Source organism: Leptospiraceae bacterium, from assembly GCA_015075105.1.
Lineage (GTDB): Bacteria > Spirochaetota > Leptospiria > Leptospirales > Leptospiraceae > JABWCC01.
Window position 1 is genome coordinate 335,344 of sequence record JABTUZ010000002.1, and the last position, 57,671, is coordinate 393,014.

Below are 57,671 nucleotides of genomic sequence, written 5' to 3' on the forward strand. Positions count from 1 at the left end.
TTTCTTTATAAAGATTGTCAACTATCGCCTTGTGTACATCTAATCCCACAAAGTCTATTGTTGCAAGTGGTCCCATAGCTCGGCCTGTGTATCCCCCCATGATTTCATCCATGAGAGCAATCCCACCCTTGTCAGCGTATTTCTCTGCAAACTGTGCAATCTCATTCATCAATTGAAAACCGATTCTATTTCCAGCAAACGCCGGAGTGTCGTTGGTATAAACAACTGCCCTTCTTAGTTTTGAATCAAGATAGGCTCCAAGTTCTTTTGTGATTTTAGGGTCTGATCCTTTATGACTCACAAGCTCACATAAAATCATCTTGTACGGAGGATTAAAAAAATGAGTTCCAAAATAGTGCTTTTGTCCGTCTTCGTCAAAAGCCTTTGCAAGCCTTGCAATAGAAAGCCCTGACGAAACAGTGGATACGATAGTTCCGGGTTTACGAGCTTTTGAAATTCTTGCGTTCATTGGCTCTTTTACTTCATAGCTTTCTGCTACAAGCTCAAAAACCCAATCCGACTCAGAAACACATCTTTCTAAATCGTTATCATAAGTTCCTGCAATTAAACGTGGTTTTATAGTGTCTGTTTTTACGGACTTTATAGCTTTATCAATTCCTTCCTGAGCTTTGTCAAGCGAGCGTGCAAGCATATAGACTTTTGCTTCTCCGAAAGCTGCAATCACACCTGCACTTCCGGATCCCATTGAGCCGTTGGCTCCTACAATTGTAACAGTTTTAATTTCTCTCATAGATATTTTCCAAATTTATATGGTTTTAGTCATTGATATTATTACTAAGTACCCCGAAAAGATTTTTTTTGTAAGAAATCCATGAAAAGATTTAGAAATTGTAAAAATTTTTATATTTTCCCCTATTCCAATCCGATTCATACAAGGCTCCCAACAAAAATCTTATTATTTTATCTACAATTCATAAAAATGATTTTTCAAATTAGGTAGATTTATCCTTATAGTATTAAATTTTTTTTAAGAGGTCTCGAATAAGAAAACACTTTATTTTAATTTTTAGTTTTCTTTTGTTTCATTTTTTATGGCAATCAATCTAAAACAGTATAATGAGAATATTTAATCCCGTATTGAAAAAAGTTTTTTTAAAAGGAATAGTGTTTTGTATTTTTACTTATTCTGTAGTTTCAGCTTATAAGTTAAAATGGATTTCGGATGACGCATTTATATCTTTACGCTATGCTAAAAATTTTGTAAATGGGTTTGGTCTGGTATTCAACCAATCAGAAAAAATAGAAGGATACACAAATTTTCTTTGGACAATTCTTTTAACGATACCACACTACTTCCAATTGGATCCGGTTTTATTCTCTGAAATTCTAGGAATTATTTTTTATGCGAGTACTTTACTTGTTTTATTTTTTTTCTCAAGAAAAATTCAAACAAATAGTATTTTTATTCCAATTGCTTTTCTTGGTTTTTCCTTTCACAGGCATTCTCAAATTTTTGCTACAAGCGGACTCGAAACTTCCCTATTCACTTTTTTAATAGTTTTCAGTTTTTCGATTCTGATTTTTTCAAAAAATATTTCTTCTTTAGTGGTAGGTTTTTTTCTTTTGGCTTTAGCTGTACTTACTCGAATGGATGGGATGATTTTTTATATTTCAGGAGTTTTTGCTATTTTTGTTAAAAGTATTTCAAACGCCAAAAACTCTAAAAATCCAATTTTCCAAATCGTTAAAATTTTTCTAATTACCCAAATTCCTTTTCTTTTCCTAGTTATTCCGTATTGGACTATAAAAACTATATACTACGATTCTTTTTTTCCAAATACCTACTATGCAAAATCAGCTAACTTGTCATATTTTTCACAAGGGTTCAAGTATTTTTTTCTATACTTTAATTCTTATTACGTTTTTTATTTACTTCCCATATTTTTTATTTTTATAATTATTAAAAATAGAAACTTCAACCTTTGGTTTCAAAATTTTAAACTTAACAATTTACAAAACCAAAATAGTTTTACTTACCTTTTATTATTTCCAGCAATACTCGGCTATATTTTCTATGTATTAAAAATTGGTGGAGATTTTATGTTTTCCAGATTTTTTATTCCTATCACCCCACTTTTCTATATTTTATTGGAAATTTCTATTCTAAATATTTTTCATAATTCAAGAAAATGGATTTTCTTATCTACGATTTTTATTACAGTGCTTACCCTACTTCGTTTTAATCCCTACAAAGGAAAACCTATTCCAATCATTGAAGGAATTTCTGATGAAAGCGAAATTTACAAAAGAAAGTCGGTTGAAGAATTAACCGTAAAATTAAAAAGCTGGAGAGAGGTTTTTATAAAAAATCAAATCCGTATTGCATTTGGGGGATCTCAAGCAATTTTCGCTTATTATACGGATTCTCCTTTTGCTATAGAAGTCGAAACAGGTTTGACTGACTCATATATCGCTCGTTTGCCTTTAAACAAAAGAGGCAGGATTGGACACGAAAAAAATTCTCCACTGAATTATTTACTCGAAAGAAAAATCCATTTCCACCTGAATCCACCTGAGGATCCGAAATACAACCAATTTCGTATTGTTCAAATCAAAGGATTTCCCGGATTCTGGAAAATATTAAATGAAGATGAGTACGTTATGCGAAACCTATCAACAATGGAAGATTTTTTAATCAAATGAAAAAAGTTTTTCCAAAGAAAAATATTGTAATTAGAAATATTTTATCTAATCTAAAAGGAGAAGGAGTTTTAGAAGATACTCCGTACTCTTTTCCCTATACTAATATTGGAGATGAGGTGATATTTGAAGAAAGAGGTAGAGGAAAAAGAAAGCATTTTGTAGTTAGTGCAATTATCCGAAAAAAGGAAATCCAACCTAAATGTTCACACTTTACTCATTGTGGAGGCTGCGCCGGTCAGCACTTTTCCTACGAAGAGCAATTTGAGTTAAAAACGAATTTCTATAAGGAAAAAATTTTTAATGAATTTTCTATTACTCCGATTTTGATTTCTGCAAATAAAGAATACAATTATAGAAACAGAATGGACTTTGCTGTATTCCCGGGTAAAATTGTGGGTCTTCATCAAGCGGGAAATTTCAGGAAAATTATAGATATTGAACACTGCCACCTTCAAAATGACTTTGCAAATAATGAGCTAACAAAGTTCAAAAATACGTTACACAACTTTCCTGAAATAATCTACAATCGAAAAACAGAAGAAGGATTTCTAAAATATATAACTTTTAGGAGGGGTGTATTTTCTAGCGATAATATCGCCATTCTAACTTTTGTAAAAGGCTTTGAAAACACGAATGAATTTACAAAATTGAAAAGCGCAATTTTACAAAGTTTAGAATCTAAAAATATCGTATTTTGTTTTAATAGAAAAAAAGCAGAAGTTTCTGCGAGTGGGGAATTTATCGCAATTCGAGGTAATCATTTTTACGAAGAAATTCTATTTGAAAAAGTTTTTAAAATCCCGTTTGACTCGTTTTTTCAGCCTAATCCAAAAGGTTTTTTACCCATTTTACAATTTATAAAAGACAAAATCAAATCGGAAAAAAAAATATTGGTGGATCTTTTTTGTGGAAGCGGCTTTTTCTCCAGAATATTCGGAGAGAATTTTTTACAAATCTACGGTTTCGATTTTACAGAAAGCTCTATTCAGGAAGGTGCCAAAATTTTAAAAGAAGAATTTCCCGAAAAGCACATTCAATTAAAATGCACAAATTTATTTAGCGTACAAATAGATTTTTTTGAGAGGATGCAAATTCCAGATAAGAGTCTACTTATATTAGATCCTCCTAGGAATGGAGCCGGAAAAAATCTTTCTACAATTATTAGAGACTCAAATTTTGAAGAAATCTTTTATATTTCTTGTAACCCTAAAACTCAATTAGAAGACCTAAAAATAATTACGGAGAGTTTTCAATTAAAAGAATTTATTTTAACCGACCCGTACCCACAAACTCCACACATTGAGTCTATAGCGTACTTGCAGAAAAAAATATGAAGCTATATAGTTTTTCCTTTGCCTCCTGACACATAAACTCATTTTTCTAATACATTCTTACTGCTCTGCACAAAGTATCGAATATGTATTATTACAATTCAAATTAGAAGTATTTGCAGAGGTTGACGACACAGAAGCTAAATCTCCACGATTGCCAAAAGGACCTATCGTACCATCACTCCATCCGTTGCATTCAGATGTCCCAGCTGTACTATACCCAAATTGAGGTGCAGTATTTTCTAACCCTGACCAATACAACCCAGAAATTCCGAGTGATGCAGACAAACTAAAATTAAACACCCTATCAATTGTAGTCGTTCCGATAACTACAGAATCGCTTGCGCGTTTATAAGTTGTATTTGCATACAATACCCAATTTTGAGAATTGTCTATACCATCTGAGCATTGTGCTGGTGCAGATGTGCATCCCCATCTTTGAGATCCATTCACAGAACCAAGGAGTGCTTTATACGTTGATTTGATGTCCGGCCTATTTGCATGAGAATTACAAATCGAATCGGCTCCTGTAATTCCGCCTAATCCACCTGTATAAGTAGGCGTAGTTAAATAAATAAATTTAAATGGGCGACAAAATAAAGTAACGTTTATATCTGAAGTCAAAACCTGACCTGAAGCGTTTGTAAAACTGCAAGTGTGGCTATCGGGCTTTGTAGTAATTGCGACGGAATAGGGTGTTCCTGAAGCTAAACTTGTACTAAACGAATATGAACCCGAACTTGTAATAGTCAACTGTTCAGAAGCATTCAAATTCACTACAATATTTCCAGTCATACCTGAGGCAGTAAGATTCACTTTGTATATAGCATTAGAAATACTTTCATGCGTAATGCAATTATAATTCCTGTTCGTTGCACAACTTATTTCAGCCAATACCTCGGCAGAATTCTTTTGATGCGGAAGCTCTGCTCCACAATTCCACAACACTCCTGTTAAAAGGCTAAAAAGAATAAATTTAGAATTATTTCGTGACATAAATTTTTATGACTCTAATGTAAAAATCCTAAAGCGGGTTTGATTAAATCAAATACTTGCAAAAAATCAATCCTAATTAACTAAATAAATAATTGCCCTGAAAATGTTACAATGAAAAAATTTATTTCTCATTTTTTTTTTATAAATTTGCCTTTTATCAGTTGAGTCAAATAGAGAGGATGAATTTCATTTATTCAAGTTAATCCACTTTTTTCCTATTGAGGGATTTAGCCAATGCTCCGATTTTATAAATAGCGGGTAAACTATATGAAGACACTACAGAAAATTTTTACTATTATTTTTGTTTTAGGAATAACCAATTGCTCTACTTTAATTATAAAAACATGGGAGCCCCCTTTTAAAAGCAGGTCAGTGGATAAAATCCGAGTCTCTCTCGGAAAAACAAACTCGGATATATTCATTAAAACAGACGGTATGATCAAAGTATTTGATATAAACGATCTTCTAATTAAAAAAAGTATTGACTCTATTACAATCGACCCCTCCAATCTCAAAGCAAAAATTCGACTTAGCTTTGAAAAATCTCAGTTCAACTATAAAGGTGTGAACTATAGAGGAATTATAGAAATTCATCCTGATATAGAAGGAGTAGTTGTAGTCAACATACTTCGATTAGAGGATTATTTACTTGCAGTCGTTCCTTCAGAAATGCCTGCAAACTGGCCCGAAGAAGCATTGAAAGCTCAAGCTATATGCGCCAGAACTTACGCTGTAAACGAAATTTTGAAAACTGGAAATAAACGAGTTTACGATGTGGACGCTACAACAAATTCACAGGTTTATGGTGGAATAGATAAAGAAAACCCTAAGACAGATAAGGCAGTCAGAGACACAAAAGGAATTCTTGCAGTGTATGAAGGAAACCCTATTCAGTCTTTTTTTCACAGCAATAGTGGTGGAGTCACAGAGATGCCCGAAAATGTTTGGGGACAAAAGGTTGATTATCTTACAAGTGTAGAATCCAAATATTGCAAAGAAGCCAAAAATTATTCATGGAAAGAAATTGTGTCGAACTCAACAATGAATCAAAAACTTGCTAACCTGGGAGTGGGAGATATTAAAGATATTCAAGTACTCGGCAGAACTTCTTCCGGGCGTGTGGACATGTTGGAAGTCAGCGGCAAAGACAGGTCTGTAAAAGTAAAAGGAACTGATTTCAGAAAACTACTCGGTGCGAATTTTTTAAAATCACTTCGATTTGGAATTAAAAAAGACTTAGAAGGATTTTTTATTAAAGGAGTTGGATTCGGACACGGTGTGGGACTTAGCCAATGGGGAAGTTATGGAATGGCAAAAGATGATTATTCTTATTCAGAAATTCTTCACTACTATTACAAAGGAATCGACCTTGCAAGAGTGATTGAAAAATAGGCAATAAAGATTTACTATAAACAAAAACTTATTTAGAAGTTTTTATTCGAGTGCTATAAAATTCCAAGTATTACAGATTTATATACTTCTCCCATAATCTCATACCCTATCGGCTCCGGATGGATATTGTCGTTAATAGGATACAATCTAAATTGACTTTTATTTTTTTCAAATTCTGCTTCAATATCAGCGATGAAATATTTCCCTTTTAAAGTTCGAATATACGTATTATTTTGTTTAATTCTTTCTTGTAGAATAGGATTATCAGTCAAAGGAATTGCAGTTAAAATTATTTTTGCAGTAGTTCTTTTTTCAACTTCAATCAGAAGGTGGTTTAGGTGAGAGATAAATTCTGTGTTTGTAGAATTGACCGCATCATTTGTACCAAGCTCAACGATTAAAATATCCGGGTTTGGATCCATTACCCTACTAATATCATTAATCCATTCAACTTGAGTTCTACCAGATACAGAAAAATCTTTCACTGAATAACCTGAGCCTAATTTCATTGAAAGAGAAAATCCACCCGATCTTTGAGAAAGTGAATCTCCTGCAATGTTTACTTTACGGACTCCAAGTTTTACTAAAGACAAGGCTGTAGCCGAAAAATTATCATCTTTTGATTTATAGCATGAAAAAAATAAAAATAATGCAAAAAATAAAAAAAATGTATTTTTAGCATGCAAAATTAATCTGAATTTCATTGTCTATTTTCTGATATAGAGAAATGTTTCCAATTTTAGTTCTTTTTCATTTCCAGTATCTACTTGAATTACTTTTCTTTCAAAATGGTTGGGATTTTCGCTTAAATATTTTTTAATATTTGGATTAATTAAGTCTTCATTATAAAACAAAAATGCCTCCTGTTTCTTTATAGTGTCTAAATAATACTCTGGTGGCAAAGACAATTCTCCCGGAATAAACTCAAGATAAGTTTTTTCGGGAAATTTTTTCTTTAAATAAAAATACGGATCAGGGATAGACTGAATATAAATTTTGTTTTTATTGATTATTTCATTTTCAATCAATGAATAAAATTCATTCGTCTTCTTTGGTGTGTCTATGATTATAAAATTTTGGATAACTACCCAAACTAAAATAAAAATATTTAACCCTATAGATAAAAATACTATACCTTTCGGAATTATTTCCTTTTTACCAAAAAATAAACCGGTTAGTATTGCAACAGGAGGTATAATATACACTACATACCAAGATTCAGAGGATATATATAAAAACAGTAAAATGGAAAGTAACCAAAATACTGCAAATTGAAATAGACCGTTATTTTCTGATTTTAAATTTTTCCGATATAGGAACAACCCCAGCCCTAAAACAAAAAATAAAAACAATCGCACGAAAGGAAATCTAAAAGACGATACAATGATTTTTATTTTTGTTATTTGTGAAAAGGTTGAAAATAATTCAGATTTTCTTGAAAACTGCGCCCCAAATTGTAAAAGAAATAAATCGTAGTATGGAATTATATAACTTGCCCAAACAAGTAACGGTAAAAGAAAACCAACCAAAAGAAAAATTAAACTTTTTAATTGAAAAAAGTTTTTCTCATACAAAAAATATAAAGATACAACTCCATAAACTGCACCAAAAGGATGAGACAAGAAGGAAAAAGAAAAAAATACACCGGCAAGAATCATTCCTAAAAATGATTTTTCTGAAATATATTTTCCCAGAATATTCAATCCACCTAAAGCAAAAAATAAACACAATGATTCCATTCGCGAAGAATGAGTAGTTTTAATAAAAAGAAAATCTGTAAGAACAAGAACAAATATTAAGATTCTTTTTTTTTGTGAAATCTTCCACTGACCAAGAAATGTGTATAACAAAAAGGCAGACCCAAGAGCTGCTAAAGAACTTGCCATTCTTGCAATAAATATATCCGGAGAAAAAAAATGAAATACGCCAGAAAGATACAACATGTAAACCGGAGGCATCCAAAGCGTAACCTTCTCCATCCCCGGAATAAGACCACGTAGCACTTCTGTCTTTAGTATTCCTGTTAAATAAAATTCATGAGCAGGACTAAAAAACAATACCTCATCAGGCCATATAGAAGGTACAGTTACACCAAATAAATAGTTGAGTAATAAAAAACCTACAGATAATATAAATAAGAATAGAATGGCTATTTTGAGAGTGAAGCAACAGCTTCACCCTCAGTTTCGTAAACATCGAATAGGTCTAAAAGTTCCACCACATCAAATACCTTTTTTACCGGAGGTGTTATCGCACAAAGTTTCAGCTTACGCTTTTGCTTCTCTAATTCACGAACCATCCCTACAAAAATTCTGATCCCGGAAGATGAGATATAAGAAATTGACTCTAAATTGATAACGATGTCCCCCTCTCCAGACTGAACATCATTCGCCATTTGTGATTCGACTTCATCGGCTTGGGTTATATCCAACCTGCCGTTCAAACGAACCAGAGTGTGCTTTCCGATTTTTTTGGTTTTAATCTCCAATTAAATCTCCCATTTCATTTAAAAAGATATTTTCTATGGTAAAATTTTCAGTTTTTCTGTCAAGATATTTAAGCAGCATTCTCTAGTATCTTATCAATCGGAAAATCTACTTGCAAATAAAATTTTCGATTACTTCCAATTAACTTTTTAGTCGTCCTCAAATGAGAATGTCCCAATAATTGTGTTATACTTTTTTCTTCCCACCCACATTGCAATAAATGAATAGCTGTAGTTCTTCTAATTTTAGAAACACTCACCTCCATCCCTGTAAAATGGTACAATTTCTCAAATATTTTTTGAACTGTGCGAAGATGAATTTTTCCCTCCTTAGATCTACCTTTAAATAAAAGATCGTCCGGTGATTTGTGATTGGATTCTCTTTTCAATTCATTATACAAACACTTAGGAAGCGGTAAAGTTCTATGTCGCATTTTTTTGCTTGAATTGATTTTGATTATGTTATTCTCAAAATCAATATCTCTAACACGAATATTTACCAACTCACTCAACGTTAATCCATAAGCGAATAGAAGTTTTAACCAAATTCTATGCAAATAGTTATCTTTAACAACAGAGAAGATTCTAGTGATGTCACAAGGGGTGTAGAATTTTGTCTCTATTGATTTCTCTCTATTTTCCAATTTTGAAATTCTCTTTTCCATTTTTTTCTCCATTAACAACGCATATTTTTCTTCATTCTCTCCATAAGGTTGTTTTTTATGAATCAAATGACCTAACTGATTTTACTTTTTTTTAAAGTATGGATTTTAAATTGCAAGTAAAAGATAAGCAAAAATTAAATTTTTAAAAAAATTTTTCAATAATTTACATATAATATCATTTTATCGAATTTTTATGAAATGAATTTCGTATAACACCTCTCCCTAATGCTACATAGTTAGCCAAATTTTTTATTTTATTAAAAAAATTTTCTAATTTAATCATACGTTATGTCACTTGCTAAAGAATAAAAAGTTCTTCATTAAAGAAGAAAAATAGAAATCAGAAAACAAAATGCAAACGAAATCGAGTTTACTTATTTCAGAAAAATATATGGATGAGTTTAGTAAAGAAGAAAGATTGCTTCAATAGAAGATTGCCCGCATGAGTTGTTAGAGAGAGAATAAAGTTTTATTCATGGGGGCTTTCAAAAAAAATGAAACACTCGAAAATAAAGTATATATCGGAAGAAGAAAATTTGCAGAAGAAAAATTTTATTCCGGACAACGAGGATTGGATAGACTATACAAATATTCCCCATTATTCGGCAATAAAACTCACCGATTATGTCGTCTTAACTATGCCTTTTTTGACATTCACCGGCGGCATACATTTCTCTAAAAATTTTTTTAGGGCAAATCTTGCAACTTGCGATTTATCAGCTTGATACAATTTTAGATAACTTTCAAACTGTTCATTTAATTCGTTATCTACTTTAAAATAAATTGATTTTTCTTTCGTAATCGCCATTCCGAAACCTTCTTTTGGGAGATTTCGGGGGCTTCTCATGTCAACCGCAGGAATTGAAGTTGTCCGATTCATACCCACATTATGACCATGCATTTTTTTTGTTAAGCGAAAAAATGTAAAAAGTTGCACTTTTTTTATAGGCTTAAAAAAAAATTTCAGTGGAATGGGTGTTTAGTGGGTTAGCCTTCCAATATTCTAAAATCATCAGTTAAACGAAAAACTGAATCCGAATGATCAAAAAGGAAAGTGTCCAATCTACCTTCTCCTGTAACTGTAATTTTCTTTCTTTGTGAAGGTTTCAATCTTTGAATTTCAGGAACATAATCTATGGGAATAAGAATTTGCCTCCTATCCGACAACACAAATAAAATATGTGTTTTGCTGAAAGAAATCTTCTGTATTTCAAATCTTTCTGATTTTAATGGACTTAACTTTTTCATTATTCAATTTCCTTTCTATCATCTCTAAAAAAACTTTTTTATATTTTGAAATTACTTTCAAACATAAATTCATATCTCTTTCGGAAAGTTTGCCGAACATTTCAATTTTTGTTTCCGGCTCAAGCCATACCTTTGCAGATTGCTTGTAATCGTGAGCAATAGAAATATGAACATGCTTTGGTTCAACCCTATCCCCTGAAAAAAATAAAATTTAAAGTTTTTGTATTCTGCAAGCTTACCCATTTTTCATACCCATATTATCGACCTTTATTTTTTTTTGTCAAGGGTTTTTAAATGGTCTCTAAATCTATCTAAAATCAGAAAGCAACCTTCCCTAATATTTCTGTCTTTTGTATTGATTGCAACAAAAGCCAAATTTCCAATAGATGTTGTATTGAAATTTCCAAAATTGAAATCAAATGAAGTAATTTCGGAAAGGGTAATTTTTTCTACCTTTGACTGACATACCCTGTCTGCAAATTTCGCCATAAATACAAGCGGGTAGTCAATTATTACCAGAAAAAGTGATTCCAGATATTCTATTGAATAATTCAACCCTAAAGCAGATTCTACTAGTGAAGCTTCTTTTTTCATACTCGTTTTCTCAATTCTTTTTCAAGTGATTAATTTCACAATTTTTCAATAAAGACTATAATCCATGAGCTATATCGTTTTCTGGGAATTACACCTTTAGTGCAGATTTTACACTTTTCGTGCTAAAATGTGGGATCTCCAATTCGGAGGACAAATAGACTGAGGTCTGAGGACGGAAATAGTGGAGGTAGAATCTTTGCATATAGGTTTATCTTTTAGGTTGAGGTTTTGAGCTTTAGTAGAGTTTTTGAAATTTCTCATTTAGTGCAGATTTTATACTTTTCGTGCACAAATGTGGGATCTCCACTCTTTTCAGTAAAGTGCATGTTTTATACCAATTGTTCACCTTTCATGCAAAAATGTGGGAACTCCACTTTTTTGGGGGATTAAAAAAAGATTTCGCATTTAGTGTAATTTTAAGACTTTTTCTGTAAAAGCTAAAAAAATTTTTCTAAAATTGCAAAAATTTCATTCCTACCGCAATATTTTTTCCCTTATATCAGAAAGCAGAAAATTTTACTTTAAGGAGAAATTTATGAACCCACAAAAATTTACAGAAACACAATCGAGCTTGCTTGTTCCAGCAAAATATATGGACGAGTTCAATAGAAGAACAACGGGTTTTTCGAGACGAAAATATTTGCAAGCACTGTTGAATAGATACAGAAATGTGATTCTTGGGTGAACTTTCGAGAAGATTGATAGGGTGAAAAAGGCTTATCAAGAAGTCGGATAGAATTTGCAAAAGAAGAATTTTAAGCCGAATATCGATGGTTGTATAGACTAAACACCCATTTCGTGATCTTCCTCTGGAAAACAGGACACAGCTTTGCGACGAAATTTTCGTACATTAGCGAAGGCTTTTGATACCCGATCGCAGAATGTTTCCTACACCTATTGTAATATCTTTCCAAATAGTCAAACAATTTAATTTTCGCATCCTCAAAACTTGAACACCCTTCTTTCGGCACTGCCTCTAACTTCAAAGTATAGAAAAATGATTCCATAACAGAATTGTCCCAGCAGTTTCCTTTTCGACTCATACTTTGAATAAAATTGTAATCGGCAAGTAACTTCCGAAATTCATTACAAGCGTATTAGGCTCCACGATCAGAATGAAATAATACGTTAGTCGGTCTTCCTCTTTTTGACATCACTTTCTCAAATGTTGAAATTAGAAATTTTGCATGATTCGTGCGATTCTCTTCTCTTCTATCTGAAAAAGATTCTCACCCATAAAAATTAATTGACTCCGTATCATTTCAAAAACTGGAATCCTTTGGGGATTTTCAGAGTTATTCATGGGTCATCAATCTGGAGCAGGTCAAAGATTATAACAACAACGGAAAGGAGGCAGGAGCGTAAGCCTCTATTTTTTTTGAATCTGTATTTTTTTTTGTAAGTCATTTGGGTCAAAGGATACAATCCATTTCCATTTTCCAAAACCACCATGCTCGTTTACTGCCCGACACCACTCGTCTAAAAAGTTCCGTTTAGTTTTGTTCTGTTCGTTGTCCTGTCCCTTTGTTTCAATGATTAAATACGCTCCATTTGTCAGTTTGCAAATGAAATCAGGAAAAAAGCGTCTTACGACTCCTTGATAATTGTAGTAAACCACAAAATTCAAATGGTCGTTTTTAACAAACGATTCTACGACTTTTGATTCATTGATTGTTTTGGCTTCCAGACATTCCCATTTGCTGTCAACTACCACAAAATTGATATGTGATTTACCAAACGCTTCATTGGGTTTGCTTGTCCACCAGGTTCTGATGTCAGTTGTGGAACGGATTGGATTTTCTTTATCGAATACTGGTGTTAATGCCTCTGTGTTAACGACTCGTATTTCATTCCAAATATGTTGAACAACTTTATTCATGTTCAGCATTATCAAAATTCGTTTCCTTGATTCGTCCTCATTGAATAGAGGGTTTTTGATAACGATTTTATTGGAGTAGATAAACTTCTCAATAATGCTAATGAGTTGAATCAAGAATGTTTCTTTGCTTCCTTTCCAGTCAGGTTTTTTCTCTGAATTGTAAATAGTGGATGCAATTCTGAAAATGATGGTTTGCAGTCTGAATATCTCAGCTATCTCTTTTAAGTCAATTTCCGAAAGTGCCGCAGGGTTTGGTTTTCCTGCAATAATCGCAGCCAATTCCGCTTCTGTTATTGAATCATAAGGATCAAGTTCCAATGACTTGACCTTTTCTAAATCCAAAATTAATTGCGGTTTATAGACGTGGTCAATTCGCACCACATTCGGAAAGCTGATTTCATGTTCTGCTTTTTCCTTAACGGGTTTTATTTCAGTTTTTGGTTTTGGCGGTGGCGGTACTACGCCTGTTTCGCCCCCTTCGTGTGGCAAGAACGTGAATGGAACACCGAAAATGTTTACATATTCAGGTTCAAATAAACCATCTTCGCCTACATCATAGGAAGTTCTCCGCAAACCTCTACCTACAACCTGCTCACACAACAACTGGCTGCTGAATGCCCGTAAACCCATAATATGCGTTACGGTTTTTGCATCCCAACCTTCGCTGAGCATTCCAACAGAAATTACATTTTGAATTTGTTCACCGGGCTCTCCAATTTTTCCAACTGCGTAAACCGTTCTTCTTAATAATTCTGCTTGCTGTTTTTTAGTGAGCTTCTTTTCATTTGGAGCATCTTCGGAATCGTCTTCGGGTTCTTCTGCCTCTGATGTTAAGTCTGTCAAAACATCAACTTCATCGGTTTCGGCTTCTGCTTTTTGAAGAATGCTGCTGTCAATCTGTAAAGTCTTCTCAGGATTACACAAATCACCTAAACCTGCAACGGAAAGATTGAAAGCATCTTTGTCAAAAGAGTATTTTATTCTTCCTGATGTGAAAGTGGTGTTGGCAACAGTAATCATCACAGGCGGAATTTTATATCCTGCTTTTTCCCAATCGTCTTTGGTAGCTTGCCAGTCTTTGCCTAATAGCAAATAAGCATTTCTGAGAAGGTCGGGGAGTGGTGTTAATTCATCCACTTTTTGGTTGATGTCGTCTTTCACCGTTTCATCCATGTAGATATGATACAAACGTGAACGTAAATCCTTGTCCACATTTCCATCATCACGAACAACAACTCTTGGTGTTTTTACCAAACCCGCTTCAATGGCATCATTCAAACCAAAGTCTGAAACTATCCACGGAAACAAGGCTTCTTCACTTGCTTTTTTTCCGCTTGGGGCAAAAGGAGTAGCCGACAAATCGAAACAACGTAAAATACCTCTTGCTCTGTGAATCCGGTCAAGTCCGCCAACCCAAACGGTGCTTTCTTCTATATCTTCTTTCTTAACGCCTTTGATTTTGCTCTCGGCTGGAATACGCCATGCGTGGTGTGCTTCATCATTTATTACAATGATGTTTGAAGCGGTTACCATGTCGCCCAATACTTCTTTTACATAGGCTTCATCACTCTTGGCTCCACGTTTATCAACCGATTTTTTCTTGGCAATCTTTTCTTCTGTTTGCCATGCCAAACCATGCCAGTTGATGATTTTAATTTTCCCTTGTCGCAAAGAGTCCATTAGACCCGAAGGCACAATATTGAACTCCTCGTAATAGTTTTCAGGGTCGGTTGGATTCAAAACTGAAAGACGATTGCGAACTGTTAATCCCGGTGCAACGATTAAAACATTTTTTGAAAATCGAGTGTCTTTTCCATTCGCTACTTTGTTCAAAACATTCCACGCAATGAGCTGACTCATCACAATGGTTTTACCTGAACCTGTTGCCATTTTGTTGCACCAACGACTGAACTCACCGCCATCACTCGGAATATCAATTCCTGTTTTGTCTGCTTCCGGTGCTTCGGTCAGCCAAATCAGGGTTTCAATGGCTTCCAATTGGCAAAAGAAAAACCTGCGGTCTTTCCGTTCTTCGGGGTCTTGCCAATGTTGCAAAAGTCGTTTGGTAATGCCTGTAACTCCGGGATAACCATCTTCACGCCACTTTTTAATTCTTGGGCGAATGGTGTTTACCAAATCAATTTCAATGAAGGTGCCGGGATCATCAAACGATTTTGAACTTTCGGAAGCAACCACATATCCTGCCGGTCGCCTTCCCCTTTGAAGTTTAAATTCTCTTGTGTCACGAATGTATTCCCAAAACTGTTGGGGCTCTTCGTAAGGAGAATTGATAATAAGTTTGTCAATTTTTTTCATCAGTATCTAAACACGATTTATTTGATTTCGGGATGGACAGGATTATTGGAAGGTGTTACTAATTTCTTATTAAAAACTCTTTTGAATTCAAGGGATAATCCTCCAAAGTTGATAAGCAATCCATCTGGCATATTGTATGCTTCAAGATAATTTATTGCCTGCGCTTTATGAACTCCTTCTAATTTTTCAATTGCTTTTAATTCAACCATAACGCATTCTTCCACAAAGAAATCAACACGTCTTGTTCCGATATTCTGTTCACGATAATAAATAGGCATCTCTTTTTCTCTTTCAAAAGACAAACTTTGGTATGACATTTCAATTGCCAGCGCTCTTTGATAAATTACTTCCTGAAAACCGTTTCCGAGGGTATTATGCACTTGCATCGCACACCCAATAATTTTTCCTGTTATGTCATTTATGTTTTTTCCCATCCTGTTAATCATTTAATCTTTTTAATCGTGTTCTGACGAATGAGCGATTTCATTTGAGTGATGGCAATGCCGTTCAGTTGCTGCAATCTTTCGCTTTGCTTCAAGCCCTGATGTATTAAAACTGCATTGATGCTTTCCATGTTTGACAGAACAACCAATTGTTCAATCGTGGCTGCATCACGAATATTTCCTTCCGCTTTCGGATTTGTTTCTCTCCATTGTTTTGCTGTCATGCCAAACAAAGCCATGTTCAGCATATCCGCTTCATCTGCATATACAAAATTTATTTTTTCCTTTGATAATGTTTTTGGAATCAAATGTTCTTTGATGGCATCGGTGTGAATGTGGTAATTCACTTTTGCCAAAGTGCGTTGAAGATTCCATTCTAATTTCAGCCGGTCATTCTCATCTGATTTCAGTCGTTGAAATTCTTTGATGATATAAAGTTTGAATTCGATAGAAATCCAGGTTGCAAATTCAAAGGCAATATCTTTATGAGCAAAGGTGCCACCATATCTCCCTGCCTTTGATATTATTCCAATGGCATTTGTTCTCTCTATCCATTGTTTGGGATTTAAGGTGAAGCTGTTTAATCCGGCTTGCTTTCTAAACACATCGAATTCGATGTGTTTAAAATCAGGATTGTATAATTGCTCCCAAAAACCCAACAATTCAATTGTGTTTCTGTTTCTAATCCAGTTTTGAATAATGGTTTCCGTCCTTTCTAAATCCTTATATCGGGCAATGTCGGTAAGTGAAATATAGTCAGATTGCTCATTTTGAAAAATGGCAATCACCGTTCCTTTTACGTTTATGATTTTACTTTTTGCCATGGTTCATTATTTTCTTAACGCATCGAATTCGTCACTTCTAATTACCCCGAATTCGGTGTAATTAGAATTTTCTACGCGGTCGAATTCGACTCCTTTAAATATGGCGAATCTGCCACAGTTAAACCCATCGAATTCGATGGGTTTAGAATTTTTGCTTTCCTCCATCACCATCACAAACGGATAATTTTTAATGACTCAATTCCTCTTGCGTCAATAATTTTAACTGCCACATTTTTTCCTGCTTTAAATGGAAGCGAAATCGTTCCGCCAAAGGCTTCAATTTTTTCTTCATCAATTTCTGCTTTCAGGTTTTTAGCTAAAGTTGCCCATCCTTCTTTGGCTCCTGCCATTGGGAAAAATACTTGTGATGGGAACAAACTTCTTCCGTCATAATCATGGTCAAGCATCCACATAGCAATGTCGCCTTTGCCACCACTGTCAACCGTTCCTGTTTTTGGGTTGTAATAATCAAAACCGTTTACTTCAACGGTGTATTTGCCTTTATCATCTCCCGATTTTACTTCTGTTATTTGCACATCAGGCTGACCAATCAACCAAAAACTTTCGTTGCTGCTGCGTTTCTTTTTCAAATCATCTGTCAGCAAGTCCGCATTCATTTGGGCTTCTAAAAGCGTAATGCCCGGCCAGTTGGTTTCTTCAATGTCTTTTCTTGCTTCTGAATCGAAATGGAAAGCACAGAACAGAATAATTTCAGGTTTTGGTTTTAGTGTTCTTGCTTCTTCCAAAGCCAGTTCTACCATTCGTTGTTCCAATGGTGCATGTTCAGGGCCAAAACAAACCACAACCCGTTTTGGATTGTCCTCCCCTTCGGCTGCACTCAGGGCGGGTTTCGTTTCTGCTTCTGCCTGTAAAAATCGTGTTCCGCTTAATGGTTCCACTCTTGTAAATTCAATCAGTTTGCCGCCTTTGGCCCTAACGCCTGCACGGAGCAATTCATTTCTCCATTCATCTTGCCGCAAGGTTTCGCCACTTCTTGAAATGGAATTGTCGGCTTCCATTGGCATATCGGTGTCTGAGATTGTCGAAGACACTTCATCAAACGATTTGGCAACAGGGGCAGGAACGGCTTCAACGGTAAATGGACCTGTTACTCTGGTTCGCTTGTTGTCAATGAAAGGTTGGTCGTAAAGCGTTTCGGTAGGTGCCGGTTCATTGTTAGCTATGCTTTTTAAAGTAATATGCGGAACCGTTTTGTATTTAAAACCACTGCCTACGCCTTCATGGGGATAGGCCAACTGGAAATAATCAAAATTGGCGGTCATCAGTCTTTGTTTTGCCAAAGTGATAGCTACTCTGGATGTATCACAGGTTATCCATCGCCTTCCATTTTCTTCTGCAACCTTTGCTGTGGTTCCACTTCCGCATGTTATATCAAGAACTAAATCACCTGGGTCAGTTGACATAAGCATACATCTTTCAATGACTTTTGCATTCGTTTGAACAACATAAATTTTTCCCATTCCACTTCCTGTTGCCGTGTCTTGCCAGAAGTTTGAAATTGGATTTACAGGGAAGTCGTCTGCATATCTTATATATGAAAGAGTTGTTCCTGTTTTAGCAATTCTGTCAGCCTTGATTAAGTTTTCTATTCCTTTGTGATTTGTTGCCCAACTTCTCCCTGCTGTAGGATTAAATTTCTCTCCTTCAAATTCTATTGGGAAAATACAACTCTCTGTCCTACCAGACGAAAGTAAAATCTGGTAACGAAAAACTCTAGCACCCTTTGGTAGAAGTGAATGATTTGATTTTTCATCATCGTTTAATTTCCTTTTCTCTCCTTTTATTTCAACATTTGAATAAGCAGCATCATTTTCTATCTCTTTGTCAGAATAAACTTGATGATACTTGAGTGTATCTTTTTTCTTTGCATACCATAAATCATAATCTGAAACTGCTGGTAATCCAGACGCGCCAAGCCCTGCTGTTTTTTTAAATGTGATGAAGGAAACAAAATTCTCACTACCAAACACCTCATCCAATATTTCCCTAACATGATGCACATTCTCATCACTTATCTGCACAAACACACTACCGCTTTCATGTAAAAGTTCTCTTGCCACTAAAAGCCGGTCGCGCAGATAAGTCAGGTAAGAATGAATGCCTAATTCCCAAGTATCTCGAAATGCCTTAACCATTTCAGGCTCTGCCGTTAAGTCCTCATCTTTCCCATCTTTAACATCACGTTTGTTCACAAAGGGCTGAAAGTTGCTTCCATATTTAATTCCATAAGGCGGGTCAAAATATACCATCTGCACTTTGCCGCCCATGCCTTCTTTTTCTAAAAGGCTGTTCATCACCAGCAGGCTGTCGCCTGCAATCAGCCGGTTGCTCCAGTTTTCTTTGTGCTTGTAAAACTCAATGGCTTCACGCAATGGTTTCTTTTCGGTTTCAAACAAACTCAATTGCGTTGGTGCTTCTTCTTCCTTTTTTACGGTTTCGATAATGCGTCTTGGGTCAATGCGTTCATGCACATGCAAGCTCACGGTTGGTACATCAAAATTAGTGTGTTTGGCTTTGCCAGCCCATTGCAGTTGCGGGTCAAGGTGTGGGTCGTATTGGTAGGTTTTCTTCTTAAAGCCGCTCCCGATACTTTCGGGATCGGTGTGTGCATCTACCAGTCCAACAGGCGGGTTGTTTACCCGTTGCTTGTCTTTATGTTCGTATTGCTCAATGGGTTTTTGAGCAGTAGTTTTATTTATCTTTTTTGCCATGTGTATTAAATCAATTTCAATTTGTAAAGGTCGGTCGTAAAGTTATTTTTTAAAACTGATATAATCAAAAGTTACAATTTCCTTTACTTTTCCGGATAAACGAATCAAGCCAAAGGTATTCTTTCTGTTATTTGCAAAAAAGTCACCAATTTTTACGTAAATAGGTTAATTGACGGTTACAAATAGAGCCTCGTTTTAAGAAAATTTTTCTTTAATTTTGCACACTGTGTGCAAAATTTAAGAAAATGGGACGTTAGACGGTATAGGTATAAGGGGGATTACAGGTTTAGTACTGATTTTGTTGTTTTCGTGTGAAAATGTGGGAACTCCAATTCGGAGGACTGAAGACTGGAATCGTGGAGGTAGAATCTTTGCAAATAGGTTTATCTTGTAGGATGAGGTTTTGAGCGTTAGTAGAGTTTTTGAAATTTCGCTTTTAGTGCAGATTTTGCACCTTTCGTGTGAAAATGTGGGAACTCCAATTCGGAGGACTGATGACCGAGGTCTGAGGTCGGAAATAGTGGAGGTAGAATCTTTTGTAAATAGGTGTATCTTTTAGGATGAGGTTTTGAGCGTTAGTAGAGTTTTTGAAATTTCGCGTTTAGTGCAGATTTTGCACCTTTCGTGTGAAAATGTGGGAACTCCAATTCGGAGGTCTGATGACCGAGGTCTGAGGTCGGAAATAGTGGAGGTAGAATCTTTTGTAAATAGGTTTATCTTTTAGGATGAGGTTTTAGTCAACCGTAACGCCTTTCATTAATAATTTTTTCCAATTCTTTCTTGTCTTTTACTGGAACAAGCTCGCCGGACTTTATAGCCTTATCTTTGATCTTTTTCATTTTATCCCACAAACCAGTTTTTTTGGCTGTGATCGTTTTCTTTGTTTTCGTTCTCATGCCTATATTATCGCCCTCTTTTCCGGTTTGTCAAGTGAGTTTCTTTTTACTCTTCTTAAAATCTCTTTTTATTGCTCTGGTAAGTGCAGGCATTTATTTGCTTAATAGCTCAACTAATATTTTTTCATGGTCGAAAAATCCCAAAATTTCTTTTTTCATTATTCCAACTCCTTTAGCGCCTTTTCTATTTCTTGATACTCTAAAGTGTTTTTGATTTTTGGACTTACTCCAAAAGTCCCTATCATGGAATCGAAAATTTTTTTCAAATCCTTTTAAACTATTATCACGTGCGTTAGTTCCTGAGCTTGAGTCATGTTTTCCCTCTTTTTGGTTTGTACTTTCATGCGTTAGGCGTTATCAACTACGGTCAAATCTTCCATTCCCATTTCAGGGATATATTCCTTTTTAAATCCTTGATAGGAAACAAACAAACTTATTAAAATTTTCAGATAGAATCAAAGGTGAAAATCTGCACAAAATTTTATAGCTCTCTCTATGCGGATTCTTTCCAGTTAAAAACCCTATCTTTGAATCGCTTAAAAATTGACTTCTTTTTACGAGTTCCATGATTATAGATAAACTTTTCTACTATAGGAAATACATCTTCAGAAGCTTTCTCTCCCATCACAAGACAAGCGTGTCCATAATCACCTGTGTAACCATTTGCTTTTGAGATGACGAGAAACTCCTTGATTTTAGAAGAGCAATTCTCATACACAAATTTTAATGATTCAGGGGTAGCAAGTCCGTCATTTTTTCCTGCTATAAAAAGTACAGGGACACTAATTTCTTTTTGAAGCTCCATATAATCGAATCTGGAGTCCATAGAAGTCATTTTTTTTTGTTCTATCCAGTGCATAAATTGATCGGTTAGACCTGCCGAAATATTTTCGACTGCGTTTTTCATAATTTTTTTAATCGTAGCCTTCCCGGTAACTTCGGGATTGTAAAGAACTTCATCAATTGGAGTATAAATTTCTCCTGCCATTGGAGTTATAATAGCTGCACCAAATTTTAAATCCAACATTTTTCTGGCGTTTGGAAACCTAGAGAGTAAACTAATCAGAGTATGACCAAGATGGTTCAAAGTCCCCGGCCCACCCAAACTTACAAAGGAAGCTATACTTTCTTTTTCTTCTTTTGAAGAAACCCCCATGTACGCATACATTATAATTGCCCCCATAGAATGACCCACCCAGTTTACTTTTGGTGAATGTGATAGGGATTTTACTTTTTCGATAATGGCAGGTACATCGTATTTTACAATATCATCAAAGCTAAAATCTTCATATCTTGAAGGGGACTCATGGTAGGAACGACCACAACCTCTCAGTGAAACAGAATATACATCGTATCCTTGCAATTTCAAGTAGTATGGCAATGAATGGTGTTTGTCTAAGTCAACTACAAACTTATTTGTAGCTATACCATGCACAACAATTACTGGAGCGTGGTCTTCCTTGGGGTGAACAGCTTTATGGTAATGGAGTGCAATATTCCAACCATCATTCGTTCTTGCATAAAAAACTCGATCTGCAATATCGTGGATTCCGTAAATTTTAACAAATAAGTCTAAAAAAAAAGGGTGGAACAGGGTAACTATAACTAATATAATGCTTAATAGTAGAGCAAAAACACTGGAAGTAAGTGCTGCTAAAATTATAATTATTACAGTTGTAAAAATATAAAATGGATTTCTTCTCTTTTTAAATATTGCCAGCACGAATATACAAAAGTATATGTACAAAACTATTGTCAAGTAAGGAAAAATTCAATTGAGTCTGAAATTAGAATACCAATATTATAAATCTCCCTACGGGTGGTACTCCCTTGTTTATCCAGAATTCTGGGAAACAGAAGTTATTGAAGGAATTCCTGCTTTTTTTGATCCGGAAGGGACTGGTGCTTTGCTTGTTTCTGCTTTTCAGAATTTAGAAGGAGAGTATCATCTTCAGACAGAGCTGGCTCGATTTTTATCACAACACAATGTTGAGTATGAGGAAGATAGTATCGCTAAATTTACAAACAACGAAGGGTGCAACATTCTTGCATGTGAATTTATTTCAGACAATAGATTTTGGATGGTTTATATGCTCTCTAAAAAAGATAAATTGATTGTGTGTTCTTATAACAGCGATGAATCTCCTGACAATGAGTTGAGTACTATACTCACTACAATTATCAGTTCCATTAAGGTGATTGAGCATGAATAAAGCTAAATTTTTTATTATTTTCACTATTCTTGTATTTTACCAATGTATTCCAAATTTAAAAGGAAAACCGACCTCCCACAAACCTGAGTTTACCGGAATGTATATCTTCAGTGACAACTCACAAGAAAAAGAAGATATTCTAAAACTCAAAATCCTTGTGATTTTTGAAAACTCAAAAAATGAATTGGAGTATTACTTCAAAAATTTCACAAGATTATCCTTTCATATTAGTGACAATCGTGAAGAAATAATTACAAGACGAGGCTTTGTGATTACAAGTGGACATGAATTATTGTTCAGAGAAAATAACATGGAAGAAGAGCAAAAATTATACTATGGACCAAAGCAAAGCGATCCAAGAAATTGGACTGCTTTGAATATGGGACCAAGAGCAAGAGTTCGATTTATAGACAAAGAGCCTCCCTCCGGATACGATAGACTCGCCGAAATATCTTCAGATTATAAAGAAATTCTTATTAAGAATGAAAAGTATCAAAAAATCGGAAATCCTTTTATTGGAACAATTCAACTAACGCACGGAAAAAATAGATTAAAACTACAAAATGATATTTCAGGAACGATTTACTATACTAGTAAGCCAACCGGTGAGATTGCAGCAATAGTGTCTAATCCGAATAGTTTAGAAATTGGAATGAAGGTAGAAATTGCAACATCTCAAGGAAAAGTAATTGCAACTATAGAGCAAAAAAGTGAAGAAATGATTTTCTTAAAACCAGAAAAATCAGTCCCTATTCAAAAGTTTGATTCAGTATCTCCTGTAGGAGTTGTAGATTTAAAAACTAACTTAAAGAAAAACGTAGATCCTGAAGAATTAATTCGCAGACTGAAATCAAATAAAAATTTATCTCGCGAAGAATTAATTCGTGAGCTTGAAAAATTAAAAAAATAAGTTGGAACATTTTGTTTTTAGATTTTTTTTATTCGCTTAGATCAAGGAAAATCCCTGTAACAACAGGTGAGCTATTAGACTTGCTTCATGTTATTTCTAAAATTACAAAAGACAATCAAACAGTGAATGTAAATAGTTTTTACTATATTGCTCGCAATTGCTTAATTAAAAATACAAAGCACTTCGACGATTACGATATAGTATTTTCACAAATTTTATTTCCTGAACTTTCACAAGACATTCAATTTAAAGAAAAGTTAGAAAAATGGTTAAAAGAGGCTATCGAAAATAATTTAAGTGATGAGAGAAAAAAGAATGCTTTAAAAATTTTACCGGATGATTTAATCTCTGAATTAGAAAAGAGATTAAAAGAGCAAAAGGAAAGGCACGATGGTGGAAATCATTGGATTGGAACAGGAGGGACTTCCCCTTTTGGTCATGGGGGTTTCAATGATAGTGGCATTCGTATTGGAGGTGAATCAAAAAATAGAAGCGCAATATCTGTAGCTGGCGAAAGAAGATATAGAGATTACAGAACTGATGAAACTCTCGGTGTAAGACAAATCAAATCAGCACTAAAAAAACTTCGTGCACTAAAAAGAGAGGGAAAGCCCAAACTTTCCATTGACCACACAATTCGAAAAACCTGTGACAATGCAGGTGATATAGAAGCAGTACTAAGAAAATCTAGAAAGAACAATATGAAGCTACTTTTACTTATGGATGTAGGCGGCAGTATGTCGCCTTACGCTGCAAGAGTAAATAAAATATTTAGTGCAGCCCACCAGATGAATCATTTCAAAGAATTTCACTATTACTATTTTCACAATATAATTTACGACTATGTTTATAAAGATGCAACAATGAGAAACAGGGTTTCAGCAGACTCTTTGCTAAAAAAGTTTCGTTCCAACACAAGAGTTATTTTTGTAGGTGATGCGTATATGGCTCCTTATGAATTGTTTCACAAGTCTCAATATTTTCAAGACTATTTTGAATTTGGAAAGAAAGGAAACCAAAAAACGAATATGTCCGGCTTGGAGAGATTGATTCAACTGAAAAAATATTTTGAGAAAAGTATTTGGTTAAACCCTGAAAATACAAACTATTGGAATGCTCCCACGGTGAGCGCAATTCATAATGAAGTTCCGATGTTTTTCTTGAGTTTAGACGGAATCGAAAAAGGAATTAAAAAATTACTCTAAATCAGCCACTGATTTGCTTATATTCTTCTTCGCTAATAATCTGAAAATACGATGTCAACCCAGCTACTTTAAAAACTTTTTCAATAGGCGTTTTCATATTAGCAATTTTAAAATCCCCATTTAAAGTCTGAACAAAATTCAATTCCTTAATCAACATTCCAATCCCGGAAGAATCAATATAAGTCATTTTCTCAATGTTTATAATCACTCTATTGTTCTCAGAATTTATATTCTTTTCAATAAACGATTTAAAATCAGTTGAAGTATAAATATCGAGACTTCCGCTCAGGTCAATAATTGAAACATTTCCGGCTTTTCTTAATTTAATATCCATAGTTTACAATTCAAGATTTAACTGCTTCTCCAAACAAATTGGTATATAGATTAGGAGATTTATTAAAACCTGAATTTGCAAGCACTAAAATTTATGAAATATAAAAAATAGAAAGGAAAGCTAATTTAGGGGTTTTAGCAAAGTGTATTTCTTATAAATACAAATTACCACTTTTCTAACAAAATTTTGCTATTTTGAATAGCTGTAGAGTAGCCTTTTTTAATATTTTCAATCCCTAAATTCATGCTATTCGGACCAACCGGCAAGGCGTTAGTTGTCAAGCGAATCAATTTAGTGTTTGTCTTTTCCGCTAGAATTTCTTTTAATTCCTTGGTTTCTTTTTCTATAATAGAAATTCCGGCACCAAGGGCATTTTTTAATTTTCCGGTTTTTCCTTTGCTATTTGTATTAATTTCGTGAATAAAAATTCGATCAATTTTCTTATCCAAAATAAGCTCCCGAATAGGTTCGTGGTCGCTCACCCCACCGTCTAAAAAATCCTCTCCTTCCATATTTTGTATTTCAAAAAGTAGAGGAAATGCAACTGAGCACATCACAGTTTCTAAAATATCTCCTTTTGTCCTTAACTCCCTTGTCCCTTTTGAAATATTAGATACAGCAATCCCCAAAGGAATGGAGAGATTTTCGATCCTCTTCCTTTTAAAATACGGATACAGCAGATTTCGAACTTTTTTACCGCTCAAAATTCCAGAATAGTTTTTAAGCCCCTGCCGAATCGGTTTTATGAATTGGGAAAAAGGATTACCTTCCCAAAAATCATTTTTTTGAATTTTTAGCATAACTTGAATAATTTCATTTGAAGGAATTTCAGCCGCATACAGAGCAGCTACCAAAGCACCGGCAGAGCACCCGGTAATTGCATCCGGTTTAAATTTTAATTCTTCCAGACCGGCGATAAATCCGGTATGGGCATAGAATCCGAAAAATGCTGAATTTAAGCAGAGCGCCTTTTTCTTTTTAAAAAATTTTAAAATCAAGAATGCAAAAATTCTTCCTTTGAAGTAAGTTTAGGCAGTAATATCCAGAATACTCCCTCTGAGGCTAATATTCCCTTTTAGGAAATCTCTAAAATTATCCGGCTTTCCGAGAGCCATTTCTTTCATTTCGTTAAATTTTTCTTTAGAAAAAAATTGTTCCGGATCGGATTTTACTTTTTCAATTTTCGAGATCGGACGTTGTGGATATATTGGCTGAATATAAGTGACTGGCTCTTGGTTTGAGGAAATTTTTTGTACGCCTTCACCGAAGTTCATAATTATATTATCGGTTAATTTTTAGGGAAGATGAGCGAATTAGAAAAAAAACAAACTATTGAATATCAGGATTTATACGATTTATTTTTTAAAACTTCTGATAAATTGCCTTCTAAATTTCTATATGTCTCAGAAGATTCTTTTGAATTTGACCTTTTAGTGGATTATTATAAATCCATAATGAAAAAACAAGGTGCAGCTTTTGAAGTTGTAGTCTATGTTTCAGAAACCGGAGACCTTGAAAAATTTATTTCTGAATTGTTTAGCATGAATATGTTTTCGCAAAATAGGTTATGTGTTATAAAATCAGGAAGCGATTTTTTAAAACCCTTGCTGTCTTCAAATAAAGAAAAATACTACGAAGAGTTAAAAGCCGGTTTGTCAAAAATCACTGATGAAACTATTTTACTTGTTCACTACGACTCCAAAGAAATTCCTTTGAAGTTGAAAAAACTTTTTTCTGATGGCGCAGGTTATATCAAGAGTAGAAATTATTTTCCAAATGAAGCAAGAAATTCTTTGGAAAGAATTCTGAAACACGAAAAAATTTCCATGGATATAGATGCAATAGATGAATTTATTTATAAGACTCCACCTTCTTTCGGAACTTATCTTCGCAGCATAAAAAAACTAAAGTCATACTTTGGAAAAAAACATTTTTCATTATTAGAAGTAAAAGAATTATTATCTGCAACTACAGATTACAATCCGGATCAATTAGTAGAGTTTTTATTTTCCAATAGTAGATTTGAATTTTTTAAAGAATTTTCAAAAATTCGACCGGACTCTACAGATACAGATAAATTGTATCTGAGACTACTAAACCGATTGCTGGAGAAAAATAATGAAATCAGAAAGGCAAAAATCTTGTTAAAAAAATTTCGTAGTAAAGACGATGAAAACGAATTCTATAAATTGATGGGAATGGAGTCTTATTCTCCTGCCAGAAAAAAATTCGTTCGATCCAAACTCATCCGAGAAACTGAAATTTTTAGCGATAAAGCAATTTCCTATTTATACGAATCCTTAATAGAAATGAACTTTCAATTTAAAGCAAGTTCAATTAAAGATAAGCAAAATTTTTATTTCATCCAGAAGATGGAAAAATTATTTTTAATATTGTCTGCAAATAATTAATTTTTTAGGAGTGTTACAAATGGACGACAATCGTTTATTCAAGAGATTTAAAAAGAATAATTTAATAAAATTGTGTGTATCCGATAAAGAATTTTTTGGGAATCTGGAAGATATTAGCATGATGGGGTGCTCTATAAAAACTGAAAATAAATTACAAATCGGAGAAGATATTGTTTTAGAATCTTATTTTTTTTCTGAAAAACTACCTTGTGAGGTTTTGAGATTGAATCAAGATGGAGAAGAAAATAAGTACGGTCTTAGATTTAATAATCTTTCAGAAAATATTGTAAAAGAAATTTATGATCTTATAACTGTAAATGAAAATAGTTAGACCATGTTACTTGATAAACAAGGATTAGAAAATTTACTTATTCAAAAGTTTGGAGATTCAACTCACCCTATTCGATTCTTTCAAGCACCTGCAAGAATCAACATCATTGGTGAGCATGTAGATTATCTTGGAGGTTTGGTTTTACCTGCAGCTATTAGTTTTTTTACGAATGTAGCAATACGAAAAAGAGACGATTCATTTATAAATTTATATTCAGTTCAATTTTCTGAAACAGTAAACATAAACTCATTGGAAACTAATAAATTTTTTCCTTGGGTAAATTATATCATAGGCGTGGTCATAGAAATTAAAAAACTTGCTAATCAAGAAATAGGCTTTGAGCTAATCATTGACGGAAATATTCCACAAGGTGCAGGTCTATCTTCTTCGGCATCACTTGAAGTAGCAGTCGGGAGATCTATTTCTGAAATTTTTCATCTCAATTTATCAAAAGAAGACATTGCAGTTATTGGTCAAAAAGCAGAAAATAATTTTGTAGGCATGAAATGCGGTATAATGGATCAATTTATTATTTCGGTAGGAAAAAAAAATAACTGCATACTTTTAAATACAATCACGCTCGAATTTACCTATCACAACTTTTATTTGCAAGGATACGAATGGACTCTTATCCACTCCGGTGTAAAACATTCTCTCAAAGACAGCGAATACAATACAAGACGAAAAGAATGTGAATCTGCATTGAACAAAATTCAAAAAAAATTTCCCCAGATGCAAAATTTATACAATTCAGACATTTTTACGGAGTACGATAATCTTGGCTTAACAAAGGAAGAGCTAAATAGAGTGCGTCATGTTTTGGGCGAAAAAAAAAGAACTAAAGAAATATTAAAGCATTTTAAAGAAAAAAATCCTGAACTCGTAGGGCAAGTTTTGTATGAAACTCACAAATCTCTTTCAGAATTGTTTGAAGTTTCCTGCATAGAAACAAACCACATTGTTGCTTTCTTAAAAAACTCAAAGATAACCGGAGCAAGGATGATAGGAGGAGGTTTCGGCGGGTGCATTCTTGTTCTTTGCAAATTGGGAGAACTTGAGAAAATCCGAAATAGTCTAATTTCTGATTATCAAAATACTTTTGGTATAGAATTGCACTTTCTGAATTTTGAAATTTGTGACGGCGTAAAAGAATTTTAGAGGAGAAATTCTTGGAATCCTACAAAGAATTTATACAAACTCTATCTAATTGCAAAATTTGTCCTAAGATGATTGGCCCTCCAATTATAGGCTCAGTTCAAAATACCAAAATTATCAGCATTGGACAAGCACCCGGAATCCACGAAAAACGTTTTATGAAACCATTCTCTTATACCGCAGGAAAAACTTTGTTTCGATGGCTGCAAAGTATAGGTATTGAAGAAGAAGATTTCAGGAATAAAGTAAATATGTCTGCCATGTGTAGATGTTTTCCCGGAAAAGAAAAAAATGGGGACAGAAAACCGTCTCGTATCGAAATTCAAAACTGCTCACAATATTTAGAATTTGAATTCAAACACCACAAGCCTGAATTAGTTATTCCTATCGGAAAATTAGCAATAGATTTAACAATGGAAAAAAATTTAAACTATAAATTAAAAAATGTTGTAGGGAAAAAATTTGAAAGAACAATATTTGGAATTTCCTCCGATTGGATTCCACTTCCTCACCCATCCGGTTTAAATGTTTGGAATCACACTAAAGAAGGAAAAGAATTAATAGAGAAAGCCTTAGACTTAATCAAAAATCATAAAAGTATTCAAGAGATATTTTTTCCCAAGCACGTTGAATGAAATTTTCACATATCTATATTGAAACTAAAGCAATTGATTATCCGATTGCAAAATCTATACTAGAAAAAATAAAAGAAACTCCTCTCATTCAAATTAAAAACTACAAAGATGTATTCAATCGCTCAAAGCAAGATTTTACATTACAAAAAAAATTCCCAAAGCTAATCCTTGCAAAAAAGGAGAGCCAATTTCTTTATGAAGGCTCCAAACTCACCCCTGATTTTGGAAACAAAAATTTTTTCTACAATTCTTTAGTGTTTAACTGCATCTATAATTGTGACTATTGCTATTTACAAGGGATGTATCCTTCTGCCTATATAGTTATTTTTGTAAATATTGAAGATTTTTTTTCTTCTATCGAAGATAAACTAAACAGCTCAAGTATCTATTTGAGTGCATCTTATGACACCGATCTTCTTGCATTTGAAAAAATTTATCCTTTTGTATCGCAATGGATTGAGTTTGCCCGAAAAACTTCCGGTCTTCTTGTCGAAATTAGAACAAAAAGTTCCAATTTCAAAGAAATTCAAAATATTTCACCTACAGAAAATATTATTTTAGCATGGACACTTTCACCAAAATCCATTATTCAATCTTATGAAAACAAAACTCCAACCTTAAATCAAAGATTAAATAGTGCGTTAGCCGCAATCAATGCCGGGTGGAAGGTTCGGCTCTGTTTTGATCCGGTTCTTATAATTCCTAACTATGAGTTCATCTATAAAGAATTTTTTAAGCAAGTTTTTTCGGTCATTCCTGAAAATAAAATTTTAGATATTTCCACAGGTGTATTTAGAATTAATTCTGACTACCACAAAAAAATTCAAAAGTTTCGTATGGACTCTGATATTTTATTTTATAATTTTGAAGAATTTGAAGGAATCATTTCTTATCCTGAAAAAACAATCTCGAATACAAAAGATTTTCTATACCAAGAGTTAAAAAAGTACTCGGATAAAAAAATAGATTTCACTAATCCTTTTTAGTTTTCTTGGAATAAAATTTAATGTCTTTATGAACTGTTATGAATTCTAAAATTTGGTTTTTGATTTTTGCTAAATCTTCTTACTTCAAAATGTAGATGATTTCCTGTAGCTCTTCCGGTATTTCCCACTTCGCCTATCTTATCCCCCCTCTTAACTTTCTGCCCCTTCTTAACAAAAAATTTACTCAAATGACCATATCTCGTTTCAAAACCTAAAGCGTGTTTTATGATCACTAAATTTCCATAACCGTTTTGTTTATTGGAAATTATAATTTCACCATCGGCAGACGCATACACGTCGGTTCCTTTTTCTGCTGCTATATCAATTCCACCATGAAAGGTTTTTTTATTTGTAAACGGATCTTTTCTAAAACCATAAGGAGAAGACTGCACTCCATCATCCAATGGCTTCATAAAAGCCAATCCATAAAAAAATGACTTTTCTGTTTTTTCTAAACCACGCCCGGGAATAAACCATTCATTCCTATCTTTATCAAAAATTAAAATATTTTTGGGAATTGAATATTTTTCTGATAAGGTTTTCCTACTTTTTAAGGATTCATCTAAACCGGATCTATCGTAAACCCCTCGCATATTCGGAATCAGAAGAGTCATGCCTGTATATAAATCTTTTGGATTAGAAAGTGAATTTACCGAGGAAAGAGTATCCAAATCCATTCCTGTTCGCGCCATGATAATGAAAAAATTGTCTTTATGTTCAACCTTATATTTATAAAATTTTAGTTCTGTTAAATTAGAATCACTCGGGCTAGATTTTGAGGCTTTCAAATTATAGCGAACATCTTCTCTCAACTTTTGCAATAGTTTATTAGAATATTCTAAATTCCCCAATGGAATAACTGAAAAAGAATACAACGCAGAAAAATGTATTAGAATAAGAAATAGAATTTTCACTATTCTTTCTATCGGATTAATCGAAAAAAACAATGACTTAAAAATGCAACTTACAAAACTTGTAATCGGAAATCCAATGGAAGAAACTACAAAACCACCGACTTCATTAATCGTTAAAATTGCATTAACACATTTGACTTTAATATTTTTCTGCCAGATTCTATTGTTTTTACTATTGAGATTGAGTATTTTAACCATTACACTCCAAACAAGACTTCCTGATAATATTCTCGAAATGGATAAATCGGAAAGAGAAACATCTCAAAAGGAAATTGTAGAAAAATTTCAAAAAGAAGCTGAAAAGAATCCCGAAAAAATTTCTTCCGAATATTTTGAACTTGCGTTAGGCGAAAAGCCCGGCTTACTATTTTGGAATAGTCTTCTTTGGGCAATTTCTTTCCTACCAATTACTTACTATATTTTAAAAAAAACCGGAGCAAAATTAAATCTACTTTCTGACGATCTTAACTTTGGTTCTATCAGTACCGGAGTTATGGCAGGGTTTTCTGTATTTTTCTTAGTCAGTTCTATTTCTCTTATACTCCTAATTATTGGATACAAACCCAAAGGAAATTTTTTTCAGACTGCATTATTTAAAAATCTTAAAGATAACACCTATCTGCTTGCATGGTCAATTTATAGCATAGGTATCATTACCGGAATAATCGAAGAATGGTTTTTTAGAGGATTTTTGCTTACTCACTTTATTGGTATTTCTGCAACAAGAATCGGTCTAGCAATTACTTCAGCCATTTTTGGAGCTGTGCATTATTCTCCTGAAGCGTCACCCGTCATTCCAATCATATTAAGTTTTGTAGGATTTTGCTTTGGATATTTTTATATCAGAACCAGAAATATTTGGGTTTCAATTTCTGCACATGCAACATATAATTCACTCGGACTGCTATTGGCATTTTTTCTTGGAGAAAAAGTGGTATGAAAAAGAAAATTTTAATTCTTGTTTCGCTATTTATTTTTTCAATACAAAATCTTTTCTCTGCTGAAATTATAGAAACTACTTCAACTGTAGAAGATATGAATATTCAAATACTAAAAATCTTGAGTCGAGTTACCGAAGACAAATTTCACTCACCTGATAAAACCGGAGGATTTATACACCGGTACACAGACAATTTTTTTTCTCCATTCAACTTTAATATCTATATAGGTAAAATTAATAAAAATTCTCTTGATGCAATTATTCGTATCGAATCGCCCAGAAAAGGAGAAGCAAAAGTTCTCAGAAGAATCATTGAATCTGAAATACTAAAAAACCCAGATAGATCTGGTAAAGGAGTCACGACAAAAAGTCATATTCTGTCCCAACTTTTTAACGTCGTAACACCAGCCGCAAGTGTGTACTACAACTCCAGAAATTCTCCCTTTTATTACGACAACGATGCCTCTAAAAAAATCCTACTCTATGTTCTTGCCGACATCTTGCTCGTCGGTGGCGCTTATTATTATGCAGATAAAACAAATACGAAAAAAAAGACACTAGACGATCTATTTCTGAAAAAAGGGCCCTCTTACGGATTTTTTGAAATGAAAAACAGTGGAATTATTATGGCTGCTTTAGCTTCGACCAGAATTATTAGAATGTTTGGTGCTGCAAGTGAAACTGCTGCACAAAATAGGATGGCTGAACTATCTTATACATTTAAATTCTAAATAAGAAATCTTTACATTTTCTGACTATTGTATAAATTCTACTTGGAAATAGAAAATGAAACCTTGTATTGCATATATTACAACTAAGAATAAGCAAGAAGCAAAAAAACTCGGTAAATTACTTGTAGAAAAAAATATCGTGGCTTGTATCAATATTTTTAATAATATAAATTCTATATATTCATGGGAAGGAAAAATAATGGATGAGAAGGAAACTGTAATCATCGCAAAAACTCGTGAATCCAATACAGAAAAATTAGTGCGATTTGTAAAAGAAAATCATTCATACACCTGCCCCTGTGTTATCATAGTTCCTATTGTAAATGGAAATCCAGAATATTTAGACTGGATTATACAAGAGACTCATCTACACTAATATGAAAATAGCTCTATTTGGTGATATTCACGGATTTTGGAATAACTTCGATGTAAAATCAATTAATGAGTCAGATTATGATCTTGTATTATTTACCGGTGACTTGAAAGGATTTTTACCTCGCGATGAAAAAAGAGTTTCAAAAAATATTTCACAAATAAAGAAAAAATCCTTCATCGTCCCTGGAAATTGGGATAGTTCAAACCTTTTACAACTCATTGGTGAGATTCGACAAAATCAATATCTCATTCGAGTAGGCTCTTTTGGACAAAATAAAAGATTTAAACAATGGGAAAAGACGTTAGGCGAAATCCAAGTGGCAGGCTACTCATCTCATTCTATTGGAGAACCTCAAGACTCACTCTGCCTAATTGCCGGAAGACCATTTTCAATGGGGGGAAATCTTAGCTTTAGCAGATTTCTAAAAGAAAATTACAACGTATCCAATATGTCTGACTCAGAAAATAAATTAAAACAAATTATCGATACTATAAAAGAAGATAAAATAATTTTTCTATCCCATAATGGGGCATCCGGATTAGGAGTAAAACAATCGGATATTTATGGTTGTGATTTTAAAAAAGAAGGAGGAGATTGGGGGGATGTAGATTTGCACAATGCCATAAAATACGCAACCTCAAAAAATAAAAAAGTTTTAGGGGTCTTTTCAGGTCACATGCATCACAAAATTTCCAAAACAGATAACAGAATATGGAGTCTAAAAAAAGACAATATTTTATACATAAATGCAGCAAAAGTTCCAAGAATTTTTAAAAATAATAAAGAATTCTTTCACCACCATGTAAAAATTATAATAGAAGGTAACGAAATCCAAGCAGAAGAAATCCTATGGAAAAGAGACTAAACTCAACCTACCCTTTTTTGTTTCCAATCATAAAATTCGTTCTTGATATTTTAACGAAATATAGATAATTTGAATTCAAATCAATGAGTGAGCAATTTTTTGTCAGATAAAACATTTATTCAAATAGAGAACAATATTGCTCTACTATATCTAAACTCTCCTGAAAATCGGAACGCAATATCCAGATCCCTTTTGAATTCTTTCGACTTATCCCTAGATAATATAACTTCAAATAAAAATATTCGAGTTTTAATAATTACAAGCTCAAACGATAAAGCATTTTGTGCAGGTGCTGATTTAAAAGAAAGAGCACTAATGACAGAGAATGATATAATTCAATTTCTAGATAATATGAAAAAATTATTTCTAAAGTTAGAAAATTTTCCAATCCCTACAATTGCTGCCATCAACGGAGATGCTTATGGTGGTGGATTGGAAATGGCTCTTTCTTGTGATATTCGCATAATTTCTGAACACGCAAAAATTGGATTAACCGAAACTAAACTTGGAATTATTCCCGGAGCCGGAGGAACTCAAAGACTCACAAGGATCATCGGCGAATCTAAAACCAAAGAATTAATATTTACAGCTAGAAGAATAAATTCTATTGATGCCGAAAAATTTGGAATAGTCAATTACGCTTATTCAAAAGATTCTATGTTAGAGAAAAGTATTTTATTAGCAAAAGAGATTTCTACCTCTGCACCTATTGCAGTTAGTCTTGCAAAACTTGCTATCACAGAGGGCATCGGAAATACTATCGTTGAGGCACTTGATATTGAACGAAAATATTATTTGAAGACTTTAGATACAAAAGATAGAAAAGAAGCTTTAGTAGCATTTAAGGAAAAGAGAGAGCCTATTTTTAAAGGTGAATGATATGATACTGACAGGGAATGAAATTCAAAAACGATCAGGAACAGATATAATTATTGAGCCTTGGGATAATTCACTTATAAACCCAAACTCATACAACTTGAGACTGCATAATGAAATGCTGGTTTACAACCATTTTCCTTTAGATATGAAAAAGCCAAATTTGGCTGATCGAATTATTATCCCGGAAACTGGATTTATATTGGAACCGGGGAAACTTTACCTCGGAAGGACTTTGGAATATACTGAAACCCATAATCTAGTCCCAATGCTCGAAGGACGTTCATCTATCGGAAGATTGGGGATGTTCGTTCACATTACTGCTGGTTTTGGAGATGTTGGATTTAAAGGATATTGGACTCTTGAAATTTCAGTGATCCATCCACTCATCGTATATCCTAACGTCCAGATCTGTCAAATTTTTTACCATACAATTGAAGGCGAAATTGTAGAATATAAATCAGGAAAGTACCAAGCGAATCAAGGAATTCAACCTTCTCTACTATACAAAGATTTTCATTAAAAAAATATTATGTTTTTTTTGATTTTTGTGAAGACGCAGCTTTTAAAATAAACTCATTTTTATCCTGCAAATTATCGTGGATAATTTTATCTAACTTTGAAAATAATGATCGAAGTATATCATTCGCAATTTCTAACTTAATCTTGGAGCTTCTGATTTCAGAAACCCTAAGAAGAAGCTCTCTCCCTTCAGCAGTGCTAATAATTGAATCAAAATTTGAATAACTTTTCGAAATTGCTTCTTCTTTATTCTCATTTAAAAAGAAAGAAGAGTTGAGATTGTAAAATTTACAAAATAACAAAAATAGATGTGTTTGGATTTTACTTTCAGCACGCTCAATTTTTCCCAATAAATTTGGATTAATTTTCACAGAATATTTCTTAAAAATCAAATCGCAAATTTGATTCAATGTATAGCCCTTGTCTTCTCTAAGAAAACGAAGTTTAAATCCTATAGCTCTATAAATTTCTTTAGTTAAAAATACTTCTTTTGAACTCATTATCTTTACACATATTACGCTTAATTTGCAAAACTATGAATTAAAATCTTTCAATTTTATCCTAGATTGAAACTATGGTGGATGAAATGGCAAAAAAATATTTAAAATAAGTAATTATATTACTCTAAGAATAATAAAAGTCATGAAATACATGGAGACGTTATGAATTACAATAGAGAAATCCTGCAACTCGATAAAGGCAAAGCTGAAATTATAAAGTTTCAAACAAATGAACAAAACTCACTTACCAAACAAAATATGGAAGAATTACAAAATATCCTCAAAGACATCCAAGAAAATGACCAAATCAAAGGAGTTATACTAACTTCCGACAATCCAAAATTTTTTTGCAACGGACTTGACGGTGATACGCTTTTGTCAACCACCGGTGAAGAGCTTTTAGGGCATGTTGGAGGAATTTGTATTTTATTTGGACACCTTCTTAGATTCGATAAGCCACTTATTACTGAGGTGACAGGACACGCGATGGGAGGAGGCGCAGTGATCACAAGTGCAAGCGACTACAGATATATGCTAACAACAGGATGTAGAATTGCTTTCACAGAAGTTTTAGTCGGACTTCCACTTCCGGCTATGTTTATAGCAAGGATTCAAGAAACAGTGAATCCGATTAAAGTAACTGAAATATGTCTCGAAGCCGCCAACTATAAAGGGAAAGAAGCAAAAGAAGTGGGGATGATTGATGAAGTTGCAGACTCGAAAGAAGATTTAAGAAAGTTATCCATAAAAAAATTGGAGACTCTTTTTCGTCTTCCAATTCTTGCGATCAGGCAAACGAAGCAAAATGTGAATAAAAAATCTCTGTTTCATTATGAAGAATATCTTGAAGAAACTAAAAAAAGTTTTCAAGCACCCGGTGTAATCGAAAATTTAAAAGAAGGTATGCTTGCTATTAAAGAAAAACGAAGACCTAACTTCAAATAAAATGTGGGAACTCCAATTCAGAGGACTGATGTCTGAGGTCTGAAGACTGAAATTGTGGAGTTGGAAATTTTTTTCGTATAGGTTTATCTTTTTGGATGAGGTTTTAAGCTTTCGCTTTTAGTACAAAACCTGCACTTTTCACGCAATAATGTGGGAACTCCACTTATTCAGGGGATTACGCTTTTAATACAAATTTAGAACCTTTTGTGTAATAACAAAAAAAAATTTTAAAAAACGATAAAATTTTTTTTCCTAAAGCAAACTATTTTTACCTTATATCAAGGGCAGGAGATAGTAGGTGGGAATCAGGAATAGAGGAAAGTAAATTTTTGTATTAGGAGAAAGTCATGAATCCTGAAAAATTTGAGCGGACACAATCGAGTTTGTTGATACCAGAAAAATATATGGATGAGTTTAATCGTAGGACAGAAAATATTTCAAGAGAGGATTATTTGCACGAGTTGTTAGAGAGGTACAGGAACGTATTATTATGGAGAACTTTTGAGAAATTGGATTGTGTGAAGACAAAATATCAAGAAGAAGGGCAGAATTTGCAAAAGAAGAATTTTCGCCCAGAGAATGCAGATTGGATCGAGCTTGGCGAGTTTGCTCAATGGCTTGGTATTTCTCGAACGGCTCTTTTTACTCTTCTTTTGTTGCTTGACATTGCCGGATGGGACATAATCATCCCTGCCAAGTTCTATGATTTTGGAGTTCCACCCAAGGTTAGTTCTATTGCGGTAGGAGTTTACCTCTCCAAGAGAAAAACTATCCGCTATAACAGGCTAATACTACATAAACAAAGATAAACAGAAAAAACTGAGAAACAAACACTCAAAAAATAAAGCCAACTAATAAATGGTAGGGATTGTTCTATGCCTACGAATCAATTGGCTCATCTTCAAACAAAATTTCGTTCATTAAATCTTTAGGGGAAACAATCCCGACTAATTGATTCTTTTCATTTACGACCACTATAGAAGCTACATTATGATCATTCATTAAGTTTGCGGCATCATAAGCATTGGATTCTGGATGAACAGTGATAAGTCGTCTCTTGGAAATTGTGTCTCTAAGTTTTTTAGAAAGAGTTTTTGAATCTGCATTCAAAGCAAAGCTTAGAAAATCTGAAGTAGAAATGATGCTTTGAGGCAAATTATTCTCATCAATAATCACAATATGATGAATATTTTTAGCACTCATCTTCCTTGCTACATCATTCCAAGAATGATCTAAATTAGCAGTATAAACTGTATCAGTCATTACATCGCTCACTTTTAATTCTTTCAATCGCTTATCCATAGGTCCTCCTTATTTCAACTCACCTTCATTTTTTTTACATTGACTCAATTCAAAAAAACTTGTTGCTTTCATTTCACATTCAATTTGCTTTCTGGACTTAGACTTCATGCAAGAATCAATATTCGCACCTGAAAGTTTAGGATTTAAAATAGAACGAAGGATTAGAGCTTTTTCTTCTTCAGGAATTTTAGGATCATCTGCAATAATTTTTACAATGTGCATGTGAACATTGATACATTCTTTTTCGGTAGGAGTGGATTTCTTACAATTTAGATTTATAAATAAAAATCCGATACAATATATGAAAAAAAAGCCGGAAGAAATTCCTCCGGCTTTATATTTGTCAAATTTGAAAAGTTTAATTACTTATCACCTTGATCAACTGCTGCAGTAGCTTCTACTCTTTTTCTCATTTCTCTAAAGTAGTTTTTATCGCCACCTTTTACGTTCATTGCTTTTTCAAAATTTTTGATCGCATTGTCGTAATCACCGATTGAAAAATAATAAGCTGCCATGTTGCTAAGTGCTCCAGGACTTTTTCCACCAGCTTTTTGATCAGCTTTTTTCCACTGTTCAAATGCTTTTTTCATGCTTGGAGTCTCACCAGATGCTTCTTCGTAGCCTTCTTGTAATAATGAAGCAACTTCTTCATTATCATCTTTTACAAAAATTTTAATTTTTGCGGTTTTTACTTGTGGAGATAGTCTTTCTTTGATTTGTGCTGATGCGTCATCCAATGCTTCACCGAATGCTTCAAGAACTCCCGGACAACCGGTATCTCCTACAGAAGCAAAATGTTTATAAGGCTTTGATACTACAGATTTCATAGTAGCGCCTGTCTCAACATTGATAAGTGTAGCATCAAGCGGAATAAGAACTGCTCTATACCCTGTTAGTTTAGAAACTGCTTCATTATTGTTTCCACCGGTAGCAATACTTACAGCTTTCAATGCGGCTGCAGCTGCATCAAATTTTGTTTCTTGTCCACAGCTTGTATATGGTTTTTGATAACCGATAAAAAGGAACATTTCAGCATTCAGTAATTTACCAAGTTTTGCTTGTCCTTTTGTTAGACCTGTAAGGGTAAACATCTGCTCATTTGCAATGTCAGCACGCTTACTTACGTCGATTAATTTGTAGTAGCCTTCTTTGTCGAAAGCTTCAAACACCTTACTTGGCATTTGATCTACAAAGCTTGATTCACCAAAAATCTGGTGCCACAAACCTTTTTCAGGTTTTTGAACAACTAAACCAACTTGTCTGTTTACTCCGACAAATTTTTGTAATTGTCTTCCTTCTTTTGATTTTGGGAAAACTGGATATTCCACATCTATTGTTTCTGCACAACTTGCTAATAAAGCTATAGCCACAAAAGATAGAAGTAATTTTACGTTTTTTTCTAATTTCATAGTTTTACCGTCTGATTCCTCTCTAAAAATTTAACTGAATGTATTAATTTGAATTTAAAACAACTCTGTCAAATTATTTTTTTAATTTTTTCTGATTTCTTTATTAAAGAAAAGTATTTTAATTTCGTTGATTTTTATACTCTTTCTGTATTCCAAGAATAAAAATATAGAAGCTCCCCATCTCTTAAATCGAATTTTTCTTTAGGGTGACACGCAATTCCATCAGATTTTGCAGCAGCAATGATATCACCACTTCCATGAAACTCTACCAAAGAAAGACCAGTTTTTATTCCGGTAGAATTCAATTTTACAGGAAAAAATTCAGTGAGATTGTGCTTTTTTCTTCTCTCGCCCAGAAAAGGGATTTTTAAGGGGAGATACTCCGAACTCTGAAATAATTTATACAGAAAAGGCTCAATAAATATTTTAAATGCGACTTGAACAGCAAACGGATTTCCCGGTAACGCAAATACAATTTGTTTATTTTGCCCTACTCCAAACCAAAAAGGCTTACCGGGTTTTACTTCAATTTTATGAAAAAGGCAGTCCACATTTTTTTCGGCTAAAATTTTTGGGACATAATCAAATTCTCCCATTGAAACTCCGCCTGTTATAAAAATAATTTCAGAATTTAAGGATTTCTCGATACTTTTAGAAATCTCTTCCGGTATGTCAGGAAGTATTTCTCTTTGAATTGGGGTAATATGAAATTTTTTTAGAAATTCTGTAAGAGTGTATGAATTAGAATCGCGTATTTGCTCCGGTAGAGGATTTGCATTAATCGGAACAATTTCATTTCCTGTAGAAAGGATCGATACTTTTGGAGGTTGAAAAACTCGTACTTTGGTTTTCCCGATACTTGCCAATAAAGAAATAGAAACCGGATTGAGTAAGTGTCCTTTTTCCAAAACCGGCGAATCTTTTTTAATATCCTCGCCTTTTCTTGCAATATTATGAAACGAAGAAATCGAGTCTAACTGAAAATAAACTTCTTCTTTCGATACTACGCTATCTTCAACTTTAATAACCGCATCAAAATTATCGGGGACTCTTGCTCCAGTCATAATCTTAACACTGCCCAACTCAGAAAAAACTCTATCTCCTAAATCACCGGCTTGGACAGTTCCGACTATCTTGAATTTTTTGCCTTTAGAGTAATGTTTAGAAGATACAGCAAATCCATCCATAGCAGAGCGATTGAATGGTGGATAGTTTCTATCAGAAAAACAATCTTCCGCTATCACTCTTCCTGATATTTCATCAATAGAGAGTATTTCAGAATTTAATTGAAAGACTTGAGACTGAATAATTTCTTTTGCTTTTTCTATCTCTATCAACTCTAAGACTCTTTGACCAACTCTCTTGCGGTCATTATTAGCATCTGAAGTCGATTTTCAATATTTCCAACACTTATATCAGGATCATAGTCTAAAGATAAAATTTGAATATTCTGAAATTTCTCTTTAATTGCTTTAATCATTCCTCTACCTGAAATATGATTTGGCAAACATCCAAAAGGCTGAACAATCACAAAAGACTTGACTCCCTTTTTTATCATGGCTATTATTTCCCCAGGTAAAAGCCAACCTTCTCCTGAATTGAAAGCCTGCTCCATAATTCCTTCTACATTATGGCTTAACTCACGAATGTCAGGTTTTGGACTAAAATATATAAAATCTTTTCTTATTTTTTCTACTTTTCGAATATAGTAATTAAATAGAATTCCAAGTAGATAAGACGAAATTCTATCCACTAAAGGGTAGGTATTGAATTTGTGTTTTGCGGCTTCTTCCATATTTACGACTTCTTGTCTAAAAAAATCCAATATAGGGGGGAGCCAAGGCTCCATACCATTTTCTAAAAGATAATTTACTAAGTTATAATTTGCAGTAGGGTGGTAGTTTACTAAAATCTCCCCTACAATACCTACAACTGGCTTCTTAACATTTCTATCGTGAGGAATTTTATTAAATGCAACTACGGCTTCTTTCAATACATTCAACATTGGAGACAGACCTTTCTCAAATGCTTTCATCCCTTTTGTTAAATAATCTTTAAATACCTCTTCTGTTTCTCCCTTTTTTAATTCATAAGGAATAATGCGTTGCCTCATATCGTATAACGCATCTAAATAGAGCATTGCTTGAAGAGCATAAATATTGTATCGTATTCCTAACTTAAATCCAGGGTGAACATCTTCAAGGTCTGTTCCGTTTGTAGCGATAGGTATATCTTCAAAACCGCTTTCGTCTAACGCCTTTCTGACAAGAACAAAATATTGCAAAGCCCGGCAAGCATTACACTTTTTTGAAAGAGCTACGGCGAGTTTATCTCTGTCTTCAGTACTATTTTTTAAAGCAAGCAATAGCTCTCCAGTATTCAACTGTGCCGGAAAACATATATCGTTGTGTACATATTTCTTACCAAGCTCAACTGCTTCTTCATTTGCAGCAGGCACAATTACCAAATTATAGCCTAACTTTTTTCCGATTGTCTGATTGATTACGGAAAACTCGGGATACAGATTGGGAATGATTACCTTTCTTCGTTTTTTATCGGCTTTAGTAAATATGGGTTGTTTTTTTTCTTTAATTTTACTTTGCATTTACTTCTTTTCTCTTTCTTTTATTCTGAATAGTTTCAATAAAAGATTTCACTCGTATTCCAATAGGTCCTCTATTATCGCCTTCATCCAACTTCAAAACCAAAGGCATCTTGTTTCCATTTTCTTTGAGTAGTCTTTCCAATTCGTCGCTAATAATTGCATCATGTCCGCATCCGAAACTAACGACTTGCACTATTTCTAATTTTGGATTCTTTAACGCCATAAGTGCAGCAGAAAAAACCCTTGTGTGAAATTCATTATTCGTGTCAACTCTTACACCTTTCAATTCTACCTTGTCTATTCCAGGCAACGCATTCACTTCAAGTACAGGAATTCCAAGTCTTGTAAAGTGGGTTGAAAGATCGTGGTTAATAAAATGATCATCGTGGTAAGGTCGCCCGACAAGTATCACAGCAAAATCGGTAGAGTCATCTAATGAGTCCAGAACGTCTTGACTTTTATTTTCTAATTCATTTTGAAACATTTGAGTTGCTCTATCTGCATTGCTTATTGCTTTACGAATTATTTTTTCTTTTAAGCCGAGTTTTTCTATTCCATACTTAACAATTTGATTGTCTCTTGACTTTACACTTTCCCATTGAAACGGAGGGTTATCATAAGGAATCCCATGTTTTGTTTCAGGCTCGTCGTTTTTCCTTACAATTTCGCTATACCCTTGGATCACTGGACACATCCAAGAATTTTCGGATGACTTATTTGTTTTTAAAACCTTCAAAATCATAGGATTAAAAATTCTATCTACTTTGTTTGCAATTAAATCCAGTACGTGTCCGTGCACAACTTTTGCAGGCAAGCAAACTGTATCCGATGAAACTGACCCAAGTCCGCTTTCAAACAATTTATAAGAAGTAGAAGTAGAAATATATACGTTGTAGCCGAGAGAGCGAAAGAATGTTTTCCAAAATGGCATACTGTTATAGAATTCCAAAACTCTAGGAATACCTATAGTTTGATTTTTGTCTGTATCGACTTGAACATATTCAAAATCACTGAATAAAAGTTTTTCTCTATAAACAACCATATCAGGGATAGATTTAATTTTTTGTGCTATTGCTCTAACTTTTGCTTTTACTTCGGGAGACTTTGGATCCTCAATAATTTCTCCTTTTTCGCAGCGATTCCCCGTTACGTGATGGGCATTATTGGAAAACTTTACGATAGAGCGATTGCAATTATTGGAGCAAAAAGTACAAATACTTGCAGGCATTTTTTCGTATTGAAAATTTTCTAATTCCTCCCAAGTGATAAACTTAGATTGATAAGAAATGTCTTTTTCTTTTTCTTCTTCAACTTTTTCTTTTGTTAGCAGTGCAACTCCGATAGCTCCCATTTCTCCGGGGTGATCCGGACGAACGATGACCTTACCCGTTTTTTGTTGGAATGCTCGAAGCACTGCATCATTTTTAAAAGTACCACCCTGCACTACAATATTGTCTCCGAGTATGGCTAAATTAGAAATTCTAAGTACTTTTGTAAGAGCGTTCTCAACTACCGACCTACAGAGTCCGCCCATAATATCATTTATACTTTTGCCATTTTTTTGCTCAGTGATAATAGATGAGTTCATAAAAACAGTACACCTTGAACCCAATTTAGAGGGCTCTTTCGAGCTAAACGCAAGATCTGCCATTTCTGCGATAGGGATTTTTAACGATTTAGAATAATTTTCCAAAAATGATCCACAACCAGCACTACAAGCCTCATTCAAAAGGAAGTTAGTCGGAATCCCATTGTGTACAAAAATTGCTTTCATATCCTGACCACCTACATCAAGAATGAAACTAACGTCCGGACAAATTTTAACTGCTGCCTTAGTATGTGCAACCGTCTCTACCGTATGATAATCTACATTAAACGCATTGGCAAAAAGCATTTCACCATAGCCAGTAGAACCTGCACCCAATACTTTTAATGCAACTCCCCTCGATTCATATTTTTTTCTTAGATCGAGTAGTCCTCTTTTTACAACATCGATTGGCTCACCATCGTTATTTCTATAATACTTATCTACTAAATTCCCGCCTTCATCTAAAAACACAAACTTACTTGTAGTGGAGCCTGCATCTATACCAATATAAATACCCAACTCATGAGGAGGGCTATCAAATAAATTGTCAGCGTAGGAGCGAAAAGTCGGTAGAGCGTATTGTGTTTTGAATTCGTTAAATTCTTCTTCTGATTTAAAAAAAGAATTATTCAATTGTCCATCTTTTGGAGTGATGGCTCGAATCGGATTTTTCAGAGCTTCTAAGTTTCCTTTTTTATAGAGCGATTCTCTATCGCTAAACATGTCAATTGTAGCTAAAGCTGCACCATAAGCCACTAATACTTCAGGATGATCGGGCACAATCACCATTTCCGGGGTTAAGCTCAATCTTTCTATAAATACTTCGATTAGCGCCTTATTAAAGGTCAAGGGTCCTCCTTCAAAAATCACAGGCCCCTTGATCTCCATTCCCTGTGCAAGTCCACCAATGGTTTGCTTAGCGATTGCATGAAACACGGAAAGTGCAATATCGTCTTTGGAAACACCTTGATTTAAAAGCGGCTGTATGTCTGTTTTTGCAAATACTCCACATCTTCCCGAAATATCATAAGTTCTCTTTCCGTTCAAAGCGTATTGACCAAATTCCTCTGGTTGAACTTTTAATAAATCTGCAATTTGATCTATAAAGGCACCTGTCCCACCCGCACAACTACCATTCATTCTCATATCCGATACAATAGTCTGACCGGTTGACTCTTCTTTTGTAAAAAAGATTAATTTTGCATCCTGTCCACCCAGCTCAATAGCTGTCTTTACATCGGGGTATTTTCTTTTGATAACTATACTATTCGCTACAACCTCTTGAACAAAAAATACTCCCAAAGTCCTTGCTATTTCGATTCCACCACTTCCACAAATTGCAATTCTAAAGTTATGGTTTGGGTAATGGTCGTGAGCTGAGTTTAATATATCATAAACAGTCTCTACTTGAGAGGCATTATGTCTTATATAACGATGGTAAATTACTTTATCAGTACTATTAGGCTCTATGATTGCAATTTTAACTGTTGTTGAGCCAACATCAATTCCGACTAAAAGGGTATTATCCATCTTTTATTTTCCACCTAAATCAATGTAATATATTTTGGAATGATTCTATATTCACTCTTAAAATAAAGAAATTCTTGGCAAGCAAATATCATAGTTTTTTCGTATAATGATTTTGATAAAAAAATAAACCTCAAATAGTCAAAATATTTTTTTTAAAATTTGTTTAGTCGAAATAGAATTTAGAACTTGCGACATAAATCTTCAAGAAGACTTACTTCAAATATTGGTTTACTTCTTTGATATAGCTTCTTTGTCGAAACAATACAAATCCGAGTAATACCACGAATAATACTAACGCAAGCAAATACACAAGATTCAGACTTTTTAGCCTGGATTCTTCTTCAGAAATTGCTTTTATACTTTCTAAATGAGAAATAAGTAAGTAGAATTTATCAATATTAGGATAAGATTTTCTCGCGTCTTTTCGGATTTCAGAAATTAGGGTCGCTGCTTCTTCTTTTGACAGCTTAGAAACTACCGGATAAATATCCGACTCCGATAGATTTAAAAATTCTCTATAATCCAATTTTTTTTTTGATTCAGAAAATACAGAGTTCTGAAAAAATAAAATACCTACAAAAAAAATACTAATAACTTTCATTCTATATATCCTAATTTATCCTTCCATTCCTGTAAATAAGGAATTTTTACCTTTGACAAATAGATCCCGATTAAGATGGAATATAAAGAAAAAATAGCGCAAACAGTTCCTAAGGTTATTATCAAAAGATTGTCGTTCTCAATAACATCATTCCTGAAAAACAAAATTGATATAGGAGAGAAAAATAAAACTGCAAGAGAAAAAAATATATACTTTAATACTGCAAAGGGAGGAGTTTGAGCTTTGATTCTTTTTTGAATTCCCACAGGAGCATCACTATATACAGAAAAAATATCCGGTTTACCAAAATTTAAAACGGGTTTAGAGTTTGTTCTCATCTTTTAGCCATTCCTTTAAAATTTCTTTTCCTCTAAAAATATAACTTTTCAAAGTATTCATTTTTAAATTCATTCGCTCTGAAATTTCCTTATAGGACATTTCTTCAAAATAATACAACAAAAGTGGTTTCTTATACAATGATGGCAATTCAGAGAGCATATCTCGAATCCTATCTCTTAACTCTTCTTTAATAAAATGAAATTCAGGTGTTACAGAATTTTTTTCTTTAGTCAGCCTCTCGTTGGAGCTTAACTTCATAGAATCTAAGTCTTCATGTTTTGTTAAAGGTACTTCTATATTTTTTCTATATCTTCTTATAATTTCATTTTGTGCAATTTTATACACCCAAGTTGAAAATAAAGCCTCTCCCTTGAAAGTAGAAAGTTTTTCAAAAGCTCTTGTAAATACTTCCTGTGTTAAATCTTCTGCTTCATCAGTGTTTCCGATAGATTTCATGGCCTGAGAAAACACCATGCCTTGATATTTATCCATCAAAATATGAAATTCTGAATAATGTCCTGAAAGAACTTTTTGAATTGTCTCCCAATCTTTCGGATTGCAGAGATTCTTTGGCTCTTGGACTACGGACGAAGTTTGTAGTAAGTCAATAGACCTAAGCCAATCGCTAATGGAACTAACCCTCCTAACATGGCAAGGGATTTTCCCAAAACCACGATAAATACTACAGATAAAGCAAAACCTGTAAACGTCAACAAAAGTCCAACAAAAAAGGAAAGCATCCTAATGTCAAAAAATACCGGCTTGTACAAATTAGACCGAATTAATTCTATTTTTTCTTTATGATTCCAGTAAAATAAGAAAAAAAGTAATGTACAACCAAAGACAATCCCAACGATTGGAACAGAAAATAACACAAACTTGTACCCATTTTCTATTCCTCCTGCAGCAATCGCTTCATGAAGAAATTTTAGATTTTTGTTTAACTCCTCTAATTCCGTAGGAGTCATTAGAGTTAAACTTTTTCCGTAGATTTTGTGTTTTTAAAATAAGGAAATTGCTTTTCTATTCCCGGTCTTTTGGATAAATTTCTATACCATACTTTATCAGAATAACTTTCTTTTAAAAAGCTCAACTTTGGTTTGATTTTATCTTCTTTTATTTTAATAGTTTTCATTTTATTACATCCCACCCTTACATAGAGGAAATCTTTTCTAATTCTCTAAATAGATTTCACTTTTATAATTTCGGTAAAATTCTTTGTACAGAACATAATTTTTTACCCCTATTATTTCTACAAGGGTAAAGACTCCTTACTTTAAAAATTCTTTTTCAATAAAGCTATTTTAGAATTTGTATTCGTGTGCTACCTCTTACTTGGTATCCTTTTATTGCTCGTAAATTCTGCTTGAAGTCGATTATTTCGACAACGGCAACACATAAAATAGAATTGCAAAAAAATGACATATACTCCCCCCAAGCACAAATAAATGCCAGATCGCATGATTGAACGGCAACTTATTCCAAGCATAAAAAATAACACCTAAGGTATAACTCAAGCCCCCACTCACAAGCCAGACCATTCCACCAAATCCAATCGCCCTACGAATGTCGCCTAACGCAAACAAACAAAGCCAACCCATTATAATATACACAACTACCGAAAGAACACTAAATCTACCGGGCAACACTGCCTTTATAGCTACACCTGTTAGTGCAAGCCCCCAAATTATTCCGAATAAAATCCAGCCTGTGTTGGAATTCTCTCTAAGGCTGACCAAAGTAAATGGAGTGTATGTCCCAGCAATGAGTAAATAAATGGCTGCGTGATCAATTATTTTAAAAACTTGTTTTGTTCTCCAATGGTAAATACCATGATAAAGTGTAGAGGCAAGATAAAGCATTACCAATGTCGCTCCATAAATAGCAGAGCTGACGACCCTCCACACATCACCGTATATTGCAGCAATAGTAACAAGGATAGAAAGCCCTGCGATACTTAAACCCCCTCCTATTCCATGAGTGACTGCATTTGCAATTTCATGCCCCATAGAGTACTCACGAATAATTTCAATAATTTCCTGAATTTTTTCTTGAGGTATAAATTTTTCGGGTTCAACTTTCTCTCTGAATTTTTTCGCTTTTATTTTAGAATGCAATTTATTGCTATCAGAGAATTCTTTTTTATTCAAAACATTTCTTTTATAAGAGGTGTTGCTTTTTTTCGTAGAATTTTTTTGTACCATTTCATGGCTCCTGATTCCCGGCCTATTTACCATAAAATTTTTTATAAATATAGAGTAAAGTTTTTAATTAACGCTGTTTGTTATGGAGGTAAATTAAATTTTGAGCACTTGAAATTATTACTTAATCGCATTAATCTTTTCTTTTGAAAACAAATCAGCAGTATATTTCTCGTACAACTCAAACAAGAACTCCATGCGTTTTGCTTCACTTGTAAACGGCTTTGAACGGTAGGCAGAGTCCACTGCTTTGTCCAATTCTTGGTGTGCTTTCGTTAGTTTTGGTGGCATGGAGAGAGGATCATACAAAGTAGCAAGGGAACTAATATCTCCCAAATTTTTACCGAGTTGGCTTGCTTCACCTTTAGTTTCTCTCCTAAGAATAGAGAGGGATTGAAATTCCTCTCTAACGTCTAACACGCGTTGGGCGCAAGTTTCAATGGCTTTGGTTTGCTTCTCATTTAGATTACTTGGAAACGGATAATTATTGTAACCCAATGTATTAGAGTAGCGAATATCACCTTTTAGCCTCCCGCAAACATTTTTAATCCAAACATTGTGCATAAGAGAGGAAATAATTCCAAATTCATAAAGACCCGCGTCTGGCAAAATAAAAGAAGAATAACTGGCAATAACCTCTTTAGGCAAAAAACCAATGGGAATGTATTTTCTAAATTCTGAGGAGACAACGGGAATCATTTGGTAATCCGTTTCTGGTTGTCGATCTTCCATAAAAAGAGTAGGATATTCTGCCCATTTTCTTGTTGCTGGTTTTTTACTGCCCGCTCGAAACTTTTTTACATTATCGACTCTCTTTTTTATCTCAGGATTTTCTTTAATATCTTTGGGAGTTGCCTCCTTCAACCAAAGACAATATCTATGATAGGAATTGATCAACTCATCAGAACCAATAAATATCCTTACTAAACGGGCTTGCTCAGGGTATTTTTGAACGAATCCATTCTTTTCTTCCTCTGTGAAAAATAGAAAATTTCCATCATCAATTGCCGCATTTCCTTTCATCATCTTTGGAACTTTTTGAATTGGATTTGTTTGTGGTTCGATAAAAATATCTTTTCCTTCTAACAAAAATGGATTGATCCGAGTGACAATTTTTTGCATAGCTTCACTTGTAACAGTTTCATATTCAAACAATCTTTTTTTTGAAATCTCAAAATTTGCAAATCCAATAATTACGCAATAGACTGCTGCCTTGCCCCTTGCTTCATTACTCCACTTGAATGTCTGGTGTGCAAAATGGATTTTTATATTTTCTTGCGTTATTAATGTTTTCCACAAAGAAGAAATTTGTATTCCCTGTGCAATGGAATTGGTTGAAACAAATCCAACTGAGATTTTTTTATTATGGATATACTTCGCCGCCTTATAGTACCAACATGCTACGTAATCTAATACGCCAATGTTATTGACTCCGTGGAATACGATCTCGGTATCTTCTTTTTGCCTATCTAATTGACTGCGTGATCCCACAAACGGTGGATTTCCCAGTATATACGAATAATCAGAGACAAGATGTATCTTGTCCCTACTGTATTCGACTTTACCGGACACTTCCTTTTTGCCCATGTCGTAAAAGTACGTTTCTATAATCCTAGGTCTTAAAAGAATACCCCAATCTGTTCTAAGAGCGTTGGCATGAACTATATTTGCTGCTTTCTGCAAAGGAAGTCTCAAAAAATACATTCCAAATTCTTTGCTTAGTTTTTGATTCATCTGGTGGTCTATTAGCCACATTGCTACCTCAGCCACTCTCGCGGGAAATTCTTCAATTTCAATTCCATACATCTGATCTACGTCAATCAGTACTACGGTTTTGATATTCGTAAACATTTCTTTCTTGCTTAGTATCTTTAATACTTCGATTTCTAATAACCGTAATTCTCTATACGTGATTACTAAGAAGTTACCACAACCACAAGCTGGGTCTAGAAATTTTAAATTCCCCAACTTTTTATGAAAGTCGATTAACTTATTACGATTCCCCTTAACAGAGTCAAACTCTTCATAAAGTTCATCAAGAAAAAGTGGTTCAATTAATTTTAAAATATTTTTCTCGCTAGTGTAATGCGCTCCTAAATTTCTTCGCTCTTCTTTGTTCATTACCGCTTGGAACATCGAGCCAAAAATAGCGGGAGAAATCAAACTCCAGTCCAAGTGGCAACATTCCAATAACGCATAACGCATTTTAGAATCGAAGCTGGCAATGGGTAAAACTTCCTCAAACAACTTTCCATTTACGTACGGAAATTTATTTAATTGCTCATCAATATTTTTAAATCGTTTTTCTTTTGGTGTATTTAAAACTTGAAATATTTCATGTAACTTTGCGGCGAGGTCAGAGCCGTCTTCATTTGTTCGTTGCTCTATGTAGTCTTGGAACGCTTGTTTCTCAAAAATCATAGTATCTTCTGCAAATAAACAGAATAAAACTCTTACTAGATACACTTCTAATGGATGCTCCGTATATCCAATATCCTTTAAACGATCATGGAGTTTACCCATTAGCTCGGCGGCTTTGATATTTACAGGGTCTTGCTCTTCATAGATTTTTTGCTCGTAGCCTGCAATAAAAGCAAAGTGTTGGACATTATTTGTTAAATCACTCAGTTTGAACTCAACAACTCTTTCATCGGAGGAAGTCGGCTGTAGGCTTTCTAAATCATACAAACGAAAATTTGTAAAGTCAGAAACTAAAATATATCGGGGCAATTCATTATCCTTTAATCCAGGAAAATAGCCCTTAGCCTGTTCATGGGCTTTATTCAAATCTTTGCCTTTTGATTTGAATTCAATTAGAATTTTCCCTTTCCATAAAAGGTCGATAAATCCTTGTTTGCCGCTTTCATCTTTTACATTTAATTCAAATGTTGCAACTCGCCTTCTATTGATCCCGAACACATGGAAGAACGCATCCATAAAAGACTTCGCCTCGGCTCTTTCATTAAAGTCATTTTCCCATTCTTTAGAAAACTGAACTGCTCGTTCTTTAATTTCATTCCAACTTAATGCCATATTACCTACTATCTAATTTTGAACAAATATCCAATTTTCATCTATTGTAAAAATATAAAAACCTTATTTTTTCCTTGTTCTGTGTCAAGATGATTTTGTTTGAAGCACCTGAGACCAAGACAGAATAATTGCCAACTCAATATATCAAATATATTATTTAGTTCAATTGCAATAATGACTCTCTCAAAAATTAATATAGTATTTTTGAAAAATCCTTGACATACTATACCCCACTATGGTATAATGCAATTATGAAAGAAGCACTGACTCAATTTCAAATAGAAGGGATGACCTGCACTGCTTGTTCAAACCGAATTGAAAAAAACCTGAATAAAATTCCCGGTATAAAAGCAGAGGTCAATTTCGCTTCTGAAAAAGCTACGATCCACTTTTTAGACGGAAAAAAAGATATTGCTTTAATAGAAAAAGCGGTAGAAAAAACCGGCTATAAGGCTCGAGAAATTGTATCAAACTATAGATCAGAGATTTCAAAAAAAAGAGAACTCCTTTTTAAAAAAGAGTTAGGGTTTTTTATTTTTTCTGCAATACTTACAATTCCATTAATGATTCCAATGTTTACCATGTTTTTAGGAATCCATTTTTCTATACCAGCACTCATCCAATTGATCCTTGCAACCCCTGTACAATTTATTGCAGGATTTAGATTTTACAAAGGTGCCTTCTATTCTTTGCGATCTAAGTCAGCCAATATGGATGTGTTAGTTTCACTTGGAACTACAATGGCTTACTTATTAAGTCTGTATTACACCATTTATGGAGATATAAATTCCCACTTATATTTTGAAGCGAGTGCTACAGTGATTACTTTGGTTCGATTAGGAAAGTTACTCGAGGAGCGCGCAAAAGGAAAAACATCTTCTGCCTTAGAGGAGCTAATCAGACTTCAACCTAAAAATGCAAGTGTTATTCGAAATAGTGAAATTTTGAAAATTTCCACAGACGAAATACAAGTTAAGGATATTTTTTTAGTGAAGTCCGGTGAAAGCATTCCTGTGGACGGAATTATTTTAGAAGGTAGCTCTTCTTTGGATGAGTCCATGCTCACAGGAGAAAGCATTCCCCGACCAAAAACTATAAACGATAAAGTATTTTCAGGTACACTCAACTTAAACGGTTTATTAAAAGTACAAGCCACTGAAGTTGGAGAAAAAACCTATCTATCTAAAATCGTACAGCTTGTTACAGAAGCTATGGAGTCAAAAGCACCAATCCAAAAATTTGTAGATAAAATTTCAGAAATTTTTGTGCCCACTGTAGTTTCAATTGCAGTGATTACATTTCTTGGTTGGTACTTTTATTCAGGAGATTTGAATAGCTCTATAATAAATGCAGTTTCTGTTTTAGTGATTGCTTGTCCTTGTGCTTTGGGTTTGGCTACTCCAACTGCAATCATGGTAGGGAGTGGAAAAGGCTCTGAACTCGGAATATTAATCAAAGACGCTACATCTTTAGAAAAAATCGGGTCTGTGCAAACCATGGTATTTGATAAGACAGGAACGATTACGGAAGGAAATTTCACTGTAAGTAAAATGGAAAACTATTCAAATAGGACAGAGACTCAAATCTTAGAAATTCTTTCTACTCTTGAACAAGGCTCTACCCATCCTCTGGCACTCTCTATTTTAAATTACGCAAAAGAGAAAAGCATTCAACTCTTGGAAGTTAGTGAGTTTCATAACTACCATGGAAAAGGAACGTCCGGTATCATAAACGGGAAAAAATATTTCTTAGGCTCAAAACTATTTATTACAGAAAATACAAAACAATTTAGCGACCCGAAGAAAGAATTTTCTGGGACAAGGGTTTACCTTTCCGATGAAAATAGTCTATTAAGTTTAGTTTATCTTAAAGATGAAATCAAAAAAGATGCACTCTTCTCTATTCAGATTATCCAATCTATGGGTATTACTCCCATAATTTTATCTGGAGATATTAAAGAATCAGTAGAAAAAACTGCCTCCGAGCTTGGAATCACAAAATATTTATACCAAGTTTTACCCGAAGAGAAAGCAAATAAGATTAAAGAATTAAAACAAAACAATACTCTCGTAGCAATGGTAGGAGATGGTGTAAACGACTCTGTTGCTTTGGCTGAGGCAGATATTGGATTTACTCTCGGCTCTGGATCTGGTGTGGCTATTGAAACAGCTGATGTAACCCTAATTAAAAATACTTTGATTTCAATTCCTGTAGCAATCCAATTATCCAAAAGCGTAATTCAAAAAATTAAACAAAATCTTTTCTTTGCATTTTTTTATAATATAATAGGAATACCTTTAGCTGCGCTTGGTATGTTAAACCCTATGATAGCTGGTGCAGCTATGGCTATGAGTTCCGTATCTGTGATTACAAATAGCTTATTATTTAAAAGATGGAAACCAAAACTAAAAGGAGTAAACTTATGAAAACTTTAGAACTCAACGTAAACGGAATGAGTTGTGGGCATTGTGTGAATACAATCACGAAATCTTTAAAAGCCTTAGCGGGAGTGAAAGAAGTTGAGGTTTCACTTCTCAATAAAAAGGTAAGTGTTTCTTTTGAAGAAAATACAGTGCAAGCTGAAAAGATAAAGGAAAGTATTGTGGATGCAGGGTACGAGGTTGCCTAAGACTTATAATCTTCAAAATAAATTAGGTCGGCACGTAGATCGTAAAAATAAATCCGACATTTTAAAAAGGATTAAAAGAATAGAAGGGCAAATACAGGGAATTCACAGGATGATCGAAAGCGACAGGTATTGCCCGGATATTCTAACTCAAATCAATGCGGCAAAATCTGCGCTTGAATCTATGGCAATGGTTTTAATAGAAGACCACGCAACACACTGCATTGTCTCAGATATTCAAAAAGGAAAAAGTAATTCTGCAATAAGCGAGTTAATGAAAATCTTAAAAGGATTTAATCGAATATAAAATTTTGCCTCGGGAGGGAATCGGCTTTCAAATAAATTCCTCCTGAATTTATTTTACAGCCCGGCTCGGTCGCTTTGCAAGCCTTCGATTCCTAATTTATTTTTAGTTGGAAAGTTTTGCCTCGGGAGGGAATCGAACCCCCACTCTCAGTTCCGAAGACTGATGCTCTATCCGTTGAACTACCGAGGCTTATTTTTTTTACTTTTTTACCAATGAAAATTTAGTAATTGTTTTGAGTAGATAAATTTTTTGTGGACAGATAAACCCTTACTGTCAATCTGAGCACAATCTATTGACAAGGATTATAAAAGATGGAGTGGGAAAAAATTCTTCGGGATGCGGTAAAAGACAACTCTATAAAAGAGCTTCATCTCAGAAAGGTGCCAACATTAAAAACCTGCGAAGACTGGAAACAGGTTTATGAAGTAGGGTTGGTAGATCATAAAACGAAATACGCCCACTACAAAGGTGGACTTGTAAAATACGGTGATAGACTTTTTTTTGTAAATGATCAAAGACTTGAAGCTCTTTCCCCATTCCGTTCATGGAATTTCAAAACTAAGATAAAAATTACCGATATAGAAAAATAATTTCTTATCGAATCAATTTAATAATCAGATTCAACTTTTCTGAAATTGTAATTACATCCCCTATTTTATTTTTATCGATCAATATTGCAACAGGGCTAATCTCCTCTATTACAATTCTCTTGCCTTTGATTTGCCCCATAAGCAATTCCATTACAATCGAGTCACAAGTTTTTAATAGAACACAATCTTCGGTGATTGTTACAATCGGTAAATTTTCGCCCCAATCTTGAAATAAAAACAATAGGTTCTGTGCAAGTTCAGCTTTATTAGACTCTCGTAAGAACTGGATAAATTGTTTTGAGTCATAACCCAAAAGAATTCCTTGTTGAAATGCTTCCTTAGTTAAGGTAAATGTATATACTCGATCAAAATCTTTTAATTCTGTAAACGCCTTCAGCAAATGAATTCCTATCATAGAAACTTTTTCAGGAAAAGCAATGATAGTGAAATCAGGATTGATCATGATTCCACCTTTTTCTGTGTGGCGATTGATTGATTTAGATTGAAAGAAATTTTTTCCTAAATCAGAAAGAGATAGATTTCTTGAAGGATACTCAACTTCCAATAAACCAAATAGATGAAGATAAAAAATTGCAGAGATAATATCTCTTCTTAAATCACTCAAGTCTGCTTCAAAATTTTTAATCTTAAAACCGGGCGACAAGATCAAATGATCCCGAACTATAATAGAAAATATTACCGAAATATTTACATTTCCATAATCAAGAATCAAACTAACGCATTTGTCCAATATTAGCTTATCGTACAAAGGCACTTCCATAGCAGAAAAAACTTCAGGAGGATTGACTCGCTTTGCTCTTGCTTCGTTTGCTTCATGGATAACCATGTTCATAACTTCAAAAATATCTTTTTTTTGAAATTCGTCGATTTCTCCGATTAAAACAACTCCTTCACCTTTGATGTCAACATATCCGAGTAGTTTCAAAATCGGTAAAATTAATTCTATTTGATATACTTGCCCTTTTTCAGGAAATATATCTATATCCATTTTGAGCAAGTCTTGCTCTGTTCTTTTGTTATCAGATTGTTTTATTTTACCTGACTTCGCGAGATTGATACCTTTTCGTGAAATAAAGGACACCATCTTCTTAATATTTAAAAAGAAGTCTAAATCATTCTTTGCAATTTTTTCTTGTTTCTGTTTAGTTCCCTTTTTTACGGCTTGAAGAATTGGATTGTCTTGAAGATGGCCAAGGATTTCTTTAGGAATTACAATAACGCGTATAAACCTATCTTCAATAAAATACACATCTGTGACTAAATGTCTAGCCAACAGCACCGGAATCACTTGTTCAAATTTTCCTCTGTTTACATGTATGTAGTTTCTAATAGTTTCTGCTTCTACAATCCCTCCATGTAAGAATATATTTCTGAGAGTTTCCCTTTCTAATTCACTTAATGAGTGAATGTTCGCTTGAATATTTTCACTGCTTATCGCTGCCTTGTACAACTCTTCACTTGAAAATTTCTTCTTTAATGAAAGTAGTTTAATCCAATGCGAATCAATTTCTTCTTCGGTTAATTTAGAAAGAATTTTATCGAGAGAAATTTTGTATTTTTCACTTTTTACATTTTGTTCAATTTTTACACTTTGTGCAATTTCTTCATAAGCGTGGTATTTATCTAAATTATTGGTTAGCCTTTCTCGATTTTTTCTTTGGTAAACAAGGCAATATTTTCGCAGAACATTTAGTTCCATTTCTGCGTTTAAAGGAGGAAGAGTAGTTTTTCGAACAATTTCACCAAGAGTGAGAACATTTTTATTTTTTAAAATAGAAGTATAAATTGTTACTTGAATCGGAGTTAATTTTTCCAAAACTCCTTTCAAAAAAAATTCATCCGAAAATGCCTCGGTTAATTGTTTAATCGAAGTCTTCTTGTCTTTTCCTGAAAACTTTTGCAAATTCCAAAGAACTGCAGCTTTTTTCAGTTCAGGTAAGTCAAGTTTCTCAAGTTCCTGAATTAAAGTTCCGTCTTTTTCCATAAACCTGTTACATCTGGGTTAAGTGACCAATAATCCAAATATAATGTGTTTTGTAAACAAAATTTTATTTTTTGCACTAATTCTATAGTTGCAAAATCCATGTTTTGTTTTTACTTTGAAACCTATATGAATTCAATTTTTGACAAAATCAAATTTGGTATAAACGGCAGTCTAAGACTAATCAACTCAAGTGCAGTATTTACTACAAAAGCCGGTTCTAT

At 33.8% G+C, this 57,671-nt stretch carries 58 protein-coding genes, 1 tRNA gene and 2 pseudogenes (2 of these 61 only partly in view); 25 read left to right on the top strand and 36 right to left on the bottom strand.

What is annotated here, in order from left to right:
* Positions 1 to 751, bottom strand: the 5' portion of a protein-coding gene (locus tag HS129_11555; GenBank protein ID MBE7412674.1) for a 3-hydroxyacyl-CoA dehydrogenase family protein. Its footprint begins 560 nt before the window's first position; the window shows 751 of its 1,311 coding nt (coding positions 1-751); its start codon is at positions 749 to 751; the stop codon falls past the left edge of the window.
* A 347-nt stretch (positions 752 to 1,098) separates the two neighbouring features.
* Here HS129_11555 and HS129_11560 point away from each other — a divergent pair, with 347 nt between their 5' ends.
* Together HS129_11560 and HS129_11565 are read left to right on the top strand one after the other, a co-directional pair.
* On the top strand, positions 1,099 to 2,664 hold the full coding sequence (locus tag HS129_11560) for a hypothetical protein (GenBank protein ID MBE7412675.1): 1,566 nt from the start codon (positions 1,099 to 1,101) through the stop codon (positions 2,662 to 2,664).
* On the top strand, positions 2,661 to 3,998 hold the full coding sequence (locus tag HS129_11565; GenBank protein ID MBE7412676.1) for a class I SAM-dependent RNA methyltransferase: 1,338 nt from the start codon (positions 2,661 to 2,663) through the stop codon (positions 3,996 to 3,998). The genes HS129_11560 and HS129_11565 overlap by 4 nt, the downstream gene beginning before the upstream one ends.
* Positions 3,999 to 4,055: 57 nt before the next feature.
* Here HS129_11565 and HS129_11570 read toward each other — a convergent pair whose 3' ends face one another.
* Entirely contained in the window at positions 4,056 to 4,991 is a 936-nt protein-coding gene (locus HS129_11570) for a DUF1554 domain-containing protein (GenBank protein MBE7412677.1), read from the bottom strand.
* Between the two features lie 267 nt (positions 4,992 to 5,258).
* Between HS129_11570 and HS129_11575 the strand changes: the two genes are divergently transcribed.
* Positions 5,259 to 6,383 (top strand): SpoIID/LytB domain-containing protein, encoded by a 1,125-nt coding sequence (locus tag HS129_11575; protein ID MBE7412678.1) that lies wholly within the window; start codon positions 5,259 to 5,261, stop codon positions 6,381 to 6,383.
* A 53-nt stretch (positions 6,384 to 6,436) separates the two neighbouring features.
* Here the strand turns inward: HS129_11575 and HS129_11580 are convergent, their stop codons facing one another.
* The 8 genes from HS129_11580 to HS129_11615 form a co-directional block, all read right to left on the bottom strand.
* Entirely contained in the window at positions 6,437 to 7,087 is a 651-nt protein-coding gene (locus tag HS129_11580; GenBank protein MBE7412679.1) for an SGNH/GDSL hydrolase family protein, read from the bottom strand.
* 3 nt (positions 7,088 to 7,090) lie between these two features.
* Positions 7,091 to 8,440, bottom strand: a complete 1,350-nt coding sequence (locus tag HS129_11585; protein MBE7412680.1) for a glycosyltransferase family 39 protein — start codon at positions 8,438 to 8,440, stop codon at positions 7,091 to 7,093.
* Between the two features lie 92 nt (positions 8,441 to 8,532).
* Complete coding sequence (locus HS129_11590; GenBank protein MBE7412681.1) at positions 8,533 to 8,871, bottom strand: STAS domain-containing protein; 339 nt, start codon at positions 8,869 to 8,871, stop codon at positions 8,533 to 8,535.
* Positions 8,872 to 8,939: 68 nt separating this feature from the next.
* Positions 8,940 to 9,533 (bottom strand): tyrosine-type recombinase/integrase, encoded by a 594-nt coding sequence (locus tag HS129_11595; protein ID MBE7412682.1) that lies wholly within the window; start codon positions 9,531 to 9,533, stop codon positions 8,940 to 8,942.
* A gap of 622 nt (positions 9,534 to 10,155) precedes the next feature.
* Positions 10,156 to 10,413: a hypothetical protein gene (locus HS129_11600; protein MBE7412683.1), complete on the bottom strand. Its 258-nt coding sequence runs from the start codon at positions 10,411 to 10,413 to the stop codon at positions 10,156 to 10,158.
* Between the two features lie 107 nt (positions 10,414 to 10,520).
* Positions 10,521 to 10,781 carry a hypothetical protein gene (locus HS129_11605; GenBank protein ID MBE7412684.1) on the bottom strand — a complete coding sequence of 87 codons (261 nt, stop codon included), beginning with the start codon at positions 10,779 to 10,781 and terminating at the stop codon, positions 10,521 to 10,523.
* Positions 10,744 to 10,992, bottom strand: coding sequence for a DUF4160 domain-containing protein (locus tag HS129_11610; protein MBE7412685.1), 249 nt, complete (start codon positions 10,990 to 10,992; stop codon positions 10,744 to 10,746). The genes HS129_11605 and HS129_11610 overlap by 38 nt, the downstream gene beginning before the upstream one ends.
* A 56-nt stretch (positions 10,993 to 11,048) precedes the next feature.
* A complete protein-coding gene (locus HS129_11615; GenBank protein ID MBE7412686.1) occupies positions 11,049 to 11,375 on the bottom strand; it encodes a hypothetical protein in 327 nt (108 codons plus the stop codon).
* Positions 11,376 to 11,910: 535 nt separating this feature from the next.
* Between HS129_11615 and HS129_11620 the strand changes: the two genes are divergently transcribed.
* On the top strand, positions 11,911 to 12,060 hold the full coding sequence (locus tag HS129_11620; GenBank protein ID MBE7412687.1) for a hypothetical protein: 150 nt from the start codon (positions 11,911 to 11,913) through the stop codon (positions 12,058 to 12,060).
* Positions 12,061 to 12,130: 70 nt separating this feature from the next.
* Here the strand turns inward: HS129_11620 and HS129_11625 are convergent, their stop codons facing one another.
* The 7 genes from HS129_11625 to HS129_11655 all read right to left on the bottom strand — a co-directional run bounded on the left by HS129_11625 (position 12,131) and on the right by HS129_11655 (position 22,188).
* Positions 12,131 to 12,418: a transposase gene (locus HS129_11625; protein ID MBE7412688.1), complete on the bottom strand. Its 288-nt coding sequence runs from the start codon at positions 12,416 to 12,418 to the stop codon at positions 12,131 to 12,133.
* A gap of 326 nt (positions 12,419 to 12,744) precedes the next feature.
* On the bottom strand, positions 12,745 to 15,570 hold the full coding sequence (locus HS129_11630; protein MBE7412689.1) for a DEAD/DEAH box helicase family protein: 2,826 nt from the start codon (positions 15,568 to 15,570) through the stop codon (positions 12,745 to 12,747).
* A gap of 17 nt (positions 15,571 to 15,587) precedes the next feature.
* Positions 15,588 to 16,016, bottom strand: coding sequence for a GxxExxY protein (locus tag HS129_11635; protein ID MBE7412690.1), 429 nt, complete (start codon positions 16,014 to 16,016; stop codon positions 15,588 to 15,590).
* Positions 16,013 to 16,837 (bottom strand): KilA-N domain-containing protein, encoded by an 825-nt coding sequence (locus HS129_11640; GenBank protein ID MBE7412691.1) that lies wholly within the window; start codon positions 16,835 to 16,837, stop codon positions 16,013 to 16,015. Before HS129_11640 ends, HS129_11635 begins: the two co-directional genes overlap by 4 nt.
* A gap of 170 nt (positions 16,838 to 17,007) precedes the next feature.
* On the bottom strand, positions 17,008 to 19,569 hold the full coding sequence (locus HS129_11645; GenBank protein MBE7412692.1) for a site-specific DNA-methyltransferase: 2,562 nt from the start codon (positions 19,567 to 19,569) through the stop codon (positions 17,008 to 17,010).
* Between the two features lie 737 nt (positions 19,570 to 20,306).
* The gene (locus HS129_11650; GenBank protein MBE7412693.1) at positions 20,307 to 20,465 is read right to left on the bottom strand and encodes a hypothetical protein; all 159 of its coding nucleotides are present in this window, start codon (positions 20,463 to 20,465) and stop codon (positions 20,307 to 20,309) included.
* A 493-nt stretch (positions 20,466 to 20,958) separates the two neighbouring features.
* Positions 20,959 to 22,188, bottom strand: a complete 1,230-nt coding sequence (locus HS129_11655; protein ID MBE7412694.1) for an alpha/beta fold hydrolase — start codon at positions 22,186 to 22,188, stop codon at positions 20,959 to 20,961.
* A 52-nt stretch (positions 22,189 to 22,240) separates the two neighbouring features.
* Here HS129_11655 and HS129_11660 point away from each other — a divergent pair, with 52 nt between their 5' ends.
* Genes HS129_11660 through HS129_11670 form a run of 3 tightly spaced genes read left to right on the top strand, consistent with a single transcriptional unit; the run spans position 22,241 to position 24,793 of the window.
* The gene (locus tag HS129_11660) at positions 22,241 to 22,678 is read left to right on the top strand and encodes a DUF3805 domain-containing protein (GenBank protein MBE7412695.1); all 438 of its coding nucleotides are present in this window, start codon (positions 22,241 to 22,243) and stop codon (positions 22,676 to 22,678) included.
* Positions 22,671 to 23,588, top strand: coding sequence for a hypothetical protein (locus tag HS129_11665; GenBank protein ID MBE7412696.1), 918 nt, complete (start codon positions 22,671 to 22,673; stop codon positions 23,586 to 23,588). Before HS129_11660 ends, HS129_11665 begins: the two co-directional genes overlap by 8 nt.
* Positions 23,589 to 23,599: 11 nt before the next feature.
* Entirely contained in the window at positions 23,600 to 24,793 is a 1,194-nt protein-coding gene (locus HS129_11670) for a VWA domain-containing protein (GenBank protein MBE7412697.1), read from the top strand.
* A gap of 1 nt (position 24,794) precedes the next feature.
* Here HS129_11670 and HS129_11675 read toward each other — a convergent pair whose 3' ends face one another.
* The 3 genes from HS129_11675 to HS129_11685 form a co-directional block, all read right to left on the bottom strand.
* Positions 24,795 to 25,127 (bottom strand): STAS domain-containing protein, encoded by a 333-nt coding sequence (locus HS129_11675; GenBank protein MBE7412698.1) that lies wholly within the window; start codon positions 25,125 to 25,127, stop codon positions 24,795 to 24,797.
* Between the two features lie 164 nt (positions 25,128 to 25,291).
* Entirely contained in the window at positions 25,292 to 26,125 is an 834-nt protein-coding gene (locus HS129_11680; GenBank protein MBE7412699.1) for a patatin-like phospholipase family protein, read from the bottom strand.
* 30 nt (positions 26,126 to 26,155) lie between these two features.
* Positions 26,156 to 26,401 carry a hypothetical protein gene (locus HS129_11685; protein ID MBE7412700.1) on the bottom strand — a complete coding sequence of 82 codons (246 nt, stop codon included), beginning with the start codon at positions 26,399 to 26,401 and terminating at the stop codon, positions 26,156 to 26,158.
* Positions 26,402 to 26,431: 30 nt separating this feature from the next.
* Here HS129_11685 and HS129_11690 point away from each other — a divergent pair, with 30 nt between their 5' ends.
* The 5 genes from HS129_11690 (at position 26,432) to HS129_11710 (ending at position 30,645) form a co-directional block, all read left to right on the top strand.
* A complete protein-coding gene (locus HS129_11690; protein ID MBE7412701.1) occupies positions 26,432 to 27,538 on the top strand; it encodes a DNA polymerase III subunit delta in 1,107 nt (368 codons plus the stop codon).
* Positions 27,539 to 27,557: 19 nt separating this feature from the next.
* Positions 27,558 to 27,869: a PilZ domain-containing protein gene (locus HS129_11695; GenBank protein MBE7412702.1), complete on the top strand. Its 312-nt coding sequence runs from the start codon at positions 27,558 to 27,560 to the stop codon at positions 27,867 to 27,869.
* Positions 27,870 to 27,872: 3 nt separating this feature from the next.
* Entirely contained in the window at positions 27,873 to 29,027 is a 1,155-nt protein-coding gene (gene galK, locus HS129_11700) for a galactokinase (GenBank protein ID MBE7412703.1), read from the top strand.
* A gap of 68 nt (positions 29,028 to 29,095) precedes the next feature.
* Positions 29,096 to 29,659: a uracil-DNA glycosylase gene (locus HS129_11705; protein ID MBE7412704.1), complete on the top strand. Its 564-nt coding sequence runs from the start codon at positions 29,096 to 29,098 to the stop codon at positions 29,657 to 29,659.
* Positions 29,656 to 30,645 carry a radical SAM protein gene (locus HS129_11710; protein ID MBE7412705.1) on the top strand — a complete coding sequence of 330 codons (990 nt, stop codon included), beginning with the start codon at positions 29,656 to 29,658 and terminating at the stop codon, positions 30,643 to 30,645. The genes HS129_11705 and HS129_11710 overlap by 4 nt, the downstream gene beginning before the upstream one ends.
* 26 nt (positions 30,646 to 30,671) lie before the next feature.
* Here the strand turns inward: HS129_11710 and HS129_11715 are convergent, their stop codons facing one another.
* Positions 30,672 to 31,592, bottom strand: a complete 921-nt coding sequence (locus HS129_11715; protein ID MBE7412706.1) for a peptidoglycan DD-metalloendopeptidase family protein — start codon at positions 31,590 to 31,592, stop codon at positions 30,672 to 30,674.
* Positions 31,593 to 31,740: 148 nt separating this feature from the next.
* Between HS129_11715 and HS129_11720 the strand changes: the two genes are divergently transcribed.
* From HS129_11720 to HS129_11745, 6 genes are all read left to right on the top strand, one after another.
* A complete protein-coding gene (locus tag HS129_11720) occupies positions 31,741 to 32,499 on the top strand; it encodes a CPBP family intramembrane metalloprotease (protein ID MBE7412707.1) in 759 nt (252 codons plus the stop codon).
* Positions 32,496 to 33,230: a hypothetical protein gene (locus tag HS129_11725; protein MBE7412708.1), complete on the top strand. Its 735-nt coding sequence runs from the start codon at positions 32,496 to 32,498 to the stop codon at positions 33,228 to 33,230. The genes HS129_11720 and HS129_11725 overlap by 4 nt, the downstream gene beginning before the upstream one ends.
* Positions 33,231 to 33,285: 55 nt before the next feature.
* Entirely contained in the window at positions 33,286 to 33,606 is a 321-nt protein-coding gene (locus HS129_11730; protein ID MBE7412709.1) for a divalent-cation tolerance protein CutA, read from the top strand.
* Between the two features lies 1 nt (position 33,607).
* Complete coding sequence (locus tag HS129_11735; GenBank protein MBE7412710.1) at positions 33,608 to 34,471, top strand: metallophosphoesterase; 864 nt, start codon at positions 33,608 to 33,610, stop codon at positions 34,469 to 34,471.
* 99 nt (positions 34,472 to 34,570) lie between these two features.
* Entirely contained in the window at positions 34,571 to 35,350 is a 780-nt protein-coding gene (locus tag HS129_11740) for an enoyl-CoA hydratase/isomerase family protein (protein ID MBE7412711.1), read from the top strand.
* A gap of 1 nt (position 35,351) precedes the next feature.
* A complete protein-coding gene (locus HS129_11745) occupies positions 35,352 to 35,870 on the top strand; it encodes a dCTP deaminase (GenBank protein ID MBE7412712.1) in 519 nt (172 codons plus the stop codon).
* A 7-nt stretch (positions 35,871 to 35,877) separates the two neighbouring features.
* Here HS129_11745 and HS129_11750 read toward each other — a convergent pair whose 3' ends face one another.
* On the bottom strand, positions 35,878 to 36,369 hold the full coding sequence (locus tag HS129_11750) for a hypothetical protein (protein MBE7412713.1): 492 nt from the start codon (positions 36,367 to 36,369) through the stop codon (positions 35,878 to 35,880).
* 162 nt (positions 36,370 to 36,531) lie between these two features.
* Here HS129_11750 and HS129_11755 point away from each other — a divergent pair, with 162 nt between their 5' ends.
* Positions 36,532 to 37,314, top strand: coding sequence for an enoyl-CoA hydratase/isomerase family protein (locus tag HS129_11755; protein MBE7412714.1), 783 nt, complete (start codon positions 36,532 to 36,534; stop codon positions 37,312 to 37,314).
* A gap of 347 nt (positions 37,315 to 37,661) precedes the next feature.
* Positions 37,662 to 38,123 carry a DUF1564 family protein gene (locus HS129_11760; GenBank protein MBE7412715.1) on the top strand — a complete coding sequence of 154 codons (462 nt, stop codon included), beginning with the start codon at positions 37,662 to 37,664 and terminating at the stop codon, positions 38,121 to 38,123.
* Positions 38,124 to 38,193: 70 nt separating this feature from the next.
* On the opposite strand, the gene HS129_11765 is transcribed toward HS129_11760, so the two are convergent.
* The 12 genes and pseudogenes from HS129_11765 to HS129_11820 form a co-directional block, all read right to left on the bottom strand.
* Positions 38,194 to 38,616, bottom strand: a complete 423-nt coding sequence (locus HS129_11765) for a CBS domain-containing protein (GenBank protein MBE7412716.1) — start codon at positions 38,614 to 38,616, stop codon at positions 38,194 to 38,196.
* Between the two features lie 9 nt (positions 38,617 to 38,625).
* A complete protein-coding gene (lep, locus tag HS129_11770) occupies positions 38,626 to 38,979 on the bottom strand; it encodes a LipL41-expression chaperone Lep (protein MBE7412717.1) in 354 nt (117 codons plus the stop codon).
* On the bottom strand, positions 38,979 to 40,025 hold the full coding sequence (locus HS129_11775; GenBank protein ID MBE7412718.1) for a lipoprotein LipL41: 1,047 nt from the start codon (positions 40,023 to 40,025) through the stop codon (positions 38,979 to 38,981). The genes lep and HS129_11775 overlap by 1 nt, the downstream gene beginning before the upstream one ends.
* A 134-nt stretch (positions 40,026 to 40,159) precedes the next feature.
* The gene (locus tag HS129_11780) at positions 40,160 to 41,362 is read right to left on the bottom strand and encodes a molybdopterin molybdotransferase MoeA (GenBank protein ID MBE7412719.1); all 1,203 of its coding nucleotides are present in this window, start codon (positions 41,360 to 41,362) and stop codon (positions 40,160 to 40,162) included.
* Between the two features lie 2 nt (positions 41,363 to 41,364).
* Positions 41,365 to 45,748, bottom strand: a pseudogene (locus HS129_11785) (CoA activase).
* Between the two features lie 211 nt (positions 45,749 to 45,959).
* Positions 45,960 to 46,349, bottom strand: a complete 390-nt coding sequence (locus HS129_11790; GenBank protein ID MBE7412720.1) for a hypothetical protein — start codon at positions 46,347 to 46,349, stop codon at positions 45,960 to 45,962.
* Positions 46,346 to 46,687 carry a hypothetical protein gene (locus tag HS129_11795; protein MBE7412721.1) on the bottom strand — a complete coding sequence of 114 codons (342 nt, stop codon included), beginning with the start codon at positions 46,685 to 46,687 and terminating at the stop codon, positions 46,346 to 46,348. Before HS129_11795 ends, HS129_11790 begins: the two co-directional genes overlap by 4 nt.
* A complete protein-coding gene (locus HS129_11800; GenBank protein ID MBE7412722.1) occupies positions 46,671 to 47,180 on the bottom strand; it encodes a sigma-70 family RNA polymerase sigma factor in 510 nt (169 codons plus the stop codon). The genes HS129_11795 and HS129_11800 overlap by 17 nt, the downstream gene beginning before the upstream one ends.
* An 89-nt stretch (positions 47,181 to 47,269) precedes the next feature.
* Positions 47,270 to 47,656, bottom strand: coding sequence for a hypothetical protein (locus HS129_11805; GenBank protein ID MBE7412723.1), 387 nt, complete (start codon positions 47,654 to 47,656; stop codon positions 47,270 to 47,272).
* A gap of 5 nt (positions 47,657 to 47,661) precedes the next feature.
* Positions 47,662 to 47,823: a hypothetical protein gene (locus tag HS129_11810; protein MBE7412724.1), complete on the bottom strand. Its 162-nt coding sequence runs from the start codon at positions 47,821 to 47,823 to the stop codon at positions 47,662 to 47,664.
* A 241-nt stretch (positions 47,824 to 48,064) separates the two neighbouring features.
* Positions 48,065 to 48,892, bottom strand: coding sequence for a hemolysin III family protein (locus HS129_11815; protein ID MBE7412725.1), 828 nt, complete (start codon positions 48,890 to 48,892; stop codon positions 48,065 to 48,067).
* A 117-nt stretch (positions 48,893 to 49,009) separates the two neighbouring features.
* The gene (locus tag HS129_11820) at positions 49,010 to 51,922 is read right to left on the bottom strand and encodes a class I SAM-dependent DNA methyltransferase (protein MBE7412726.1); all 2,913 of its coding nucleotides are present in this window, start codon (positions 51,920 to 51,922) and stop codon (positions 49,010 to 49,012) included.
* Between the two features lie 251 nt (positions 51,923 to 52,173).
* On the opposite strand from HS129_11820, the gene HS129_11825 reads away from it, so the two are divergent.
* Genes HS129_11825 through HS129_11835 form a run of 3 tightly spaced genes read left to right on the top strand, consistent with a single transcriptional unit; the run spans position 52,174 to position 54,855 of the window.
* Entirely contained in the window at positions 52,174 to 54,348 is a 2,175-nt protein-coding gene (locus HS129_11825; GenBank protein ID MBE7412727.1) for a copper-translocating P-type ATPase, read from the top strand.
* Complete coding sequence (locus HS129_11830) at positions 54,345 to 54,551, top strand: heavy-metal-associated domain-containing protein (GenBank protein ID MBE7412728.1); 207 nt, start codon at positions 54,345 to 54,347, stop codon at positions 54,549 to 54,551. The genes HS129_11825 and HS129_11830 overlap by 4 nt, the downstream gene beginning before the upstream one ends.
* Positions 54,529 to 54,855 (top strand): metal-sensitive transcriptional regulator, encoded by a 327-nt coding sequence (locus HS129_11835; GenBank protein ID MBE7412729.1) that lies wholly within the window; start codon positions 54,529 to 54,531, stop codon positions 54,853 to 54,855. The genes HS129_11830 and HS129_11835 overlap by 23 nt, the downstream gene beginning before the upstream one ends.
* 117 nt (positions 54,856 to 54,972) lie before the next feature.
* Here HS129_11835 and HS129_11840 read toward each other — a convergent pair.
* Positions 54,973 to 55,044: transfer RNA gene (locus HS129_11840), tRNA-Arg, on the bottom strand.
* A gap of 122 nt (positions 55,045 to 55,166) precedes the next feature.
* Here HS129_11840 and HS129_11845 point away from each other — a divergent pair.
* Positions 55,167 to 55,445 (top strand): hypothetical protein, encoded by a 279-nt coding sequence (locus HS129_11845; protein ID MBE7412730.1) that lies wholly within the window; start codon positions 55,167 to 55,169, stop codon positions 55,443 to 55,445.
* 4 nt (positions 55,446 to 55,449) lie between these two features.
* Here HS129_11845 and HS129_11850 read toward each other — a convergent pair whose 3' ends face one another.
* Positions 55,450 to 57,450, bottom strand: coding sequence for a helicase (locus HS129_11850; GenBank protein MBE7412731.1), 2,001 nt, complete (start codon positions 57,448 to 57,450; stop codon positions 55,450 to 55,452).
* Positions 57,451 to 57,576: 126 nt separating this feature from the next.
* Here HS129_11850 and HS129_11855 point away from each other — a divergent pair.
* A pseudogene (locus HS129_11855) lies at positions 57,577 to 57,671 on the top strand (AarF/ABC1/UbiB kinase family protein); it runs 1,207 nt beyond the window's last position.

Bases quoted from the DNA above. Each gene is read 5' to 3' on its own strand.
- HS129_11565 (MBE7412676.1), top strand. From the start codon at position 2,661: ATGAAAAAAGTTTTTCCAAAGAAAAATATTGTAATTAGAAATATTTTA.
- HS129_11570 (MBE7412677.1), bottom strand. From the start codon at position 4,991: ATGTCACGAAATAATTCTAAATTTATTCTTTTTAGCCTTTTAACAGGA.
- HS129_11575 (MBE7412678.1), top strand. From the start codon at position 5,259: ATGAAGACACTACAGAAAATTTTTACTATTATTTTTGTTTTAGGAATA.
- HS129_11580 (MBE7412679.1), bottom strand. From the start codon at position 7,087: ATGAAATTCAGATTAATTTTGCATGCTAAAAATACATTTTTTTTATTT.
- HS129_11595 (MBE7412682.1), bottom strand. From the start codon at position 9,533: ATGGAAAAGAGAATTTCAAAATTGGAAAATAGAGAGAAATCAATAGAG.
- HS129_11600 (MBE7412683.1), bottom strand. From the start codon at position 10,413: ATGAATCGGACAACTTCAATTCCTGCGGTTGACATGAGAAGCCCCCGA.
- HS129_11605 (MBE7412684.1), bottom strand. From the start codon at position 10,781: ATGAAAAAGTTAAGTCCATTAAAATCAGAAAGATTTGAAATACAGAAG.
- HS129_11615 (MBE7412686.1), bottom strand. From the start codon at position 11,375: ATGAAAAAAGAAGCTTCACTAGTAGAATCTGCTTTAGGGTTGAATTAT.
- HS129_11620 (MBE7412687.1), top strand. From the start codon at position 11,911: ATGAACCCACAAAAATTTACAGAAACACAATCGAGCTTGCTTGTTCCA.
- HS129_11625 (MBE7412688.1), bottom strand. From the start codon at position 12,418: ATGAGTCGAAAAGGAAACTGCTGGGACAATTCTGTTATGGAATCATTT.
- HS129_11630 (MBE7412689.1), bottom strand. From the start codon at position 15,570: ATGAAAAAAATTGACAAACTTATTATCAATTCTCCTTACGAAGAGCCC.
- HS129_11635 (MBE7412690.1), bottom strand. From the start codon at position 16,016: ATGATTAACAGGATGGGAAAAAACATAAATGACATAACAGGAAAAATT.
- HS129_11640 (MBE7412691.1), bottom strand. From the start codon at position 16,837: ATGGCAAAAAGTAAAATCATAAACGTAAAAGGAACGGTGATTGCCATT.
- HS129_11645 (MBE7412692.1), bottom strand. From the start codon at position 19,569: ATGGCAAAAAAGATAAATAAAACTACTGCTCAAAAACCCATTGAGCAA.
- HS129_11650 (MBE7412693.1), bottom strand. From the start codon at position 20,465: ATGAGAACGAAAACAAAGAAAACGATCACAGCCAAAAAAACTGGTTTG.
- HS129_11665 (MBE7412696.1), top strand. From the start codon at position 22,671: ATGAATAAAGCTAAATTTTTTATTATTTTCACTATTCTTGTATTTTAC.
- HS129_11675 (MBE7412698.1), bottom strand. From the start codon at position 25,127: ATGGATATTAAATTAAGAAAAGCCGGAAATGTTTCAATTATTGACCTG.
- HS129_11685 (MBE7412700.1), bottom strand. From the start codon at position 26,401: ATGAACTTCGGTGAAGGCGTACAAAAAATTTCCTCAAACCAAGAGCCA.
- HS129_11690 (MBE7412701.1), top strand. From the start codon at position 26,432: ATGAGCGAATTAGAAAAAAAACAAACTATTGAATATCAGGATTTATAC.
- HS129_11695 (MBE7412702.1), top strand. From the start codon at position 27,558: ATGGACGACAATCGTTTATTCAAGAGATTTAAAAAGAATAATTTAATA.
- galK (MBE7412703.1), top strand. From the start codon at position 27,873: ATGTTACTTGATAAACAAGGATTAGAAAATTTACTTATTCAAAAGTTT.
- HS129_11705 (MBE7412704.1), top strand. From the start codon at position 29,096: ATGATTGGCCCTCCAATTATAGGCTCAGTTCAAAATACCAAAATTATC.
- HS129_11710 (MBE7412705.1), top strand. From the start codon at position 29,656: ATGAAATTTTCACATATCTATATTGAAACTAAAGCAATTGATTATCCG.
- HS129_11725 (MBE7412708.1), top strand. From the start codon at position 32,496: ATGAAAAAGAAAATTTTAATTCTTGTTTCGCTATTTATTTTTTCAATA.
- HS129_11730 (MBE7412709.1), top strand. From the start codon at position 33,286: ATGAAACCTTGTATTGCATATATTACAACTAAGAATAAGCAAGAAGCA.
- HS129_11735 (MBE7412710.1), top strand. From the start codon at position 33,608: ATGAAAATAGCTCTATTTGGTGATATTCACGGATTTTGGAATAACTTC.
- HS129_11745 (MBE7412712.1), top strand. From the start codon at position 35,352: ATGATACTGACAGGGAATGAAATTCAAAAACGATCAGGAACAGATATA.
- HS129_11750 (MBE7412713.1), bottom strand. From the start codon at position 36,369: ATGAGTTCAAAAGAAGTATTTTTAACTAAAGAAATTTATAGAGCTATA.
- HS129_11755 (MBE7412714.1), top strand. From the start codon at position 36,532: ATGAATTACAATAGAGAAATCCTGCAACTCGATAAAGGCAAAGCTGAA.
- HS129_11760 (MBE7412715.1), top strand. From the start codon at position 37,662: ATGAATCCTGAAAAATTTGAGCGGACACAATCGAGTTTGTTGATACCA.
- HS129_11765 (MBE7412716.1), bottom strand. From the start codon at position 38,616: ATGGATAAGCGATTGAAAGAATTAAAAGTGAGCGATGTAATGACTGAT.
- HS129_11775 (MBE7412718.1), bottom strand. From the start codon at position 40,025: ATGAAATTAGAAAAAAACGTAAAATTACTTCTATCTTTTGTGGCTATA.
- HS129_11790 (MBE7412720.1), bottom strand. From the start codon at position 46,349: ATGAAAGTTATTAGTATTTTTTTTGTAGGTATTTTATTTTTTCAGAAC.
- HS129_11795 (MBE7412721.1), bottom strand. From the start codon at position 46,687: ATGAGAACAAACTCTAAACCCGTTTTAAATTTTGGTAAACCGGATATT.
- HS129_11800 (MBE7412722.1), bottom strand. From the start codon at position 47,180: ATGGATAAATATCAAGGCATGGTGTTTTCTCAGGCCATGAAATCTATC.
- HS129_11805 (MBE7412723.1), bottom strand. From the start codon at position 47,656: ATGACTCCTACGGAATTAGAGGAGTTAAACAAAAATCTAAAATTTCTT.
- HS129_11810 (MBE7412724.1), bottom strand. From the start codon at position 47,823: ATGAAAACTATTAAAATAAAAGAAGATAAAATCAAACCAAAGTTGAGC.
- HS129_11815 (MBE7412725.1), bottom strand. From the start codon at position 48,892: ATGGTACAAAAAAATTCTACGAAAAAAAGCAACACCTCTTATAAAAGA.
- HS129_11820 (MBE7412726.1), bottom strand. From the start codon at position 51,922: ATGGCATTAAGTTGGAATGAAATTAAAGAACGAGCAGTTCAGTTTTCT.
- HS129_11825 (MBE7412727.1), top strand. From the start codon at position 52,174: ATGAAAGAAGCACTGACTCAATTTCAAATAGAAGGGATGACCTGCACT.
- HS129_11830 (MBE7412728.1), top strand. From the start codon at position 54,345: ATGAAAACTTTAGAACTCAACGTAAACGGAATGAGTTGTGGGCATTGT.
- HS129_11835 (MBE7412729.1), top strand. From the start codon at position 54,529: ATGCAGGGTACGAGGTTGCCTAAGACTTATAATCTTCAAAATAAATTA.
- HS129_11845 (MBE7412730.1), top strand. From the start codon at position 55,167: ATGGAGTGGGAAAAAATTCTTCGGGATGCGGTAAAAGACAACTCTATA.
- HS129_11850 (MBE7412731.1), bottom strand. From the start codon at position 57,450: ATGGAAAAAGACGGAACTTTAATTCAGGAACTTGAGAAACTTGACTTA.